Raw genomic sequence first — 42,359 nt, 5'->3', positions numbered from 1 at the left:
CGGAAAATCCGTCCGAACCCGCTCTTCCGGCTCAAATCAATTCTGAACCGGATGTCTTGTTGCCGTGATGTGGCGGTAACCTCACGGTGCGTTTTGTGCGCATATCTCGAGCGCTGAAAATGTCAACAACCTTGACATGGGGGTACTGGGGATTTAGTGGTATGGCTCGAAATACGAAATTCTGCTATACTATTTTCTAATGTTTTCAGAAAAAAATAAATCTGGGCTTGTTATTGATACTATCGATATTGCGGATCTTGATACTCCGGAGAAAAAATCACAATACCTTACAAAGCATCCGATTGCGTATTTTTGCGCAGAATATGCGATTGATGACTCTATTCCTATCTACGCCGGAGGATTGGGAATTCTCGCCGGAGACACAATTCTCGAGGCGCAGGAAGAGAATATCCCTTTTGTCGCGGTAGGCCTCTTTTATCGGAGGGGTTTCGCGAGCTATCCTAAAATCTCAACGAAAAATCAAAGTCCTCTTGACCCTGCGCAGTCCGGTTTTGAGCTCGTAAAAAACGTTCGCGGGGATCGGATTCTCGTTTCTATTCCTGTAGGGGACAGAGAGATTTCTTGCCAAGCGTGGGTGCGAACTTTCGGGTCTGCAGTTCTGTATCTTTTGGATATTAATATTCCCGAAAATAACGAGGACGACAGGAAAATATGCACCTACCTCTATCCTGACAGTTTCGAAAACAGAATGACCCACGAAATTATTCTCGGTATCGGAGGAGTCGAACTTTTGAAATTGATCCATGTCAACCCTAGCGTGTATCACCTAAACGAAGGCCATACGGGTTTTGCGGCTCTCGCCCTTGCAGTTGAATATATGAAAAACAATACCGATGCTCCCCGATTGGCGGATGCAATCGAGAAAGTTCGCCCGCTTGTTGTCGGCACCAAGCATACTATTTTGCCGGGAGCGGGGATTTTTTTCACCAAGGAGCAATGCAAAAAGAATCTTTTTCGCTACCTAAGCCAGCACGGGGTTAGCGTGGACGAACTTCTTTCTTTGGGAACCGAAAACGACGACGCGGAAATTTTCTCCACAACCCGTTTTCTTTTGAGAGTGTCCGCGAGGGCAAATGCCGTGAGCAAACTGCATTCGCTCGCTGAAGCAAAAGTCCCATCTCCTCTTCACAAAGAACTTATTCCCATAACAAATGGCATAAATGCGACGAGATGGATGATGCCGGCACTCGGCACATCCGAGACGAGTGCCGAGAGTCTCTGGAGCATTCATACAGAGGCAAAAAGACAGCTTTTTGAGTATATCAAAGCCGTAAACGGAATCGAGCTCAATCCCGAATCGCTGGCGATTGTCTGGGCGCGCCGAATTGTTGAATACAAACAACCACTTTTAATTTTTTCCGATGTGGAGAGACTGAGACGTATTCTTACGGATGCTAAAAAACCGGTCGCTATTATTTTTGCCGGAAACGCTTATGCGGGAGACTCCGACGCGGTGAAGCTTCTTGAAGAAACTCTCATGTTCATAAAAAGCATGAATCTTCCAAATATTCTCTATCTTCACGACTATTCTTTGAGCTTGTGCAAAAAGCTCTCGGCCGGAGCGGACGTCTGGCTCAATACTCCACAAAACGGAAAGGAGGCGTCTGGCACGAGTGGTATGAAAGCGGGCGTGAATGGCGCGCTTCAATTTTCGGTCGAGGACGGCTGGGTAGGGGAAGCAAATTTAAAAGACTCAATGTGGAGTATTGAAGGGAGCAATATCGCGGAAGTGATTTATAGCACGCTCGAGAATAAAATTATTCCGGAATTCTTTAATCGTGAGGGCTATGGAATGCCTGACACATGGATAGCGAAAATGCAGAAAACTCGAGCGGTTGTCCTCAAAGATTACTCGACCCGGAGAATGCTCGCGGACTACATGAGCAAACTGTATTTTCCACCTCGAGCGACCGCAGAGTCCGACGAAGCGGTTTAGCTTTGGGCGATTGCGCTTTGAAATTTTCGGATGGCTACAAGGCTTTCAAATTGATATACTATTGGAAACATGTATGAAGTTATTTAAAACAAAGCAAAAATGTAAAATCCTCTTTGTGGCAACGGAACTCAAGCCTTTCGCTTCGGTCGGGGGGCTGGGAGCGGTGATGTATGCATTGCCAAAAGTGCTAAACGCATCAGGTTTTGATGTTCGGGCGATGATTCCGCGCTATTTGAATATCCAGGAAAGCGAGCGGATTACGATGGAATATGAGGGACTCGAAGTTCCCACAGACAACACGGAGGGCGACAAGCATCTCATTTGCAACGTAAAAAAATATACGAGCGAGGGGGTTAATGGAAGTCCCGTTACCACGTATTTTCTCGAAAATATGGAATACTACGAGCAGAGAGCGAATGTCTACGGATACGCCGATGACCCGATTCGCTGGGCACTCCTTTCCCGGGGAGTGCTTGAATTTTTGAAAGTGTCGGAGTGGGTGCCCGATGTCATTGTGGCAGCCGACTGGCAGACCGGACTTTTGCCGAATTATTTAAAAACAATTTACAAGGGAGAGAGAAGGCTCCAAGGCATATCCACTATTTTTTCCATTCACAACTTGGGTTATCAGGGCAATTTTAATCATCGTTTCCTTCAGGAGTCCGATTACGATGACGGGCATTCTCTTATTCCGGCTTTTTCCGACCCACGCTTGATGAAAATGAACGGCATACGCAGGGGCATAATGTACGCGGACGCCGTCAACACGGTTTCGCCCACCTATTCGAAAGAAATCCTGACTCCAGAATTCGGCGAAGGCATGGACGCCTTATTGAATGAGAGAAGAGGAGTAGTTCACGGAATTTTAAACGGAATTGATTATAAAGTATGGAATTCGGAAAAAGACCCTCTTATTGAAAATTCTTTTTCACTCGATGACCTCGGTCGGAGGAGTCTGAATAAAGCGGTAATTCAGAATCGATTCAGCCTGAAGGAGGACCCCGACACTTTTTTGGTTTCCATAGTAAGCCGTCTCACTCCCCAAAAAGGATTTGACATCGTCATGCCTGTTCTGGAGTCGCTTTTGAAAGAAATGAAGATGCAGGTCATCATCGTCGGAGACGGAGACGAGAAATATATGCAATTTTTCCAAGACCTCCACACGAAATTTCCAAACGAGGTTGGCGTCGAGCTCAAATTTAGCCAGGAGCTTCCGCACTCCGTTTTTGCCGGCGCGGACGCAGTTTTAATTCCTTCTCTTTTCGAGCCTTCGGGACTGACTCAGATGGAAGCCATGCACTACGGCGCAATTCCGATTGTGAGAAAAACCGGAGGCCTCGCCGACACGGTTTCCGACTATTCTCCAAAAAATGCGGAGAGTACAGGATTTGTTTTTGAGAAATTCGATTCCTCCTCGCTCCTTATTTCGGTGGTTCGGGCGTACGAGAATTTTCAGAACAAAAAAATCTGGAGAAAAATTCAAAAAGGAGCGATGGAAAAAGATTTCTCGTGGGAAAATTCGGCAAAAAAATATGAGAAACTCATAGAAAAAGCGATGAAGATACGGTCGGACATGGACAATCCGAAAGAAATCTAATTTTAACTATTCTTTCATGCTCTATTGGGTTAATTTTTTGCATATATACCAGCCTCCGAACCAGGATCTCCAGACCTTGCGCGACGTAGCGTCTCAAAGCTACCGGCTCATACTTCGACTTTTGGAAAAGTATCCGAAATTTTGCGTTACTTTAAATATCTCGGGCTCCCTCCTTGAGCAAATGGAGGCGGACGAATTTCGGGACGTTATAGACGGCTTCAAGAAAAATGTGGGCGAGGGACGTATAGAGCTTGTGGGCAGTGCCATGTATCACCCTATTCTCACCCTTCTTCCGGCAGATGAAATTGAAAGGCAGATTCGCCTCCATGAGAAAATTTGCAAGAAAGTGTTTGGAGACCTGTACAACCCGAAAGGTTTTTTCATTCCGGAAATGGCCTATGGAGAAGAAGTCGGAAAGGTGATAAAGAATTTCGGCTTCTCATGGATTATTCTTGATGAAGCGCACGGCGGAGGAAATCCCGACCCTGAAGTGAAGTATGAAATCGAGGGTCTCGGTCTTGGGGTGATTTTCAGAAACCGGAAATTTTCAAAATCGTTTCCTCCGGAATATATTCTTGAGCATATGTCGGAAATAAAGTCTCCCTACCTCGTCACCGCCCACGACGGGGAAGTGTACGGTCATTGGCACAAGGAAGACCACGGTTATTATGAAAAAGCGTTCACTCATCCGGAGCTCGACCTCATAACCGCGAGCGATTATCTTGGAAGACTCACGCGTACCGAAACCATTTCCCCGAAAAGGACCAATTGGGAAGCGACCGCAGACGATATACAATCGGGAATTTCTTTTGCCCTATGGAATCATCCGAAGAACGAGATACACCGAAAGCTCTGGAGACTGGCAAAATTTGCTCTGCGGACACTTAAAGAAAATTCGGACGACGAAAATTATTTTTACGCGAGGAATCACCTCGACCGGGGGCTATCGAGCTGTTCGTGGTGGTGGGCGTCGGAAGCGAAGCCGGACGTGTTTTCTCCCATCACCTGGAATCCTGCTCTTATCGAGCGCGGAGCCAATGAGCTCATAAAAAGCGTCCGCTCATTGAAGAAACTCTCAAAATCCCAAAAAATCCAAGCGGAAAAAATCCGAAGCGACCTCCTTTTTTCCTTGTGGAGAAAGCATTGGGACAAATACTCGTAACTACAATTATTTTCAGAATCCCGTAGTAGAAAATGGCATTTGAAAGTCGTGATAAAAAAATAAAAACATGCGAATTAGATTTAATAAGTAATAACGAGAAGATGGCAAAAACTCCGAAAGAGCAATGCCATTTTTCACTACGGGATGAAAAAAATTCTTACCCTCAATGATAACCTGACGATTCCTATTTTGGGTTTCGGAACATGGGAGCTTCTCGGGGCGAAAGCGAAAATGGCAGTTTTGACGGCGCTCGAAGTCGGGTACAGGCACGTAGATACCGCAGACGCATACGAGAATCACAAGGAAGTCGGTCTTGCAATAAAAGAGTCGCGTGTTCCGAGAGAGGAACTTTTCATCACATCTAAACTATGGAGAGATGAATTTGAAAAAGGAAAAGTGAAAGGGGCATGCCAAAGAGCGCTCAAAGAACTTGGTCTCGATTATCTCGACCTCTATCTACTTCACTGGCCGAATAAGGATGTGCCGATTGGGGAAACGCTGGAGGCGATGCGGGAGCTTGTCGAAGTAGGATTGGTTCGGTCAATCGGGGTTTCGAATTTTACCATTCATCATTTGGAGGATGTAATCGCGACCGGCATTTCGGTTGCTCTAAATCAAGTCGAGTTTCATCCAAGTTTGTATCAAAAAGAGCTTGAGGAGTTCTGTGGTAAGCACGCTATTGCAGTCACCGCATATTCTCCGATGGCACGGGGAGCGGATTTAAAAATTCCCACCATTGTGGATATCGCGAAAAAATACAAAAAAAGCGCGAGCCAGATTATTCTCAATTGGACGATGCAAAAGGGCATTGTCGTTATCCCAAAAGCGAGCAATCCGATTCATATTCGAGATAATTTTGCGTCTCTGGAATTTGATTTGGCGCCTGAAGATTGCGCTCTCATTGATAATTTGCACATGAACCGAAGAATCGTTCTCCCTGATTTCAACGAGTTTGATTATTAAAGATGAGGAATAGTTGCCTTTTTTTATATTTTGATTAGACTTCGAACATGGCCAAAACAAAGGTCGAGGTCGAACTCGGACGCGGAGAGGATATTTCCATCATTAATTTGATTGACTGTCTTATCGAGCATGCGCAAGGCTCTCAGGCGTCCGACATTCACATTGACCCCTTCGAGAATTCGGTCAAGGTGAGGCTTCGAATCGACGGCATACTCTACGACGTCTACAATTTTCCTAAGGAAATTTATTCTGAAATCATTTCTCGCATTAAAGTCTTAGCGGGCTTGCGCACGGATGAGCATCAAAGCGCTCAAGATGGACGTTTCAGAAATACACTGCCCGAAGTAGGGTCAGTGGACATTCGTGTGTCTATTGTTCCCACTTACCATGGAGAAAATGCGGTTTTGAGGCTTTTGACGGATAAAAGAGAGCAGTTTACCTTGGAGTCTCTCGGGTTCAGCGAGCCAAACAGGGAAAAGATTTTGAAGGCCCTGCGCAAACCTCACGGCATGATTCTTGCGACCGGTCCCACGGGCTCTGGCAAGACCACCACTCTCTACACGCTCATCAAACTCTTAAACACGAGAGATGTGTCGGTGATTACGATTGAAGACCCGATCGAATACGCAGTCGAAGGAATCGAACAAATCCAAGTCAATCACAAAAGCGGACTTACCTTCGCGAACGGACTTCGGTCGGTCTTGAGGCAGGACCCGAATGTGATAATGGTGGGAGAGATTCGGGACAGTGAGACTGCGTCTCTTGCAGTGAACACGTCTCTTACCGGGCATCTCTTGCTCTCGACTCTCCACACAAACGACGCCGCGACAATACTGCCGCGGCTTTTGGACATGAAAATCGATTCATACCTGGTCGCTTCGACCGTCAATATCGCAATCGCGCAACGGTTGGTGAGGAAAATATGCTCCGGGTGCAAAGTGGAAAGAGAAGTCACCGATGCGGAGCGCAAAAGTCTGTCTGAAGTTATTCAGGATGAGATGATGGAGGATCATCAGAGATTTTTTTTCGGTTCTGGCTGTGAAAATTGTAATTTCACCGGCTATCAGGGAAGAATTTCGGTCAATGAAGTTTTGGTCGTCAACCCTCAAGTTCGCGACGCTATTTTGCGAAAAACATCGGCGGCGGAGATTAAGAATATAGGGGTGGAGAGCGGTATGACGACGATGCTTATTGATGGTTTTGAGAAAGCGACGAGGGGTGTGACTACTATTTCGGAAATTATCCGAGTTATTCACGAGTAATTGTTAAGAACCCTTAACGAATAGGGCACACGAATAGTTAAGAACCCATAACGAATAGGGCACACGAATAGTTAAGAACCCTTAACGAAAAGGGCACACGAATAGAAAAGAACTTTTCACGAATAAAGCATACGAATAAGAATAACTCTTAATTTCATTTGTGGCATTCTCCGCCCGAACGTAGCGTTTCGCCCGCCCGGATGACTCGGTCGGACGGGGTACGGTCAGGCATATTTGTAGATTCGCATTATATTATGCATTCATTCTTTAAAAAACTCCGTGCCCGCTTCAGTCTCAAAGACCAGGCACATTTTTCAAAAAGGCTCGCATTTTTGACGGGGGCAGGGGTGCCTCTTCTCGACAGTCTCATAATTCTCAAGAATCAAAACAGATCGAAATCAAAGACAGTGGTGTATGAAAGGCTCGTGAGTGATGTTTCGAGCGGGCAGTATCTCTCAACAAGTCTTCGCAAATCCCGTTCCATTTTTGGAGAGCTTTCAATTCATATCATTAAAGTTGGAGAAGTGAGCGGAATTTTAAGTCAGAATCTCAATTATTTAGCAGAAGAATTGAAGAAGAAGGACGAATTGAAGCGAAAAATTCAAAGCGCGCTCATCTATCCCATATTTATTACGACTGCAACCATCGGTATCACCGCGCTTCTTACCGCCTATATTTTCCCCAAATTGCTCCCTATCTTCCAGAGCCTTCACGTCACCCTGCCTTTCTCGACACGCGCTCTCATTTTTGTGAGCAATTTTATTCGTCATTTCGGTCTGTACTCGCTCGCAGTGGGCGCAGGAGTATTCATTGCAAGCTCAATTCTTGTCAGACGTTCGGAATCTTTTCGATTCTATCTCCATTTTTTCCTTCTAAAGATTCCTGTGGCGAATACCATGATCAAAAGTTATTCGATGGCAAATTTCACAAGGACTTTGGGATTGCTTTTGAAAAGCGGTGTGAAAATTACCGACGCACTTTCCATCACCGCAGATTCAGCTTCGAACTTGGTGTACAAGAAAGCATTAAAAGAATTTTCGAAAGAAGTGGAGTCAGGGGAAAAAATCTCTTCCTGTATGAGCAAAAGTCCGAATCTCTTCCCCGATGTTTCTATTCAGATGATTGCAATCGGCGAGACTTCAGGAAATTTGGGCGATACTCTCATGTATCTTTCGACATTGCATGAAGGTGAGGTAGATGATGGTACGAGAAATCTCGCAAGCACTCTTGAGCCAATTCTTATGGTTGGGATGGGGCTTGTAGTCGGTTTTGTGGCGGTCTCGATTATCACTCCTATTTATCAAATTACTCAAAATTTGAAACCCTAGGACCTAGAAGACATTTGACATGAGAAAAAAAATTCACATCCAATTAAATTCGGTCAGATGTTACATGTTACATGTTAAATGCACTGCGGGATTCACTCTCATAGAAATCCTTGTCGTCATGGCTCTATTCTCTCTCATTCTTTCGACTGGAATTTTTGTTTCGCTTAACTCGTACAAAAGATATAGTTTTTTCTCCGAAGAGAACACGCTTGTGACCCTTATTTACAAAGCGAGAAGCATGGCTCTCAATAATGTTCGAGGACTTCCGCATGGAGTTCACATAGATGCCGGGAACTACGTTCTCTTTGAGGGGACTCCCTATAATCCGAATGATTCTAAGAATCAATTATTTGAAAGAAATACCGCGGTTGCAACGACTGGTCTTGATGAAATCCTCTTCAATGCGCTTTCCGCAAACCCCGTCCAGCTGGGAGTTATCACACTTAGCGAGGACGGTCAAACAAAGTCAATTTCAATTGGAGATGAAGGAACGATCAACTGGTGAAATCAAATGAACGAACAATCTTCACAAGGCATGAGCACGCTTGAAATACTTGTTGCTTTTTCAGTGGGTATTTTGGTTATAACTGCCGTGATTTTGGTTTCTTTCGGGAGCAGGAGCATGATTTTGCAGGCGGAACTGTCGCTAATCGCTCTCGCAAAAGCAAAATCAGGACTCGAAATCTTTCTACTCGAAGATTTCTATTCTCTGCAAAACACTTTGGTTGCCGACGGGATTTTTGAAAAAACAATTACTGTTGAACCGATAACGAATTTTGCGAAATCTGTAGAAAGCGCTGTCAGTTGGGATGGTGGAAAACACCAAGTGGTACTATCAAGAATTGCGACGAATTCAGAAAACGCTCTCGGAACGGATACCTGCGACATGTTTCTAACCGATGATTGGAGTAATCCAAGCGAAATTGCGTCTATTTCAAGTCTCACTGACATCACCCAAATTGATGTTCTCAATAATAAAATATATGTGACGACGAATTCAAGCACTCCGCTTCAACCCGATTTTCACATTGTGGATATTTCTAATCATTCAGATATTCAAATAGTATCGAGTATAACCACGGGCCCAGGTCTCAACGCTCTGCATGTAGCAGGAGATTACGCGTATGTTGCAAATGGAAGCATAAACGCGCAACTTCAGATTATTGATGTGTCTGATTCTTCTAATCCATTGCTTAAAAAAGAATTGAAGTTGCCTTCCATTGTAGGAATAAATGACAATAGAACTTCGAGTAGCATTTTCTATTCGAATAAAAAAGTGTTTCTCGGAACAAATAATTCACCGAGCTACCCTGAATTCTCCGTTATAGATGTCTCTGACCCTCTTAGTCCCTCATTGCTCGGAAGCTTTGAGATAGGGAATGTAGTAAACGACATCTATGTTGTCGGAGCGAAGGCGTATCTAGCTACCGCCAGCAGTAAACAAATGAGAATTTTGGATGTGAATGATCCCAGTGATATCAAGGAAATCGGAAGTATTACATTGACTCAATTTCTAACCCAGAGCGGGAAGAGTCTTTATCCATTGGGGGATACGGTTTATCTCGGAAGAACTTATGGAGGAACGATCGCGTCTAATCATGAATTGCACATTATTGATACAAAATCTGAGAGCTCGGTTGGGTCGGAAAAAATAGGGAAGAGTGTGAATGACATTTTTGTTCGAAGCGACAAGGCATTTCTTGCAACACTAGTTGGGGCGGAAGAATTTCAAATATGGAATGTGAAAGACCCGAGCAACATTGTAAAAATTGGAGACATCAACTTGAATGGAGACGGCATAAGCCTCGACTGCGAGGGGAATACAATGTATGTTGCAACTCCAAACAAAATAATATTTGTAAAAGGAAACTAGGAATGACAGGAAGCATGTAGCATGTAACATTTAACATTTGACCATGAAATCAAAAATGCAAAAAAGATTTTTCCATGTTTCATGTTACAAGTTACATGTTACATATTCCCGCGGCTTCACCCTCATCGAGTCTCTCATTTACATTGCCCTTCTTGCTCTTATCATGGGAAGTTTTCTTCAGACTGCATATCAGGTTATTGCAAACGAAAATGCCATGAGCGAAAAAGTCCTGCTCATTGAAGAGACAAATTTCTTGCTCAAAAAGATTGATTCCTTGTTTGCCGGAGTTACGTCTGTATCAGTGCCCGCATTGGGTAGTTCTGGGTCAACGCTCTCTCTGCGCGGGTCCGGAATTTCTTTAACGTTGAGTTTTGACCCAGCGGGAAAAAGTATCATGCTAAGAAGAGGAGCATCACCCGAAAATAAATTGAATAGCGATTTTGTTTCCATTGACGCTCTATCATTTGAACACGAGAGCGCGAACGGAAAAGAATTCGTGAAAGTTTTCCTTACGATTAAAGGAGAAGTATATGAGTTAATCAAATTGATTCAATGACGTGTTCATCTAAAAAAGAAAAAGGGTTCATCGCGCTGATTTCGGTCATTCTCATCTCTCTTATTATGACGACCATTGTTTTCACGCTGAATCTCGGGGGATTCTCGGCGAGGTTCAATGTTTTAGATTCTGAATTTAAGGAGATGAGCTCGTCATTTGCGAAAAGTTGCAGAGACATCGCGCTTTTAAAATTATCAACAAATAGCGCATATTCGCCGTCATCTGGAGGAGATGAGATTTCACTTTCGGAAACGGAGACCGAGCACAAATGCACGATTTTTTCAATAATGCCCCAGGGAGTGGATTTGCTCATTCGGACCCGTTCTCGATTCCAAAATACCTATTCCAATGTGGAGACGCTGGCAAAAGAAACCGGAGGCATTTGGAGTATCGTTTCTTCGAATGAAATAGCGCAGTTTTAAAGAAATGAGGTTTTTCCCCATATGGCGGGGGCGGGGGGTTGCTATTTAATTTTCTTTATGGTAGATTCCTTCTTGGAGCTGTTCTCCTACAGGAAATGGGAGTCGTGTTCTTGTATGTTGGCCTATTCCTCTCCGACCAACAAAAACAAACAGCAGTACAACGGTAAAGGTAGAACTCCATGAAAAAAACAGGCAAGACGGAATCCACATCAACCATCCACTCAAAAGCCGATGCAACGTCGGCATTCGCACGAGGAGACATGCTCTCCAAGACAATGAGGAAGGGGGTGGTGATGAAGGTTTTTGTAAACCGGATTTCACTTGCAAAGGCGTGTCTGATAGCGTTCAAATACGGCCTCGGCTTGATTAGCGAGGAAAAGGCGAATCTCCAGCGGTTAACGCTGGCGTGGCTTCGCCTCGGCGAAAAAAAATGGCGAAGGATTGCGCAGGAAGCGCAGTCTATCTACTGCCACTTCACGTTTGGCGAGTTTGCCTCCTGGGTCCGCCGCAATTTTGCGGGTCATCGTCCGTCCTGGACCTGGTAGACGGTCGTCAAAGTTTCAGTCAGTTACATCGAGGATGTTCCAAGTGGACATCCTTTTTTCTTTGGGAGAGTTCAGAAAGTTGCCCTTGTGGGATGAAATTTACTTCATTTGCTATACAAACGCGCTTCGATGATGCATCGCTGTGATAGAAAATGTCTCCGACCGTTCAACTTTTAGCAATATGCTTGTGTATAACTATCTTGGTATGCGGAAGTCAATACTGTATACTTTCTGTATCATTTAGAAGCTGTAATTAATTTTGATTTTTATGAAAACATATGCACGTTTCTTAGCTTTGTCGGCGATTGTACTGGCCTTCACCTTTATAGTAGCTAACCCGATTCATGCTCAAGGGGTTACACCGACAGCTTCTCAGATTTCAACCAAGTTTAAGACAGGTGATCGCGTTAAGATCAATTCCAACGTTTCTGTTGAACTAACAAATGGAAACACTGCCAAAAAAGACTTTGTCGGTACAATACGACCGAATGTTCCAGCACTGTCCAATAGTCTCGGTACTTGGTCATGGGCGGTTGACTTTGATTATGCAGGCACGGGTTGGGTTGAAGAGCGATATTTGGACAAAGTCACCTCTACAGCCACTGGTGGTGTACAAGGCGGACAAACAGCTACACAGGTCACACCGAAAGCTCCAGAGTTCATCGTGCTTGAAGCTTTTGCAGCATCGACCAAAACCGCCTATCGCGGTGAACAGATGTATATTTTACTGGGAGCTCTTTCTACAGTGAAAACTTCTTCAGTCCGCGTTGTCTATCCGACCAATACGGTGACATTGAGCAATCTAAGCACTACCAGAATATTTTCTGGAACTATAGGTGGATCTATAGGCAATGGACAAGTGGATTTCACTTCGGTTCCCGCCACTCCATTTACTGTTTCCGCCAATGCCGTCGTCGGCTCGTCTATTCAAGTGAGTTATTCCATAGATGGGGAAAAGACTTGGAGCCCGCCATCTACCTTGAAGATAGTTAGTCCGAACCTCTCATCGATGAGACTGTATCAGACATCCCACAAGGTAGTGAGGGATTATCAGTATGCTGTGCGTACGTGTCCGTCAGAGACCAATACATCTTCGTGTACTCTATCTAAGGTCTACATACAAAATTTCTCCCCAACTGCACCGTATAATGTGTGGCCGCGAGACGCTATTATCATAGACCCTTCCATCGCTAGATATTATGTCAATATTACCGGTAAAAACTACACAAAGACTCTTACCATCGACAACCAATCTACGTCGGCCCAATGGTTTCTTTCTATAGATCTACCAAACGACATGGTTGGTTCTACGAACGGCACAAAATACCAAGTCAAGATTTCTTCCGACGGGGTTAGGTTCAGCGGTTCGACTGACGTGATAGTCTACAATGGTCAGCAGAGCGGAGTTTCTCCTTCAACTGCGCCATTTGTAGGTGCAAGTAGGGCAAGTTTTATAAGTACCGGTTCTGGGGCTGGGACCGTGTCCACATTTTCTCCCAACCTCATCATCAAGCGAGTAGATGCCGATCTCAATCCTATTTCCGGAACACAGGCGACCGTGGACAGTATTTCTTCCGTAGGAGCAGCAAACCCGTATACAGTTTCTCTAGGCTCCGGCACAGGAGCAGGGCAATTTAATCCGTCAGTAGGTCAACACACCGCATACGCCACCGATCTTTTTGGATATGATGAATACTCGGCTTCGTGCACATTTGCAGGCGGAGGCCTCAACAATCAGGGGACAGAGTGTCTCATCGGCAGTCAATCATCATATTCAAAAACCAATGTTACCTGCTCTCTTGGTTTTTGTTCGGTGCCAGTGAATATAACTGCTGGCCAAGTATCAAAGGTAGTCTTTAGGTATGTGCCAACAACGGTTACACCAGTAACCCCTTCAAACCCTCCGGTAACACCTGTTCCCGCCAATCCCCCCGCAACAACCAATCCTCCTCCAACTACGACACTTCCTCCCGTTACTACCAACCCAGCAGCCGGAACCCCCACCGTCCTCCCTTGGAATGCGCCTTCTACTATCCAAGCTGGTCAGACTCTGAACTATACTTTGAATTGGTCTGGAGGACCGTACAGACTTTCTCTAGCAAAGCAAAACTGGTCGGTATTCGTATTCTTGCGCAACAAAGCTGATCGGAGCAAAGAAGTTAACTTTGGCTTCTTCCCAAATCCACCAACGGCGCAGTGGCCTGCAGGAACCATGTCTACTCCATCATCCAAGTCTACTTCTGACATTCCTCCCGGTTCATATGACGTCCTTGTTGGTATGTACGTCGGCTCGGAACGTCTGGTCTTTGCTCCAGGGTCCGGAGTATCTGATGCAGGTAGCAGTCGATACAAGGTCGGGGAGATTACGGTTACGGCGGCTCCAAACACTACTAATGCACCTGCTCCTTCGATAACTGATTTTAGAACTTCACAACCTATCACCAACGATGTCCGATCTACGACATTGGTATGGTCGGCGACAAATGCAACGGGCTGTACTCTGAATGGTCCAAACTTCAGCAACGCTTCATACAGAGCTAGCGAGGCTATCAATACAGGAGTGTTGACTTCAAATGCCAACTATACGCTCACGTGCAGAAACAGTGCAGGCGCTTCAGTCTCTAGAGATTTGGCAGTTTCAGTTCCAGCTATTCAACAGGTTCAAACTCAACCCACCGTTCTTCCTTGGAATGCTCCTTCGAGCATCCAAGTCGGCCAAACCCTCAATTACACTCTGAACTGGTCTGGAGGACCGTACAGACTTTCTCTAGGAAAGCAAAGCTGGTCGGTATTCGTATTCCTGAACAACAAAGTTGATCGGAGCAAAGTAGTTAGCTTCGGCTTCTTCCCAAATCCTCCGACCGATCAGTGGTCAGCAGGAACCATGTCTACTCCATCATCCAAATCCATCGATGATATCCCAGTTGGATCATACGACGTTCTCGTTGGTATGTACGTCGGTTCTGAACGCCTCGTCTTCACTCCCGGATCTGGGGTGTCTGATGCAGGGAACAGCCGATACAAAGTTGGTGAGATTACCATAACCGCGGCACCGACAACCCAGTCGACTTCCTATTGGGCAGGCGTTGCGGGTGCTTTCCTCGGTTGGCTTAAATATGTAGGGATTATTCGGTAGTGAAAAAGCATCTTTCTCTGCTTTAATTTAGGAAAGTTCCGGAATTTTTTTTAGATAGAATGAAATTTCATCCGGCGAATTACTTTTGACAAACATGCGTAATCTATTGCGTATAATGTATCTGTGGATATCTTTGTAGTCTAAGAAAAATTTTTTCTGTATTATTATCGCATGTATAAAAAACACATTCTTGGCATTATTGCCACAGCGTTTCTTTTATTAGTAGCAGTTTTAAGTTTTTCCACACTCAACAAGCAAATTAATAACGTCTACACTTCTTCCCAGCGCGCTCAAGCTATTCCCTCAAGTAACCTCATAAGCTACTGGGCCTTCGACGGTAACGCTAACGACTCCGTGGGATCAAATACCGGCACACTCATAAACGGACCGACATTTACCACGGGAAAGATCGGGCAGGGATTGAAGTTTGACGGGGTGGATGATTATGTCGATGCGAAAGACATTAACGCACTCGATGGGTTAAACGCCATGACTGTTTCAGTATGGATTAAGCAAGTGAGTAATAATGAAGTGGGTCAATTGAAATATCTGGTCACAAAAGGAAGTCCTTATGCAACTATAGAATGGAGCTTGTATTCTGACAACTATGCGTTCAATCCACAATTTCAAATCACAAGCGGAGGGGTGAAGTACTCATCCGGAGCGGCTCCAACCATAACTGATTCAAATTGGCACCATCTTGTCGGTATGTATGACGGTTCAAAAGTCAGCATCTGGGTGGACGGTGTCAAAAAATCTGAAGCCGCCGCTAGTGGGACCACTGATGCAAATAGTAAATCTGTCATTATAAACAACATCTTCGGTCCGAACTGGGTCTTTAACGGCTCTATTGACGAAGTCCGCATCTACAGCCGAGCACTCTCTGCTCAAGAAATCACCGACATATACAACTCCACAGGTGGAGGAGTCACTCCTACTCCGCCCCCACCGACCTCCGTTGGCAAACTCATAAGCTACTGGGCCTTCGACGGTAACGCTAACGACTCCGTGGGATCAAATACCGGCACACTCATAAACGGACCGACATTTACCACGGGAAAGATCGGGCAGGGATTGAAGTTTGACGGGGTGGATGATTATGTCGATGCGAAAGACATTAACGCACTCGATGGGTTAAACGCCATGACTGTTTCAGTATGGATTAAGCAAGTGAGTAATAATGAAGTGGGTCAATTGAAATATCTGGTCACAAAAGGAAGTCCTTATGCAACTATAGAATGGAGCTTGTATTCTGACAACTATGCGTTCAATCCACAATTTCAAATCACAAGCGGAGGGGTGAAGTACTCATCCGGAGCGGCTCCAACCATAACTGATTCAAATTGGCACCATCTTGTCGGTATGTATGACGGTTCAAAAGTCAGCATCTGGGTGGACGGTGTCAAAAAATCTGAAGCCGCCGCTAGTGGGACCACTGATGCAAATAGTAAATCTGTCATTATAAACAACATCTTCGGTCCGAACTGGGTCTTTAACGGCTCTATTGACGAAGTCCGCATCTACAGCCGAGCACTCTCTGCTCAAGAAATCACCGAGCTATTGAATGCAGTGGGGGGAGGAGGGGGGACAGCGGTCAACGGTCTGTGTTCAACCACTCTCAACCAGTGCACATCGGGCACATTCGCAGATGTTACTGACACCTCGACTGCGCGTCTCTGGAGTTGTACCGGATCAAACGGAGGAACCACTGCCTCCTGCTCTGAGACTATCTCTGTTGTCCCAGACACCACCGCACCTTCGACCCCTACGAACCTTTCGGCTTCCGCGGTATCTTCGAGCCAGATAAACCTATCCTGGACTGCTTCAACAGACAATGTAGGGGTTACAGGATACAAAGTATTTAGAAACGGCACACAAGTAGCTACACCAAGCACCAATTCGTATTCGAGTACTGGTCTTACCGCAAACACCTCATATTCATATACAGTCTTAGCGCAAGACGCGGCAGGGAATCCATCGGCCCAATCATCTTCCGCGAGCGCAACCACGCAGGCGGTTTCAGCAGGCAATCCCCGTACCTATGTCACAACTTTCTCCGGTGGCGCAGAAAATCCTCTATCAGAATCCGGCAACTGGATCAACGGCAAGGCGACAGGTCTAGACTGGACTGATATGCGTATGGCAAATGGATTGGTATATGGCACACAGCCGCCCTCAGGTGGCTATGATGATTCTACCGCTATACTCTCCGGCACTTGGGGTCCAGATCAAACAGTCACTGCTGTTGTGCATACGGTGAATCCTACAGGAAGTGCTGTTGAGGAACTCGAGATTCGTCTACGTAGCAGTATCTCAGCCCATTCCAATACTGGCTATGAGTTGACCTACGGTCTCAGTCCAACTGGTACTCAATATTATTCTATCGTTCGCTGGAATGGTGCGTTAGGTAACTTCACGGTATTGGCCAATTTGAGTGCCGCACAGGGAGCCCCATTTCTTACTGACAACAGTACCATCAAAGGCACGATGATCGGCAATACCATCACCCTTTACGTCAACAATGTTTCCATACTTACGACTACTGACAGCACCTTTGCCAGTGGTGCACCCGGCATAGGCTGGCTCAGGGCATATGGAGGCGCGGATACTGACTACGGATTTAGAAGTGTTACCGCTACAGATGGTAGTGGTTCCGGCTCTCCTTCAGACACACAAGCTCCGTCCGTACCTACAAATCTTTCGTCATCAAACGTAACCCAAACAGGAGCAACTATTTCATGGACAGCTTCGACTGATACTGGGGGAGGAAACGTGGCGGGATACAAAGTATGGAGAGGAGGGGCTCAAGTGGGCACGGTAACATCCGGTACCTCTTTCGCCAACTCTGGTCTTGTGGCAAGCACCACATATTCATACACTATATCATCCTATGACAACGCGGGAGCTCCCAATAACTCCGTTCCGTCAGCCGCTTTATCGGTTACTACTAGTGGAGTAGCGACGCCAACAACATTTACTCTTACGATCACCAAGGCAGGCACGGGAGGAGGTACGGTGACTTCCACAGGAGGATCTGTGAGTTGTGGCAGTACCTGTTCGGCTTCAGGCCTCACCTCTGGCACAGTTTCAACTCTTACCGCTGTAGCTACTTCGGGCTCTACCTTCACCGGTTGGTCTGGAGGAGGATGTAGTGGAACGGGGACATGTGTAGTCACTGTAGCTTCAAATACGACAGTTACAGCAACATTCAACTTATCTTCAGTAAGTGGCGTGCCCGCGCCGACCTATGTATCGGCTGCCGGCGTGGCGCCAGACCAAATCAGCCTTATCTGGTTGCGCTCAACGCCAACAACCGGAACCATTACTTCGTATACTATATATAGGAATGGAACCCAGATAGGGACTATTGCGCACATACCGTACCAAGCTCCGTATCATGATACGGAACAGCAGTACTACCAGGACTTCACCGTCTCCCCAGGTACGACGTATACATACACAGTGACGGCTACAGATAACGGCGGAAATGTCTCGCCTCCGTCGGCAGGTGTTGCAGCAACCACTCCAGGCGGATCATCTGCTTTGATACCTTCAAACCGTTTGGCCAACTGGATTCCTGGAGTTACCGCAGGCGTTACTGGAGGGATTCCGACAAATCGCACTCATCTCATTGATGTCACCCAAGCGCCCTACAATGCGGATAAAACTGGAGCTACCGATGCCGCTCCAGCCATAAATAGTGCCATCACCGCCGCGGTGGCAAATGATATTGTTTATTTGCCCGCGGGAACCTATAAGATCTTGACCCAGATCGTCGCATCTTTTAAGAGTAATATAACGCTTCGCGGAGCAGGAGCGAGTACTATTCTTGATTGTTATGTTCCAAGCGTCTGTGTGAATATACGCGGATCTGAATTTTACAATGTTTCTGCCGTGCCGGTCCTTTCAGGCGCTTCGAAGGGAAGCACTCAAGTCAGCGTTTCTGACTCATCACCATATACAGTTGGAAATATAGTCAAAATAAGCGGAAAAAATAAAACATCTCTACCGACTATATCAGTCTCGGGCTACGAAAATATCCAATCCCAGATTGTGGTTCTGACTGGGAAGTCAGGTAGCGCCCTTAGCTTCTCCCCGCCTCTTATCGTTGATTTTTCAGGGAGACAGCCAAGCATCACTGCGCCGAATTATGCAACCTCAAGGTATGTCGGTATTGAAGACCTGACCATTGACGGGTCAAATGCCACCACTCAATTTGGAATAAGCGCTGGAGGCACATACGCTTCATGGGTCAAGAATGTCAAAGTCAGACACATGAGTAATTACTCGATAAGTTTTAATGATAGCTTGGGGTGCGAGGTCAGACATTCCTTCCTCGACGAGCTCAACCATGGCGGTACAAATGGCTCTGGATTTTTGAGCGGAGGAAATACCGGATGTCTGTTTGAAGATAACATCGTTTACAAATCATTCCCGCTTCTTGAAATAAACTTTAGTTCCGTAGGTAATGTTTTCGCCTACAATTATATGCCTGACGGCAGTGTGAACGTCAACCATGGTTCTCATAATAGCTACAATCTATATGAAGGAAATTATTTGCAGGGAGGCGAATTCAAATCAGACGGCTATTTTGGAAGCGATTCGGAAGAAATGTTCTTTAGGAACTGGACATCGGGCTTTCTTGCCTTCAAGCGTTTTTCCAGGAATTTTAGTGCCATCGGTAATGTCGTAGGTGCATATAGTCTCGGCCAGCCGAACATCGGCAATGGAGCCTCCACGGGATTTGCCCTACCGAGCCAAGGCATATATTGGCTAGACTGGAGCCCTGTCGCCGGGCTCGGCATCAAAGGTACCCTCACTAGTCGCGCATCTGATGGTTCAAGCGGTGTCGTAACCTTGAGCGCCGGAACTTCGCGACTGCTAGGATACTGCCAGGCTTTTGGAGGAAATTGTCCGGCGATTACAACGCAATGGAGCAATGGCGCTCGAATAGGCATGCATACGACTGCTTTTTCCGGCAATGCTGTTTCTCTTACCGGAGGATACCTAGACCCACTTCCGGCACAGGGAACTGCCATAGGTCTTTGGCCGAGATCAGAAGGATTCCAGGAACTTGATATGGATGTCGGACTCACGTTCATCAGGAAACAGAACTATATTTTCGGCAAAGGCATTCCTGCAAATGAAGCCTTGACGGGAGGACAGACTCTGCCAAATTCTCTCTACCTTTCCTCCAAACCCGCATGGTTCGGCTCACTCTCCTGGCCGCCATATTCTCCAACAAACGCTGCTCAAACCGCTGACAATATTCCCGCCGGCTACCGCTTCAATCATCCTGGCCAGGAAGCTCCGGGCGTAAGCGTAAGTATCAAAACAAATACCGACTCGGTTTCTCCCGTCAATGTTACTGCAGGGGTCTTGAAGGCACTCAGCGCATCTTTCATGGGCATTTTGCAAGAGTTTTGGAACACGTTGTATAAAATTTTGCGATGGATAATCGAGATGTTACAGAACTTATTGTGAGCGAAAATCTGTGACCCTACAGGGAGTCGGTCATAATTGTGTGCTACGCACTCAAAGTTTATGTGGTCACAAGTTACTAAATTTTTTGTTTCTTAAAATCACAAAAAATGTAAGTACTTGCCGACCCCGGCTCGGCTGTTCGCGTACTCGCGAACTAGGCCTGTGCCTTCACAAATTTTTCACGAGCAAAGCAGTTTGCTCGCTTTAAAAAAATTTGTGACCCTACAGGGAGTCGGTCACAGCTTTTTGTTCGACCGCCGTCTCACAAAAGCCGCGACCCCGACTCGCGACCCGTTCTGGTGAACGGGTGCCCGCTCCGTCTTTCGACTCCCTGTAGAATCTACAAAATTATACTCAGCCAATGCTCCGCATTGTCCTCATTATTTTTGTGACCCTACAGGGAGTCGAACATTACATGTTCAGTACCCCGATTGGATTTTTTCCTCGTTTGAAGCAAACTCAAAAAAAATGCTCAATCGGGCTTCGACTCCCTGACGCAGAGCCCCCAGCTCTGCTTAGTGTCACAGCTTTTTATGCTACGCAAAAATCTGTGACCCTACAGGGAGTCGAACCCTGCTTTGAGCCTTGAGAAGGCTCCGTCCTAGCCGATAGACGATAGGGCCAAACATGCAGAAATTTCTAATTACTAATATCTAATTTCCAATCTAAGAAATATAGCATTTTTTGGATAAATGACAAAAAAAGAAAAACCCCGAGGCCGAAACCTTGGGGCTCTGTTGTGATGAGAAGAACGAATGATTACGGTTATTTACGCGTAACCTGCGGTTCCCGGGCGGGCTCTACTCGCGGAAACACGTCCACGCCGGGATAGAACCACTTTTGCAATTGCACCCACCGAATGACCTCGTCTATCGGCCCGTTCGACCACATGAAAGCCATGTGGTCGCCTGGTACTTCGCAGTACGCAGAATTGGGACGGTATTTTACCGCAACCGCTCTTTGAATTTTCAGGGAAACCGCCCTGTCTTCTGTCGGAGCGATGACAAGGCTAGGACAGCAAACTTTTTTCTCGTCCACGCTGATTTTCCCCATGGCAAGTTCCCAAACTGCCAGACCTGAAGCGAGTTTCAAATTTTGAGCGTATTTGTTGGCGTTGGGGGTTTGATTCATGAACAACTTGAGGACGTGTTTCTCCTTCATCCGGAAAGTGCTGTATGGAGGTATGAGCCATGCCCAAAGATATGGCAGGTAGAGCATCCGACGAATGAAGAACGGGATGCCTGCGGGCGGACTCGATGATAAAAGGACGAGACCTTTTACGAGGGCTTCACTTGAGTCATCCATGCTCGTGCTGAATTTTTCTGCCACCATTTGCGCGGCGAGTCCCGCAATCGAGTGTCCGACGATAATCGTCGGGCGTCCAATATGCAGGAGCATGCAGACTATATCGTTAGCATAATCGTGAATCGAAGAAGCTTGCGGAGTTTCTCCCGGACCGTGGTCTCTCAAATTGAGTGCGTATGTTTCCAGTCCGAACCGAAGCGCGATATTTGTCGATAGTTCGAACTGTTCCGCGCTTCCGCCCATTCCAGGAATAAAGAGCAAGGGGCAGGAGCAGGTGATTGAATTTTGGGGCGGGCAGTTGTGAATGAACGTGAGGGTTGAGCGGGGGAGGACTCCCTGGATCTTCTCCAGAGACGAGCAGTAGTCAGTCATATTAGTTAGGGGTCAGGTGATTTCGGTGTATGAGGTTTTCAAACTGGAATTAAAGTAACAGAAAACAAGCTTTGCAGCAAATTTTTAAACTCTTATTGTATTGCCGAAAAAACGGGTACAATTGAAGAATGAAAAAGGTGTTACCCCAATCATTCTTCACGAGGCTGGTGGCGAAGGTTGCTCCGGAACTCTTGGGCAAATATCTTGTCCGTAGAATCGAAGGAAAGGAGGTTGCCTACAAAATCACGGAAACCGAAATGTATGATGGAGAAGGTGATTTGGCTTGCCATGCTTCGAGGGGAAAAACTTCTCGGACAGAAGTCATGTACGAGAAAGGCGGGGTCTTTTATGTGTATTTTACCTACGGAATGCACTACATGTTGAACGTCGTGACGGGTGACAAGGGTTATCCGTCAGCAGTTTTGATTCGGGGGGTTGAAGGGAAAAATGGGCCTGGAAGAATTACAAAATTCTTGCAAATCGACAAAAGTTTGAACGGAAAAAGCGCGGCTAGAAAATCGGGACTGTGGTTCGAGGACAGGGGAGTGAAAGTGGTGAAAAAAAATATTAAAAAAACTCCTCGAATAGGAGTGGACTATGCAGGTCCCGTGTGGTCAAAAAAACTTTGGAGATTTGCGCTCGTTGACAGGACTCCCCTTGACATGGGTAGAAAAAAGCCCGAGCGAGCTCGGGCGCGAAGTGAGTTGAGACGCGAATTATCGTTGCGACAAAATCATTGATTCACGGCGTGGGAATGTCCCACCATGGCGCTTTTTGATGAGCGGGGGTTTCAAATCTTTTTTCGACCCAGTGTTGGGTCTTCTTCCTGCGGAGGTTTTTTCATCATCTGGCTCCGCAACCAGACTATTTTCAACATTCCAGCCGAAACCTGTCTTCGAACTGATTTCGCCACCACTGCTAAGTGTTTTTGCCATAGGAGTATGTTTTGTTTTAACTACACGTTTTGTGCAGCCAAGGAAAATTATACCTTACATAAGGGAAAAAATACATCACCGCATCTATTCGATAGGTGCGGGGATGAAGCGAAATTTACGAGAAAAAATTAAATAGTTAGATCTATTCGCTTTCTTTTTTCTCTTCAGGAGAGGAAAGGTTCAAATTAATTTGAGGATTTACCCCGACTTTTCTCAGTTTTTTCTTTCCCTTTTTTTGTCCTGCTTCTAAAATACGAGCGTCCATTTCGGCTTTTTCCACCTCTTCTTGGGAGATTTTACCAGCTACAACGTCGCGCATGGATTGAAATCGTTTGCCGGAATCTGGCTTCTCAGGGTTCATCTTTTTTTTAACTAAATAATTTTTCTACTACTTCCTTCACATCTCCACCGTCAGCTTTACCTTTGAGCTCCTTCATCAGTACTCCCATGAACTGTCCCATTTTTGATTTTTCAGTGATGCCCATTGTCGATTTTTTTTCTTTTGCAATTTTGAGGATGTCGCTCTTGCTCATCATCTGGGGCAGATATGTTTCTAAAATTACGAGTTCTTTTGTTTCGGATTTGACAAGGTCGTTTCTTCCCCCCGCTTTGAACTGTTCGATTGAATCTTTCCTTTGTTTGACCGCTCGCCGGATGACAGCGAGGGCATCTTCGTCGGAAAGTTCCTCTTGCGGTTTTCTGCCCTTTGCCACTAGCTCGTTTACAAACGCGGCAGTCAGACCCCGAACAACCCCGAGCCTGTCGGCATCTTTTGCAAGCATCGCTTCTTTAATTTCGTTTTTTATTTGGGATTGGAGGGACATAAGAGTAGCTGTTAGCTATTAGCTGTTAGCTTATAGATTTAGAGTTTCGGTTTTTAATTTTGCCATAAAACCAACCTAAAATTGCACCAATGAAAAACCAAAAAATTGGGGAAAACACAGCAGCTAAGCGAAACACGGAAGCTATACTATTTGAAACTACGGTCCCATCCACAGTATTTTCTTCCAGGATTGAACTCCCAAAAATCATTTTGGTTATAAAGACAACAGGAGTCAATAGAAGGCCAGTTACAAAACCAACGGGACTATATCCTAAGGGTATAAAAATTATGGGAGTCAAAAATCCTATAACTCCTCCCTTCAACCAATATCTTTTTTTCATATAGCTATTATAACTCGAAATGAATAAATTGTAATGCGTCATCTCAAATACTCTTCCAACCTCTCTTAGATTCAAGACATACGTTATAATCTAGCTATAGCAAGATTATAACGTATGTCAGAAAAAATTTAAGTTTCCTATCAGATGTTACCCGTTACCCGTTACCCGTTAAATGTTACATGTTATATGTTACACGTTCTCTGGTATAATACCCCCATGCAAATTAATATCTACGTTCTTGTCCTGATTTTGGTTATTTTCCTCGTGGGAAATGGCGCTTTACTTTTCTTTTTTTTGAGAAAAAGGGATAAGCCGAAGGAAGACGGTCAAGGGCTCACATTGCTATTGAATCAGCTAAATGAGCTTGGGAGGACGGTGGACTCAAAAATGAGTGATTTGGGAAAAACCGTGGACGCCAAAATGACCGAAGGGTCAAAGCAGATGAGCGATTCTGTCCGTACCCAGTTTAGCGAGTCGGCAAAGCTTATCCGCGACGTGACACAGGGCTTGACCAAGCTCGACGAGACCAACAAGCAGGTGGTATCCTTTGCCGACCAGTTACAAAACCTGCAGGACATTTTGAAAAATCCAAAACAGAGAGGAATACTTGGCGAATACTATCTTGAGACATTGCTCAAAAATGTTCTGCCTCCGGGGAGCTTCGAAATGCAGTATCCATTCAAGGATGGCACGATTGTGGATGCGGTCGTGCACGTGAAAGACAAAATTATTCCGATTGACTCGAAGTTTTCGCTTGAAAATTACAATCGTCTTGTTGCGGAGAAAGACCCGGCGGAGCGCGAGCGTCTCGAGAAGGCGTTTAAAGGCGATCTCAAAAATCGCATTGATGAAACGGCAAAATACGTTCAGCCTTCGCAAGGCACGATGGATTTTGCGTTCATGTTTATTCCGCACGAAGCAATTTATTATGACCTTTTGGTCGCAGAAGTGGGTGGGATGAAAATCAATACCCGCGACCTCATTGAATATGCCTTTAAGGACAAGCATGTGCTGATTGTGTCTCCGACTTCATTCCTGGCATTTCTCCAGACTGTGTTACAAGGCTTGAAGGCACTCCAGATAGAAGAATCGGCAAAAGATATTCGCAAAAATGTGGAGGCTCTCCAGAAGCATCTCCGCTCCTATCAAGAGTATCATGGCAAGCTCGGCAACTCGCTTGCAACTGTGGTTAGCCATTTCAATACATCGGACAAAGAGTTTGGCAAGATAAACAAAGATGTCGTTCGCATCACCGGCAAAGCGAGCGACTTTGAGCCTTTAGCGCTCGAGAAGCCAGATGTGGGCGAGGACGAATAACTAGGTTGAGTCGCATTAAATAGATATTTCTTGCGAAAAAAATATGTTCGTGTATACTTGTCCACTATGGAATTTGCAATTATATTAACAGGAGGTAAGCAGTATCAGGTCTCGAAGGGAGACGTTATTTCCATTGAGAAACTTCAGGGCGAATTTAAAAAAGGAGACAAAATTATATTCGATAGGGTGCTTTTGGTTGATAAAGGCGAGGAAACCACTATTGGCATGCCCTATATTCCTGGAGCAAAGGTAACCGGCATTTTTGAAGAAGCATTGCGCCACAAAACGGTGGATGTTATCAAATACAAGCAGAAGAGCCGATATTTCAAAAAATACGGCCACCGTCAGCCCTACTTTAAAGTTTCTATTCAGTCGCTGAGCTAAAAGAAAGTCGCCGAGCACCGGAGGTGCTCGGCGACTTTCTTTGCCCTATGCTCTCAAGCTTTTTCATGTAATAATCAATTTATCCTTGTTTATCAAGAGCTTGCGCGTTTGAGTGCAGTTCCCATTTTTACCTGCGAGTCCTAGAGTAGCTGTAAAAATGAGGACACCGCTAGCAAGCGGTGTAAGAGAAAAAAACGTAAGTACTAAACTGTTATGTATATACCCATATTGTTAGGTACAGCGAGGAAGGGAAGATTCTCGGAGAAAGTAGCCCATTATATCCTACCCCGCATCCAAAAAAGAAAAGATATTGAAACGGAACTTATTGATGTTCGGGACCACCTTTTTGGTCGGACCATTCCTTCGTGGGAAGATGATCCAAAAGTAACGCGATGGAGAGAAATTGCAAAGAGAGCGGAGGGATTTATTATTGTTTCTCCCGAGTACAATCACGGATTTCCCGGGGAACTCAAAATTATCTTGGATTCGGCATACGGAGAGTACAAACGAAAGCCGGTTGCCGTGGCTGCGGTCTCAAACGGGATTTTTGGAGGAGCAAGAATGGTGGAGTTGTTGATACACGTGTTTCGAAAACTTGGGTTGGTGGTATCGCTCAACACTCTTTATTTCGGCAATGTTGAGGAACTTTTTGATAAGAAAGGAAATATTCTGGATAAAAAATATGACGAGCGCGTTGAGAAATTTATTGATGATCTGGTCTGGCACGTAAAAACCCTCAATTATGGAAGAGAAAAATTCTAAAACTAACAAGCCCGTCATTGTGACTCACACAGGAACATTCCATACGGATGACTGTTTTGCCGTGGCCACTCTTCTTCTTCACTTGAAAAAAGAAGCTCAAGAAGTCGAGATAGTAAGAAGTCGAAACCCGAAGGACTGGGAAAGGGGAGAATATGTCGTTGACGTAGGGGATGTCTACGATGAAAAAAAGAATCGTTTTGACCACCATCAGAAAGGCGGGGCGGGAAGAAGAGAAAACGAAATTCCCTTTGCCGCATTCGGGTTGGTGTGGAAGAAGTTTGGAAGGGAAATCTGCGGAGGCTCAATTGAGGTCGCTCAAAGAATCGACCTTGAGCTCGTGGCTCCTTTCGATGCCCATGACAACGGAGTGGCTCTTTCAAAGCCAATTTTCCCCGATATCAACTCCTATTCCTTGCATCAGTTTGTCTTGATGTCGAACCCCACCTGGAAAGAAGAAAGCGACACGGCTTTTGCGAAATTTGAGGAAACTGTGCGCCTCTGCAAAAAGATTCTCTCGCGAGCTGTCAAGTTTTTGCAAGACGAAATGGAAGGGGAAAAGAGAGTCCTTGAAGATTATAGGAAATCAGAGGACAAAAGAATTGTGGTTCTTGAGAAGGAATATTTTTGGCAGGAGGTTTTATCGAAATTGCCCGAACCTCTTTTTGTGGTGTATCACCGCGCCGATGGTACATACGGCGTAAAAGCGGTCAGGGATTCTTTGGCGCAGTTTGTAAGCCGAAAAGACATGCCAGAGGCTTGGGCGGGAAAAAGAAACGAGGAGCTCGCAAAAGCGACCGGAGTGGCCGACGCCATCTTTTGCCACAACAACCGCTTTTTGGTTGTGGCGAAGTCGAAAGAAGGAGCAATCGAGCTCGCAAAGCGAGCAATCTTAAGTTTGTAAAGTTATAAGGTTATAAAGTTTTAAAGTTAAGAAATGAGGATTACATCTTTTGAGGAAATTATTGCTTGGCAGAAGTCAAAAACGTTAACTTTACTTTTGTATAAACTTTTTGCCAACAATAGAGATTATGCTTTTAAGGATCAGATACAACGTGCTTCAGTTTCAATTATGAACAATATTGCTGAGGGTTTTGAGCGACACACAAATGCTGAATTAAGAAATTTTCTTTATATAGCAAAAGGGTCATCTGGCGAAGTTCGTTCTTTGCTTTATCTCGCTTTTGAATTAAAGTATCTGCATGAATCAGATTTCCGTACCTTGCGTGATATGGCACTTGAAGTTTCCAGATTATTGTCCGCATTCATAAAGAAAATTTAATCGAGTCTTTACTTTATAACCTTATAACTTTCTACTTTATAACTATTTATGGCTTTCATCGACGAACTAAAAATACATATGAAGGCGGGTGACGGGGGAGACGGCGTGGTGCGCTGGCTTCAGGAGAAAGGCAAGGACAGGATGGGACCTGCGGGAGGGAACGGCGGGAATGGCGGAGGCATTTATGCTCGGGCTATTCGCGATTTGGGCGTTTTGGCAAAATATCGCAATAAAAGAGAGTTTAAGGCAGAAGATGGACAGGACGGAATGGAAAAAAATATGTATGGAAAAAACGCGCCCGATCTTGTCATTGATTTTCCTCTTGGGTCACTTATTACCAACTTGAGCGATGGCACGGTTCACGAGCTGTTGCAAGACGGAGAGACTACCCTTATTTTGAAGGGCGGGCGAGGCGGGTTAGGAAACGAACATTTCAAAGCGTCCACCAACAGAAGTCCGCGGCAGTTCACGGAGGGGAAAATAGGCGAAGCGGCGGACTTTTTTGTGGAACTTCGATTGCTTGTTGATGCGGGGATTATTGGACTCCCGAATGCCGGAAAATCGAGTCTTTTGAATGTTCTTACCAATGCGGACGCCAAGGTCGGGTCCTATGCATTCACTACGTTAGAGCCAAATCTCGGAGATTTTTTCGGATTCATTCTAGCCGACATTCCCGGGCTCATTGAGGGAGCTTCAAAGGGAAAGGGTTTGGGAGATAAATTTCTACGGCACATAAAAAGAACAAAAATTCTCCTTCATTGCATTTCGCTTGAAAATGAGGATTTGCAGGGAGCGTACAAAATAATCCGCAAAGAGCTTGAAGACTATGACAAAGATTTGGCCGAGAAGAAAGAAATTATTATTCTCACAAAAACGGATGTCGTGGACGCAAAACATTTGGGGAAGACTATAAAAGAGATGAAGAAACTCAACCCTCTTGTTCTGTCTGTCTCTGTTTACGACGATGTTTCAATTAAAAAATTTGGAGACGAGTTGGTAAAAATATTTAGGAGCGTGTAATATTGACCGTATGAAAGATAAAGTTGTAGTAATTACTGGCGCAAGCCGAGGTCTCGGGAAAGCGCTCGCTGTCGCTTTTTCAAGGCGGGGGGCGAAAGTTGTAGTTTCAGCCCGAACTCAAAAAGAGATTGAGGAAATAGCCAAGGAGATCAATGGCCTTGCTATCTCTGCTGATGTGACAAAGGAAAAAGAAATAAAAAAATTACTCCAAGAAACAATTGCGCATTTTGGTCGCGTAGATATCTGGGTAAATAATGCTGGAATTTGGCAACCTCCTGCCAAAGTAGAAGATCTTGATATTGATCGTGTGCGCGATCTTTTTGAGGTAAATGTGCTGGGAACAATGTACGGATCGAAAGCGGCGCTCATCCAAATGAAAAAACAAAATTTCGGAATCATTATGAATATTATTTCCACGAGCGCGCTTTCTGGCCGACCATCTGCGTCAGGTTATGCGGCCAGTAAATATGCGGCAAAAGGATTTACGGACTCCTTAAGAGAGGAGGTGAAGGGCGGGTCAATAAAGGTAATAGGAGTTTACCCGGGTGGGATGCAGACTCATCTTTTTGATGAGCAGAAACCAGAAAATTTCGGGGACTTTTTAGATGCAGGTGTCGTATCAGAACGTCTTGTAACTAATTTAGAAAAAGAGAATCCAGAGGAGCTCATTTTAAAACGACCTTCGAAGTGAGTTTTTTACTGTTAGTTTAAGACGTAAGACAATGAGTGAAAAATACAAAACAACTATTGGACTTGAAATTCACGCCGAGCTAAAAACCGTGACGAAGATGTTTTGCAATTCCAAAAATGACCCGGATGAGAAAAAGCCGAACGTGAATATTTGTCCTGTCTGCATGGGTTACCCTGGCACGCTTCCCGTCATCAACAAGCAGGCGGTAAAGCATGTGCTGTCCATGGGAGTTGCTGTCGGGGGCGAGATTGCCGATTTTACCGAATTTGACCGCAAAAATTATTTCTATCCTGATATTCCGAAGGGCTATCAGCTTTCACAGTACCAGTTTCCTCTCATTAAAGGAGGAAAATTGAGTGGTGTGGCTCTTACTCGAATTCATCTCGAAGAAGACACGGCACGATCATCGCATGAATCAAATGATTGTAGTTTAGTAGATTTTAACCGTTCAGGACTTCCTTTGATGGAGCTTGTCACGGAGCCTGTGATACATAGCGCAAAAGAGGCGGGTGACTTTGCAAGAGAATTACAGCTTCTTCTTCAGTATCTTGGCGCAGGCGAGGCGAATATGGAGAAGGGGGAGATGCGTGTCGAAGCGAATATTTCAGTTTCAGATACAAAAGATTTTGGAATCAAGGTTGAAGTTAAAAACTTAAACTCGTTTAAAACTGTGGAGAAAGCTATCGAGTACGAGGTGGCCCGACATATTGAGCTTTTGGAAAAAGGAGAGAAAGTAATTCAAGAAACTCGTGGTTGGGACGAAAACAAAGAAGCCACCTTCTCGCAGAGGGCGAAAGAGGACTCACATGACTATCGATATTTTCCCGACCCAGATTTGCCCAAATTAATGTTGAGCGAAATTCCTGAATTTTCTCATGCAAAGCTCAAAGCAGAATTGCCGGAGCTTCCCTGGGAGAGACGAGAGAGATATAAGACAAAGTTTGAGCTCAAAGCAGGGGACATTGATATTTTTGTAAATGACGTCGCGTGGGCGGATTATTTTGAAAAGACGATTGAGGGATTTAAAGGCGATAAAAAGCTTGTTCAGCTTTCGGCAAACTACTTGAGTTCGGACTTGCTTGGGCTAATAAAAAAAGAGCCGAACGCATGGAAGACAAATCCGATTCCGGCGGATGATTTTGCGTCTCTCATTTCAATGATTCATGAAGGAAAGCTCTCGTCTCGGGCAGCAAAAGATATTCTTGCCATAATGTTTAATGGAGGCGGAAGCGCGGAAAAAATTGCCGAGGAACGAGGACTGCTTCAAAAAAATGACCCTGAAGCCTTGAAGAAAATTATTGAGGGGATAATTGCAGGCAATCCCAAGGTAGTCGCGGATTACAAGGCAGGCAAAGAGGCGAGCTTGCAGTTTCTTATCGGCCAGGCGATGAAAGAGACGAAAGGCTCCGCCAATCCTAAGACTTTGCAGGAGTTGTTCAAATCGCAATTAAAATAGTAGCACGATGCGAATATACGAATAAGTCGGCGAATGATACGAATGGTTAGGAACCCTTACGAGTAGAGCATGCGAATAATAATTACCACCCCGTCTCGCAGACTCGACTCCCCTCCTTAGCAAGGAGGGGAGGGATCCTTCTCCCATTTCCAAGGGGAGAAACGAGTCTTCGAGGAGAGGGGTTTATTTTTATTCGTGGATTGGCATTGCGTTTATGATATAATTTGAACACTAATTAATATACATCTCTATGAAAAAAATTCGAGTTGCGATAAATGGTTTTGGTAGAATTGGCAGAGCTTTTTATAAAATTGCAAAAGACAGGAAAGAAATTGAAGTTGTGGCGGTGAACGATTTGGGCGACATACACAATATGGCGTATCTTTTGAAATACGATACCGTGTACGGAAGAAGCGGTTTAGAAGTCAAAATTCAGGGGTCAAAATTAATAATTGAGGGGAAAGAAGTAACCTATCTTTCTGAAAAAGATGGCACGAAATTGCCTTGGAAAGAGCTTGAGATTGATGTTGTTGTCGAGTCTACGGGCCTCTTTACCAGCTTCGAGAAAGCCAAATTTCATCTTGATGCGGGAGCAAGGCTTGTCGTGATTTCCGCTCCGGCAAAAGATGAAAAGGGAGCGGCGCAGTCTGCGGACACAATACTTCTCGGTGTAAACGAAGAAAAATTTGGCAAATGCCCAATAACATCAAACGCTTCGTGTACCACAAACGCGGCTTCTCCTCTTTTGGCGATTTTGCATGAGAAACTGGGGGTAGAAAAGGCGATTTTGAGCACAGTGCATGGATACACGGCGAGCCAAGGACTTGTCGACGGGCCGAATAAGAAAGATTTTCGAGAGGGAAGAGCGGCAGCGCAAAATATCGTCCCTTCTTCGACAGGTGCCGCAATCGCGACTACGATGGCAATCACCGATCTTGCGGGAAAATTTGACGGAATTTCCTTACGCGTGCCAGTCGTTGCCGGCTCTATTGCCGACATTACGTTTATTTCAAAGAAGACGACGTCAGTAGAAGAGGTGAATGAGATTTTGCGTGCTGCCGCTACCTTGGAGCGTTGGAAAGACACCTTCGCCGTCACCGAAGAAGACCTCGTCTCCTCCGATATTTTGGGCGACTCCCACGCCTCTATCGCAGACCTCAAATTTACCCGTGTCGTCGACGGCAATCTTGTTAAAGTCCTCGCGTGGTATGACAACGAAATGGGGTATACGTATACGTTGGTGGAGCATGTGATAAAGGCTGGTAGGCTTGTATAACTTTAAAAATAATTTAGATTTCAAACATGAGAAATTTTCAAAAAGGTCCAGTAAATATTTGGTTAATTGTAATAATCATTATTCTTGTGACTACTTTTGGATACTTTGCATTCAAAAAAAAGCCGACAACTATTTATCGACAAACGACCTCAGTGCCAGAAGTTACAACTAACCCAAATATGTCAGGCGGTAAATATCCCGGACTAGTGGTTGTTTCTCCAAATGGTGGAGAGAAGATTCCATATGGAAATATTGTGATAGCAGGAGATCTTGGATTTACTTGGAAATCACAGGGTGCAAATTATACACCTACTCGAAAATTCGCAGCTTACTTGATAGATGCAAATAATGCAGTAGTTAGAAGTGATTTTATTAAGGTAAATCCCTTGGGTAATGGAGTGTTTGCATCATCGTTTGTTGGTGATGCGAAAATTCAGACCAACAAGAATTACAAAATCAAGGTCTGTGATGAAGTAGATACGGGAGTCACAAAATGTGATGAAAGTGATAATTATTTCACTATCTCACCTCAGTAAAATGAATATGGCGTAGCAAAGAATTTCCTAGATAAATATTATGTCGCACTCTTGGTGAGCATGTTATAAGGGTGGGGGGATAAATTTGATTTTTATGGGGGGTACTGTTGTGGAAAAATATCTGTAAAAATGGTATAATAAAACAATGAAAAATGTTGATCAAACGAGCAAAGAACGGGCCAAGGAACTTTTTGGTAGTCGGGAAATTGAGAGTTTTGAGGTTGGCACGACTAGAGGCTTGCAACAAATTCATGAATATTTATTTGGAGGGCTTTACGATTTTGCTGGCCAGATTCGTGTGAAAGATATAAGCAAAGGTGGCTTCCGATTTGCTTCTTGTTTATATCTGGAAGAAAGTTTAAAAAAGATCGATGAAATGCAGGAAAGTACTTTTGAGAACATCGTTGCCAAATATGTGGAAATGAATATCGCTCATCCGTTTATGGAAGGCAACGGACGGAGTATGAGGGTCTGGCTCGATTTGATTCTGAAAAAAAATCTCAAACAATGTATTGATTGGGTCAAGATAGATAAATCCGATTATTTGAACGCTATGGAGCGCAGCCCGGTGAAGGATCTTGAGATTCGTGAACTTTTGCGCTCCGCATTGACCGATAGGATCGATGACCGCGAAGTTTTCATGAAGGGTGTGGAGCAGTCGTATTATTATGAAGAAGTGGATTGATTATAAATAGTGTATTCATTTATGGAAAAAGAATTCAAAGGAATATTCGCTTCTAATTGGTGGATGTTAACCCTTATATCTACGTTGCGATTGATTCTCAGATATACAGGAGTTCATTCCATAACGGTTTCGGATAATAAATTGGTTATTAATAGAAATAGTCAAGTCGAATTACTAAAGTCGCAGATAAATATCAAAAATTACCCGACCTGGTTTGCGATTAGAATCCACCATTCAAATCCAAACCTGCCAAAACTACTAATCTTCTTTGCCGCGAGACCGTTACGTATTTTAGACAGCCTACGTTCATCCGGCTATACCATCTCCGACGTAAAGTCATTTCAACTTGATGAATAAGTTGGACGAAGCTAACACGGTACAGTAATGAACTAGGGTATACTCATACGTTAGTAAGGCATGTGATTGAAGCTGGTAAATTAACATAAGAACAAAATGTTTATCTCTAAAAATAGAAAACACCTGAGCTGGATAGGCATGATAGGTCTAGGGTTGTTAATAGTCTTAGGATTAATAAATAACTACGTTTTTGATTTTACTGAGATATACTTGCTTATAGTTTCGGTCTTATTAGCAATTTTCTTACTTTTGGTAGGATTAAATGTTATAGGGAATGGATAGAGAATATAAGTGAGTCGATGACTTGGTACGACAACGAGCTAAGATATACGTGGTTGAGCATGTGAATAAAAAAAGAGCGTCCCGGATGGGCACTCCTTCTGTTTATCAAGCCGGTGGATCAATTTATAGCTCTTGTTCCCAGCCATGTTGCTTGAATGTTTTGGTCAGTTCGACCATTCCTCGCTCTACTTCACTTTCCCACTCTGCGTACTGATTGGTCGCTCCTACATTTTTTTGGGTAGGATTTTCATCCAGCCATTCACTGAACGACTTGTCGTCTGAAATAACGAAATACGGAAATATATTCTCCTTCTCGTCTTGCTCAATGAATCCAGAATCTCGAACACGATAGTGCATATTGTCTCCGACAGCGTTCGGGCTGTCGGTCACTGGGTCGTATCTTAGCTGGTAGGTTTGACCTTTTAAAGGCAAACAAGGTAGCGATATTGTCCTTGAGAAGGAGTAGTAGAGGTCACCTACGAAAGCGCGCTCGTAATATCCCTCCCGATCCGCTTTCTCGTGATCCTTCTCTTTAAAGAGGAATCTGACATCGAAACATAACTTGATTTTCATAGGTTCAGACAACCAATTCATTTAACTCCGTACTATCGGTACGCATTTATGAGTCCACTGATTGTGGCAAGGGGTAGCAATTGAATAGCTAATCTAGATGAATCGATCTTCTTTCGCTACTATAACATACATGCTATGTAATAGTCAAGTTATTTAAAGGGTCTTCGGCAAGGTTAAACCTTGACATTGGGATTGGGTCCGTTTCCCCGATATCAAGGTCTAGCAAGGCGGGGCTTCGGCGAGTTTTTTGGCTGATTTTTCAAAAAAAGTAATTAAGACGAGTGGGATAATTTTACAGACAATTTTACATAGTAAAAAATGAAATATCGAAAGATTGACAACTATTGTTCTTGGAATACTATTTTAGCCAGACAGAACAACGTGAATCAGAAAACAGAGACAGGAAACTTCTATGAACGATGTTGAATTACCGATTGCATCCGTGTCCACAGAAATGGGCGGGGGTGCGAAGGATAGTTCCGCACTCCGTTTGTATATGAAAGAAGTCGGGCTGGTTCAAGTGCTCACCCCGGCTGAAGAATTGGAGCTTTTTAATCAAATCATACATGGTCCGGAGAAAGATCGTCCACGGGCTCGAGAACATATGATTAAGGCCAATCTTCGGTTGGTCATAAAAATTGCTCGCGATTTCGAAGATCTTGGAATGCCATTACTTGATCTTATTAATGAGGGTAATATTGGTCTCATGAAAGCGGTCGATAAGTTTGAACTCGGAAAAGGGGGTAAGCTATCGAATTATGCCCGTTGGTGGATTAGGCAAGCAATCATGCGCGCTTTATCAAGCCAGGGAAGAACCATTAGATTGCCTCCGCACGTGTTCGAAACGTTCTCCAAGTTGGGTCGAGTCGATGAAGAGCTTCACCGCCAACTTGGCCGAGAACCAACCGATGAAGAAATTGCTGGAGAACTCGGCATCACAGCTCTCCGTGTTAGGAAACTTCGTCTTGCTGTAACCGGAACGACCTCGCTCCAAGTGCCGATGGAAACTGACGAAGATTCTTTTATCCTCGAGCAAATGATTCCCGACAGTAGTGTTTTACCTCCAGATGTAGAAGTGGAAGTGAAGGTCGAGTACGCCGTGCTTCGACGCTTGGTGAGCACACTGTCTAAAAGAGAGGCGACAATCTTAACTGCGCGTTTTGGACTTGATGGCCAAGATGAGAAAACGCTGGAAGAAATCGCTCCACTGCTAAGAGTCACTAGGGAAAGGATTCGTCAAATCCAAAACAAAGCTCTTCGAAGTCTTCGCCTCAAACTCAAACGTTTGGGTGTAGAGCCCTCGGTATTGGACTGAGAATGTAGGGAGGACGTCATGGCTGTCAGAAATGACAGCTTTTTTTAAGACATTTTAAAAGACGAGGCAGGATTCTTATCAAAACCCGAGACTTAGTGATATACTAGTTCCATGCAGAAATCATCTAAAATTTTTATCGGGTCCGATCACGCGGGATTTGCATTGAAAGAGGAGCTTAAGAAATATCTTCTCGGCAAGGATTTCGACGTGGAAGATTTTGGAGCGAAAAAATATGTGGAGGGAGATGATTACCCGGAAATTTTGACTCCACTTGCGTTTACGATAGCTCAAAATCCGGAGAAGAATAGGGGAATTGTAATAGGCAAATCGGGGCAAGGCGAAGCCATAGTGTGCAATCGGTTTCCCGGGGTGCGAGCGATTGTGTATGATGGCGGGAATTTGGAAGTTGTCCGTCTCGGAAGAGAACACAATGATGCTAATGTCCTTGCGTTAGGCGCGGACTTTGTGCCTTTTTCCGAAGCGAAACAGGCAGTTGATATGTGGCTCGCGACACCGTTTTCAGCCGACGAGAGGCATATGAAGAGGAATGCGATGTTAGACAACATTAGCTAACTTAGAGCTATTAGCTGTCAGCTTTTAATTTTAAAGCTAGTAGCTAACAGCTAGAAGCTAAAAGCTTTTTTCATGACCATAATCCCCGCCATCATCCCCAAAAATTTCGAAGATTTAGAGGAGCATCTCTCGCAAGTGAAAGGTCTCGTTCCTTTAGTGCAGATTGACGTCTGTGACGGGAAATTTGTGCCGAGGGAGAGCTGGCCATATGTAAAGGGAAAATACAGCGTCGATTTCGAGAAGATTTTGAAAGAGGACGAAGGAATGCCCTATTGGAAAGAGCTTGATTTTGAAGTTGATTTGATGGTCCTGAATCCCGAGGCGGTTGTTTCCGATTGGATAAGCGCAGGGGCATCGCGCATTATTATTCATGTTGAAGCGCTAAAAAATGAGATAAGTTCGATATTTTCTGCAACTCAAGATGTGGTTGAACTGGGGATTGCTCTTAATCCCGATACGCCGAATGATGCCATTTTGCCTTATCTCGAGAACATTCAATTCGTGCAATTTATGGGAATTGCGAAGATTGGCTTCCAGGGAGAAGAGCTTGACGAGAGAGTCTATGGTAAAATCAGGGAATTCAAGAACAATCATCCGGAGATTTTGGTGTCAGTTGATGGAGGGGTAAATTTGGAGAATGCGAAGCTTTTAAAAGAAGAAGGCGCAGACCGGCTCGTGGTGGGCTCGGCGATATTCGAGAGCGAAAATCTTGTGGAAACGGTTGAGGAGTTTAAGAAAGTAAGCTAGTAGATAGTAAGTTGGTATTTTAGAAGAATTCTAGTTTCTGGCATACTAATATACTAACTTACTATCATACTAAACTACCATGTTGGATGACAAAAAAATTCACGAACTTGAACTCACAGCCAACCAAATCCGCACCTCGATTATTGAGATGCTCATCGAGGCTGGCTCGGGACACACGGCGGGGCCACTTGGCATGACCGATATTTTTACATACCTCTATTTTTACGCGTTGAAGCATGACCCAAAAAAGCCGGACTGGTCGGAGCGAGACCGACTTGTGCTTTCAAACGGCCACATTTGTCCGGTTCTCTACGCTACGATGGCCCACGCCGGATATTTTCCCGTCTCGGAATTGAAGACGCTTCGCAAATTCGGCACACGTCTTCAGGGGCATCCACACCGAGAATGGCTTCCCTCGCTTGAAACCTCGTCGGGACCACTCGGCGCAGGTCTCTCACAAGCTGTAGGTATGGCGCTTGCAGACCGCATGGACAACGGGCGCTCAAGCGGAAAGCAATTTTATTGCCTTATGTCCGATGGCGAGCATGATGAAGGCCAAACGTGGGAGGCGATACTTCTTGCCGGGAAAGAAAAATTGCAAAACCTGACGGCGATAGTGGACCGCAACAACATTCAGATAGACGGCTTCACCGAGGACATCATGCCTTTAGAGCCCATTGTGGACAAATGGAGGTCATTCAACTGGCATGTGCAGGAGGTGGATGGGCATAACTTTCGGGCAATTGACGAGGCGGTTGGGCAAGCACGGGCGGTGAGCGAGAAGCCATCGGTAATTATAGCTCACACGATTCCATCAAAGGGCATTCCAGAATTTGAAGGAAAATTCGAATGGCATGGCAAGCCTCCGACCACTCCGGAGGAGAAAAAGATTGCTCTTCACGCGCTCCGAACGCTGGGAGGAAAGATTAGGAGTGAACATGAGTAGGGAAGCTATTAGCTGTCAGGTTTTAGCTTTAAAAATAACAACGATGAGGTATATAGAAATAATATTAAAAATAGTTTTTCTTCTCTTGGCTATTACGCTCTGGTTCAGCAAGTTGCTTCAGCCGACCTGGATTTATCTATTCATAGCTGTGAGCTTTCTTCTGGGTATTACGCTCCTTTTCAATAAAAAAGCCAGTTACGACTACCCGCAGACCTTGCGAGACTATTCACTAAGAAGGATTGAAGGAATAATTTTAGTTATATCTTCGATTAGCTTCGGGATTCTTAAAATAAAAGGACTGCTATAATGTTAAGCCAATCTCAAAAACTCAATTCCAAACTCTTTGACAATGATGTCGAATTGGCCGAAATCCGTAAAGGGTTCGGGGAAGGTTTGGTGCTCGCGGGAGAAGCGGACAAAAGGGTCGTGGGCCTTTGCGCTGACCTAACAGAGAGCACCAAGATGCATCTTTTCAAAAATAAATTTCCAGAGAGGTTTATCGAAATGGGGGTGGCCGAGCAGAATTTGGCTAGCGTGGCTTCGGGGATGTCAGCAATGGGGAAAATCCCGTTCATTTCCTCTTACGCCATGTTTTCTCCGGGCAGAAACTGGGAGCAGATTCGCACAACGATTTGTTACAACGACAGAGCGGTAATTATAGCGGGCTCACACGCTGGAATTTCTGTGGGTCCCGATGGGGGGACGCATCAGGCGATTGAAGACATTGCCATCACTCGGGTTATTCCCAACATGGTTGTAATTTCGCCATGCGATGCAATAGAAGCCAAGAAGGCAACCCAAGCTGTGGCGAAGATGGGGAAGCCGGTTTATCTTCGGCTCGCACGCGATAAAACTCCTGTTATAACTACGGAGGATACTCCATTTGAGGTAGGAAAAGCGCACGTTTTCTTCGAACCAATTGTAGGAAAGGCAGAAGTGGGTATTATCGCGACAGGCGCGCTTCTTCACAAAGCGCTCAAAGTCGCCAAGGAATTGGAGAAAGAGAAGATAGGAGTGAAAGTTCTTAATCTCTCAACCATTAAGCCCTTGGACGAACATGCCATACTGCGTCTTGCTAAAGAGACGGGAAGAATTGTCACTGTAGAGGAGCATCAAATAGCTGGCGGAATGGGCTCCGCTGTTGCAGAATTCTTGGCCAAAAATTATCCCGTTCCACAAGAGTTTGTAGGAGTGAAAGATGAATTCGGTCAATCAGGAAAGCCAGAGGAACTTCTCGAGCATTATGGAATGGGCGAAAAAGATATTAGAGATGCGGTCAATAAAGTTTTAAAAAGAAAATAGCATCAAAAAAATGACAAATCTACTTGAAAAAGGTGTACTAAATACTGAAGGAGGTGATAACTCAAACGAAAATGATGAGAATACCGAGGAAGGGATAATAAAAATTATCAAGAAAGCAATCAGTCAAGCGCCCGCTAACATTGATAATGAATTGAAAGGTGGAAGTCGTAACCCGTGGATCGCTTGTTACGGCAGTACTCTCTCCGTAATTTTCGCATACTTTCAAATATTAGAAGGATTATTTCCGAAGGAATTTGAAGAACAATACAAACAAGCGAATGCAAACTTACAAGCCCTGCTCAAACGTCAAGCATACGTCAGAGATAAATATCTAGTGAACACTCCTGAAGAAATCAAAACAGAATTATTGTCGAAACTTGACATTTTTAAGGAAGAATAAGAATGGCGATTTGAAAGTGTAGAAAAAATCTCCAACACGCGTTTGGAGATGTGAAAAAAGTCATTTCCGAGACCGACTCATTGATTCTCTGGAGAAAGAATGGACTCAAGCGATTGAATACGTTTCTCAATTCTTTTAAGCTCTTCTCGTCCGCTGGATCTATCGGCGAGCATTTTAGAAATGTCACTCTGAATCGTTCGCAATTCTTTCCAAGCTTCTTCCTTCTGCCCGCTATTCATCGTCATTTCTTCCGCTCCCGCAATCAAAGCTCGATCGTTCATACTGAAACGTTTGCGCAATTTTGTCTGAAGGATTTTGAGCTCGTGCGCCACTTTTTCTTGGTCTTCTGACGCGAAAGCTATTTTTTCAGCCGCCACGTCCTCAAGAAATTCCGTTTTTTCGGCTTCATTCATATTTTTCTAGGTTTATAATCGGCAGGTGCCCTCGCTAAGAGATCCTCTAGCGCTTTTCGGCTCAAAAGCCCTTCCTGCGCCCCCACATATTGTACCACAGACATGGGGTTAATCGGCGCCCACAGGAGAGCTTCTTCTAAGCTTTTGCCTAGAGAAATTGCCACCGTAAGGGTAGCGGCAAAGGAGTCTCCGCAACCTGTTCTCTCAAGAGGGGGTTTTGGGTCGGGGTAGATCGGCATGAACCACTGCGCTTTTCCGTCGGAAGCGTAGGCGCCTTTCGGACCGTCGGTTATTGAAACAATTTTCGGTCCAAGCGTGTGCATCTTTGCCAGCAGTGCTTTTATTTCTCCGTTTGGCATGTCAAGTATTCTCTGCGCTTCTTCAACATTACAGATAAAAATTTCTGACCGCGCGTAAATATCTTTTAGTTTCTCCCGACCGAGCTTCATTTGGAATGTTCCGGGCTGAAAAACAAGTTTCACCTCCGGATTTTTCTTTAGAAACTCAATAATTTCCAAATGGTAGTTGAATGAGTTTGACCCGAGAGAGCTCACATATGCCCAGGAAGGAGTCTGTATTTTTGGAAGGGAATAGTTGAATTCCTCATGTTTTACTAAAATCGTTCGTTCGTCTTCATACCAAAGGGCGTAGTGGTAATTTGTTTTTCTGCCTTTTTCTCGGGTGAGGTAGTTGGCCTTAACCCCGTTTTGCTTCAAAGCTTTTTCACAAGCTTTCCCGTTTTCATCATCGCCCACATTCGTAACAATTGCCGAAGAGAGTCCGAGTCGGGCGGCGCAGACGGCGGCGTTAGGGCTGTTTCCGACTCCTGGAAGTTCTGTCACCGATTCGTAGGGCACTTTGTCGGCGAAATTCAAAGAGAGCTTGCAATTACGGCGGTCCAGGTCGCAGGTTACGCTCGCGTCCTTGATTCGGATGAACGCGTCGGTGGTAACGTCACCGATGGCGAGGAAGTCCATGTTTCTCATATTCGAATAGTATAGCAAAAAGCAAAAATATAAGCACGAAATCCGAAATTCGAAATTCGAAAAAATGTGAAAAAATTCTAAATTCAAGCAACTGATCTTTCAGTTAATTATTCTGAATTTTTTCGAATTTCGCTCTTCGAATTTCGAATTTTCCATACCGATGGATTGTGATACAATATCCCCATGAAAACGCTTCTTGAATACATTGCCGAGGCGGAAAAAAATAAGGTCGCAATCGGACATTTTAATATTTCAAACATCGAGATGGTTCAAGCGGTGTTCACAGCGGCTAAGAAGCTCGGTGTTCCCGTCATTATTGGAGCATCGGAAGGTGAACGCGCTTTTTTTGGAGTAAAGCAAATTGTGGCGGTTGTTCGAAGTCTTCGGGAAGAAGCGAATTTCCCGGTCTTTTTGAATGCTGACCACACGTATAGTTTTGAGCGGGTGAAGGAAGCGATAGATGCAGGGTTTGATCTTGCAATCATTGACGGGGCGAAGCTTTCTTTCGATGAAAATGTGGCGATGACAAAGAAGTGCGTTGAATATGCAAAAAGTGTCCGCCCCGATATTTTAATTGAGGGGGAGCTTGGATACATCGGTCAGTCGTCCAAAGTATTGGACGCGCTTCCCGAGGGCGTAAAAGTTACGGGTGATGACCTTACCCATCCGGACGTTGCGAAAAAATTTGTTGAAATGACGGGAATCGATCTTCTGGCTCCGGCGGTGGGGAACGTCCACGGCATGATGCGAGTGGGACATGACCCCCGCCTCGACATAAAGAGAATCAAAGATATTAGAGTTGCGTCGGGCATCCCCCTCGTTCTTCATGGAGGCTCGGGAACGGTGGACGAAGATTTAGTTTCTGCAATTGACGCCGGGATTTCAATCACGCACATTTCCACCGAGCTTCGGGTCGCATTCGTAAACGGAATCAAAAAGTCCCTGGCGGAAAATCCCGAAGAGGTCGCGCCGTATAAATATATGAAATTACCCATGGA

41 protein-coding genes and 1 tRNA gene (1 of these 42 cut by a window edge) are annotated in these 42,359 nt (G+C 44.9%); 34 read left to right on the top strand and 8 right to left on the bottom strand.

Going from position 1 to position 42,359, the window contains the following annotated elements; genetic code table 11:
- The first annotated feature begins 199 nt into the window (after positions 1–199).
- The 13 genes from glgP (at position 200) to ABI430_01005 (ending at position 20,285) form a co-directional block, all read left to right on the top strand.
- Positions 200–1,957: an alpha-glucan family phosphorylase gene (gene glgP, locus ABI430_01065; protein MEO8637476.1), complete on the top strand. Its 1,758-nt coding sequence runs from the start codon at positions 200–202 to the stop codon at positions 1,955–1,957.
- A gap of 73 nt (positions 1,958–2,030) precedes the next feature.
- Complete coding sequence (locus ABI430_01060; GenBank protein ID MEO8637475.1) at positions 2,031–3,554, top strand: glycogen/starch synthase; 1,524 nt, start codon at positions 2,031–2,033, stop codon at positions 3,552–3,554.
- 16 nt (positions 3,555–3,570) lie between these two features.
- On the top strand, positions 3,571–4,716 hold the full coding sequence (locus tag ABI430_01055; GenBank protein MEO8637474.1) for a hypothetical protein: 1,146 nt from the start codon (positions 3,571–3,573) through the stop codon (positions 4,714–4,716).
- A 144-nt stretch (positions 4,717–4,860) separates the two neighbouring features.
- Positions 4,861–5,679, top strand: coding sequence for an aldo/keto reductase (locus tag ABI430_01050; GenBank protein MEO8637473.1), 819 nt, complete (start codon positions 4,861–4,863; stop codon positions 5,677–5,679).
- Positions 5,680–5,726: 47 nt separating this feature from the next.
- The gene (locus ABI430_01045) at positions 5,727–6,941 is read left to right on the top strand and encodes a GspE/PulE family protein (GenBank protein ID MEO8637472.1); all 1,215 of its coding nucleotides are present in this window, start codon (positions 5,727–5,729) and stop codon (positions 6,939–6,941) included.
- 254 nt (positions 6,942–7,195) lie between these two features.
- The gene (locus ABI430_01040) at positions 7,196–8,269 is read left to right on the top strand and encodes a type II secretion system F family protein (protein ID MEO8637471.1); all 1,074 of its coding nucleotides are present in this window, start codon (positions 7,196–7,198) and stop codon (positions 8,267–8,269) included.
- A gap of 19 nt (positions 8,270–8,288) precedes the next feature.
- Positions 8,289–8,774, top strand: coding sequence for a type II secretion system protein (locus ABI430_01035; GenBank protein ID MEO8637470.1), 486 nt, complete (start codon positions 8,289–8,291; stop codon positions 8,772–8,774).
- Positions 8,775–8,780: 6 nt separating this feature from the next.
- A complete protein-coding gene (locus ABI430_01030; GenBank protein MEO8637469.1) occupies positions 8,781–10,142 on the top strand; it encodes a hypothetical protein in 1,362 nt (453 codons plus the stop codon).
- A 43-nt stretch (positions 10,143–10,185) separates the two neighbouring features.
- Complete coding sequence (locus tag ABI430_01025; protein ID MEO8637468.1) at positions 10,186–10,698, top strand: prepilin-type N-terminal cleavage/methylation domain-containing protein; 513 nt, start codon at positions 10,186–10,188, stop codon at positions 10,696–10,698.
- Entirely contained in the window at positions 10,695–11,120 is a 426-nt protein-coding gene (locus ABI430_01020; GenBank protein MEO8637467.1) for a hypothetical protein, read from the top strand. Before ABI430_01025 ends, ABI430_01020 begins: the two co-directional genes overlap by 4 nt.
- A gap of 179 nt (positions 11,121–11,299) precedes the next feature.
- Positions 11,300–11,665: a hypothetical protein gene (locus ABI430_01015; GenBank protein ID MEO8637466.1), complete on the top strand. Its 366-nt coding sequence runs from the start codon at positions 11,300–11,302 to the stop codon at positions 11,663–11,665.
- Positions 11,666–11,933: 268 nt separating this feature from the next.
- Positions 11,934–14,801 (top strand): hypothetical protein, encoded by a 2,868-nt coding sequence (locus ABI430_01010; protein MEO8637465.1) that lies wholly within the window; start codon positions 11,934–11,936, stop codon positions 14,799–14,801.
- 171 nt (positions 14,802–14,972) lie between these two features.
- A complete protein-coding gene (locus ABI430_01005; GenBank protein MEO8637464.1) occupies positions 14,973–20,285 on the top strand; it encodes a LamG-like jellyroll fold domain-containing protein in 5,313 nt (1,770 codons plus the stop codon).
- A gap of 551 nt (positions 20,286–20,836) precedes the next feature.
- On the opposite strand, the gene ABI430_01000 is transcribed toward ABI430_01005, so the two are convergent.
- Positions 20,837–20,908: transfer RNA gene (locus ABI430_01000), tRNA-Glu, on the bottom strand.
- A 142-nt stretch (positions 20,909–21,050) separates the two neighbouring features.
- Positions 21,051–21,962: an alpha/beta hydrolase gene (locus tag ABI430_00995; GenBank protein MEO8637463.1), complete on the bottom strand. Its 912-nt coding sequence runs from the start codon at positions 21,960–21,962 to the stop codon at positions 21,051–21,053.
- A 128-nt stretch (positions 21,963–22,090) separates the two neighbouring features.
- On the opposite strand from ABI430_00995, the gene ABI430_00990 reads away from it, so the two are divergent.
- The gene (locus ABI430_00990) at positions 22,091–22,702 is read left to right on the top strand and encodes a DNA-3-methyladenine glycosylase (GenBank protein ID MEO8637462.1); all 612 of its coding nucleotides are present in this window, start codon (positions 22,091–22,093) and stop codon (positions 22,700–22,702) included.
- On the opposite strand, the gene ABI430_00985 is transcribed toward ABI430_00990, so the two are convergent.
- The 3 genes from ABI430_00985 to ABI430_00975 all read right to left on the bottom strand — a co-directional run bounded on the left by ABI430_00985 (position 22,679) and on the right by ABI430_00975 (position 23,721).
- On the bottom strand, positions 22,679–22,897 hold the full coding sequence (locus ABI430_00985) for a hypothetical protein (protein ID MEO8637461.1): 219 nt from the start codon (positions 22,895–22,897) through the stop codon (positions 22,679–22,681). The genes ABI430_00990 and ABI430_00985 overlap by 24 nt on opposite strands.
- Positions 22,898–23,039: 142 nt before the next feature.
- A complete protein-coding gene (locus ABI430_00980) occupies positions 23,040–23,258 on the bottom strand; it encodes a hypothetical protein (GenBank protein ID MEO8637460.1) in 219 nt (72 codons plus the stop codon).
- 7 nt (positions 23,259–23,265) lie between these two features.
- The gene (locus ABI430_00975; protein MEO8637459.1) at positions 23,266–23,721 is read right to left on the bottom strand and encodes a GatB/YqeY domain-containing protein; all 456 of its coding nucleotides are present in this window, start codon (positions 23,719–23,721) and stop codon (positions 23,266–23,268) included.
- 89 nt (positions 23,722–23,810) lie between these two features.
- Here ABI430_00975 and ABI430_00970 point away from each other — a divergent pair, with 89 nt between their 5' ends.
- From ABI430_00970 to ABI430_00915, 12 genes are all read left to right on the top strand, one after another.
- Positions 23,811–24,065, top strand: coding sequence for a hypothetical protein (locus ABI430_00970; protein MEO8637458.1), 255 nt, complete (start codon positions 23,811–23,813; stop codon positions 24,063–24,065).
- A 212-nt stretch (positions 24,066–24,277) separates the two neighbouring features.
- On the top strand, positions 24,278–25,378 hold the full coding sequence (locus tag ABI430_00965; protein MEO8637457.1) for a DNA recombination protein RmuC: 1,101 nt from the start codon (positions 24,278–24,280) through the stop codon (positions 25,376–25,378).
- 66 nt (positions 25,379–25,444) lie between these two features.
- Positions 25,445–25,762, top strand: coding sequence for a 50S ribosomal protein L21 (gene rplU, locus ABI430_00960; protein ID MEO8637456.1), 318 nt, complete (start codon positions 25,445–25,447; stop codon positions 25,760–25,762).
- Between the two features lie 213 nt (positions 25,763–25,975).
- Positions 25,976–26,524: an NADPH-dependent FMN reductase gene (locus ABI430_00955; GenBank protein ID MEO8637455.1), complete on the top strand. Its 549-nt coding sequence runs from the start codon at positions 25,976–25,978 to the stop codon at positions 26,522–26,524.
- Complete coding sequence (locus ABI430_00950; GenBank protein ID MEO8637454.1) at positions 26,505–27,425, top strand: MYG1 family protein; 921 nt, start codon at positions 26,505–26,507, stop codon at positions 27,423–27,425. Before ABI430_00955 ends, ABI430_00950 begins: the two co-directional genes overlap by 20 nt.
- A 33-nt stretch (positions 27,426–27,458) precedes the next feature.
- Positions 27,459–27,803 carry a four helix bundle protein gene (locus ABI430_00945; GenBank protein MEO8637453.1) on the top strand — a complete coding sequence of 115 codons (345 nt, stop codon included), beginning with the start codon at positions 27,459–27,461 and terminating at the stop codon, positions 27,801–27,803.
- Positions 27,804–27,851: 48 nt separating this feature from the next.
- On the top strand, positions 27,852–28,823 hold the full coding sequence (gene cgtA, locus ABI430_00940; GenBank protein MEO8637452.1) for an Obg family GTPase CgtA: 972 nt from the start codon (positions 27,852–27,854) through the stop codon (positions 28,821–28,823).
- A 10-nt stretch (positions 28,824–28,833) separates the two neighbouring features.
- Positions 28,834–29,514 carry an SDR family oxidoreductase gene (locus ABI430_00935; GenBank protein MEO8637451.1) on the top strand — a complete coding sequence of 227 codons (681 nt, stop codon included), beginning with the start codon at positions 28,834–28,836 and terminating at the stop codon, positions 29,512–29,514.
- Positions 29,515–29,545: 31 nt separating this feature from the next.
- Positions 29,546–30,970: an Asp-tRNA(Asn)/Glu-tRNA(Gln) amidotransferase subunit GatB gene (gene gatB / locus ABI430_00930; GenBank protein ID MEO8637450.1), complete on the top strand. Its 1,425-nt coding sequence runs from the start codon at positions 29,546–29,548 to the stop codon at positions 30,968–30,970.
- Positions 30,971–31,220: 250 nt separating this feature from the next.
- Positions 31,221–32,246: a glyceraldehyde 3-phosphate dehydrogenase NAD-binding domain-containing protein gene (locus ABI430_00925; protein ID MEO8637449.1), complete on the top strand. Its 1,026-nt coding sequence runs from the start codon at positions 31,221–31,223 to the stop codon at positions 32,244–32,246.
- 26 nt (positions 32,247–32,272) lie between these two features.
- Positions 32,273–32,782 (top strand): hypothetical protein, encoded by a 510-nt coding sequence (locus ABI430_00920; protein ID MEO8637448.1) that lies wholly within the window; start codon positions 32,273–32,275, stop codon positions 32,780–32,782.
- A 145-nt stretch (positions 32,783–32,927) separates the two neighbouring features.
- Positions 32,928–33,467, top strand: a complete 540-nt coding sequence (locus tag ABI430_00915) for a Fic family protein (GenBank protein ID MEO8637447.1) — start codon at positions 32,928–32,930, stop codon at positions 33,465–33,467.
- Between the two features lie 762 nt (positions 33,468–34,229).
- Here ABI430_00915 and ABI430_00910 read toward each other — a convergent pair.
- Positions 34,230–34,679: a hypothetical protein gene (locus tag ABI430_00910; protein MEO8637446.1), complete on the bottom strand. Its 450-nt coding sequence runs from the start codon at positions 34,677–34,679 to the stop codon at positions 34,230–34,232.
- Between the two features lie 412 nt (positions 34,680–35,091).
- On the opposite strand from ABI430_00910, the gene ABI430_00905 reads away from it, so the two are divergent.
- The 7 genes from ABI430_00905 to ABI430_00875 all read left to right on the top strand — a co-directional run bounded on the left by ABI430_00905 (position 35,092) and on the right by ABI430_00875 (position 39,962).
- On the top strand, positions 35,092–35,994 hold the full coding sequence (locus ABI430_00905) for a sigma-70 family RNA polymerase sigma factor (GenBank protein ID MEO8637445.1): 903 nt from the start codon (positions 35,092–35,094) through the stop codon (positions 35,992–35,994).
- A gap of 111 nt (positions 35,995–36,105) precedes the next feature.
- Complete coding sequence (locus ABI430_00900; GenBank protein MEO8637444.1) at positions 36,106–36,567, top strand: RpiB/LacA/LacB family sugar-phosphate isomerase; 462 nt, start codon at positions 36,106–36,108, stop codon at positions 36,565–36,567.
- Between the two features lie 72 nt (positions 36,568–36,639).
- Positions 36,640–37,314 (top strand): hypothetical protein, encoded by a 675-nt coding sequence (locus ABI430_00895; GenBank protein ID MEO8637443.1) that lies wholly within the window; start codon positions 36,640–36,642, stop codon positions 37,312–37,314.
- Positions 37,315–37,393: 79 nt separating this feature from the next.
- A complete protein-coding gene (locus tag ABI430_00890) occupies positions 37,394–38,260 on the top strand; it encodes a transketolase (GenBank protein MEO8637442.1) in 867 nt (288 codons plus the stop codon).
- A gap of 43 nt (positions 38,261–38,303) precedes the next feature.
- Positions 38,304–38,567, top strand: coding sequence for a hypothetical protein (locus ABI430_00885; protein ID MEO8637441.1), 264 nt, complete (start codon positions 38,304–38,306; stop codon positions 38,565–38,567).
- Entirely contained in the window at positions 38,567–39,562 is a 996-nt protein-coding gene (locus tag ABI430_00880) for a transketolase C-terminal domain-containing protein (GenBank protein MEO8637440.1), read from the top strand. The genes ABI430_00885 and ABI430_00880 overlap by 1 nt, the downstream gene beginning before the upstream one ends.
- Positions 39,563–39,572: 10 nt before the next feature.
- On the top strand, positions 39,573–39,962 hold the full coding sequence (locus ABI430_00875; protein MEO8637439.1) for a hypothetical protein: 390 nt from the start codon (positions 39,573–39,575) through the stop codon (positions 39,960–39,962).
- A gap of 77 nt (positions 39,963–40,039) precedes the next feature.
- Here ABI430_00875 and ABI430_00870 read toward each other — a convergent pair whose 3' ends face one another.
- Positions 40,040–40,375 carry a hypothetical protein gene (locus tag ABI430_00870; GenBank protein MEO8637438.1) on the bottom strand — a complete coding sequence of 112 codons (336 nt, stop codon included), beginning with the start codon at positions 40,373–40,375 and terminating at the stop codon, positions 40,040–40,042.
- Complete coding sequence (locus ABI430_00865) at positions 40,372–41,361, bottom strand: carbohydrate kinase family protein (protein MEO8637437.1); 990 nt, start codon at positions 41,359–41,361, stop codon at positions 40,372–40,374. Before ABI430_00865 ends, ABI430_00870 begins: the two co-directional genes overlap by 4 nt.
- 183 nt (positions 41,362–41,544) lie before the next feature.
- Here ABI430_00865 and ABI430_00860 point away from each other — a divergent pair, with 183 nt between their 5' ends.
- On the top strand, positions 41,545–42,359 hold the 5' portion of the coding sequence (locus ABI430_00860) for a class II fructose-bisphosphate aldolase (GenBank protein ID MEO8637436.1). It continues 52 nt past the right edge of the window; only the first 815 of its 867 coding nucleotides appear in the window; its start codon is at positions 41,545–41,547; the stop codon falls past the right edge of the window.

This window comes from Candidatus Taylorbacteria bacterium, assembly GCA_039934295.1.
Lineage (GTDB): Bacteria > Patescibacteriota > Minisyncoccia > Phycocordibacterales > HO2-43-120 > HO2-43-120.
This window is presented reverse-complemented; position numbering and strand designations above follow the sequence as displayed.

Bases quoted from the DNA above. Each gene is read 5' to 3' on its own strand.
- cgtA (MEO8637452.1), top strand. From the start codon at position 27,852: ATGGCTTTCATCGACGAACTAAAAATACATATGAAGGCGGGTGACGGG.
- ABI430_00875 (MEO8637439.1), top strand. From the start codon at position 39,573: ATGACAAATCTACTTGAAAAAGGTGTACTAAATACTGAAGGAGGTGAT.
- ABI430_01035 (MEO8637470.1), top strand. From the start codon at position 8,289: ATGAGAAAAAAAATTCACATCCAATTAAATTCGGTCAGATGTTACATG.
- ABI430_01015 (MEO8637466.1), top strand. From the start codon at position 11,300: ATGAAAAAAACAGGCAAGACGGAATCCACATCAACCATCCACTCAAAA.
- ABI430_00920 (MEO8637448.1), top strand. From the start codon at position 32,273: ATGAGAAATTTTCAAAAAGGTCCAGTAAATATTTGGTTAATTGTAATA.
- rplU (MEO8637456.1), top strand. From the start codon at position 25,445: ATGGAATTTGCAATTATATTAACAGGAGGTAAGCAGTATCAGGTCTCG.
- ABI430_00905 (MEO8637445.1), top strand. From the start codon at position 35,092: ATGAACGATGTTGAATTACCGATTGCATCCGTGTCCACAGAAATGGGC.
- ABI430_00965 (MEO8637457.1), top strand. From the start codon at position 24,278: ATGCAAATTAATATCTACGTTCTTGTCCTGATTTTGGTTATTTTCCTC.
- ABI430_01030 (MEO8637469.1), top strand. From the start codon at position 8,781: ATGAACGAACAATCTTCACAAGGCATGAGCACGCTTGAAATACTTGTT.
- ABI430_00950 (MEO8637454.1), top strand. From the start codon at position 26,505: ATGGAAGAGAAAAATTCTAAAACTAACAAGCCCGTCATTGTGACTCAC.
- ABI430_00985 (MEO8637461.1), bottom strand. From the start codon at position 22,897: ATGGCAAAAACACTTAGCAGTGGTGGCGAAATCAGTTCGAAGACAGGT.
- ABI430_00980 (MEO8637460.1), bottom strand. From the start codon at position 23,258: ATGAACCCTGAGAAGCCAGATTCCGGCAAACGATTTCAATCCATGCGC.
- ABI430_01055 (MEO8637474.1), top strand. From the start codon at position 3,571: ATGCTCTATTGGGTTAATTTTTTGCATATATACCAGCCTCCGAACCAG.
- ABI430_00925 (MEO8637449.1), top strand. From the start codon at position 31,221: ATGAAAAAAATTCGAGTTGCGATAAATGGTTTTGGTAGAATTGGCAGA.
- ABI430_00995 (MEO8637463.1), bottom strand. From the start codon at position 21,962: ATGACTGACTACTGCTCGTCTCTGGAGAAGATCCAGGGAGTCCTCCCC.
- ABI430_00955 (MEO8637455.1), top strand. From the start codon at position 25,976: ATGTATATACCCATATTGTTAGGTACAGCGAGGAAGGGAAGATTCTCG.
- ABI430_00885 (MEO8637441.1), top strand. From the start codon at position 38,304: ATGAGGTATATAGAAATAATATTAAAAATAGTTTTTCTTCTCTTGGCT.
- ABI430_00910 (MEO8637446.1), bottom strand. From the start codon at position 34,679: ATGAAAATCAAGTTATGTTTCGATGTCAGATTCCTCTTTAAAGAGAAG.
- gatB (MEO8637450.1), top strand. From the start codon at position 29,546: ATGAGTGAAAAATACAAAACAACTATTGGACTTGAAATTCACGCCGAG.
- ABI430_01005 (MEO8637464.1), top strand. From the start codon at position 14,973: ATGTATAAAAAACACATTCTTGGCATTATTGCCACAGCGTTTCTTTTA.
- ABI430_01020 (MEO8637467.1), top strand. From the start codon at position 10,695: ATGACGTGTTCATCTAAAAAAGAAAAAGGGTTCATCGCGCTGATTTCG.
- glgP (MEO8637476.1), top strand. From the start codon at position 200: ATGTTTTCAGAAAAAAATAAATCTGGGCTTGTTATTGATACTATCGAT.
- ABI430_01045 (MEO8637472.1), top strand. From the start codon at position 5,727: ATGGCCAAAACAAAGGTCGAGGTCGAACTCGGACGCGGAGAGGATATT.
- ABI430_01050 (MEO8637473.1), top strand. From the start codon at position 4,861: ATGAAAAAAATTCTTACCCTCAATGATAACCTGACGATTCCTATTTTG.
- ABI430_00990 (MEO8637462.1), top strand. From the start codon at position 22,091: ATGAAAAAGGTGTTACCCCAATCATTCTTCACGAGGCTGGTGGCGAAG.
- ABI430_00895 (MEO8637443.1), top strand. From the start codon at position 36,640: ATGACCATAATCCCCGCCATCATCCCCAAAAATTTCGAAGATTTAGAG.
- ABI430_01010 (MEO8637465.1), top strand. From the start codon at position 11,934: ATGAAAACATATGCACGTTTCTTAGCTTTGTCGGCGATTGTACTGGCC.
- ABI430_00970 (MEO8637458.1), top strand. From the start codon at position 23,811: ATGAAAAACCAAAAAATTGGGGAAAACACAGCAGCTAAGCGAAACACG.
- ABI430_00945 (MEO8637453.1), top strand. From the start codon at position 27,459: ATGAGGATTACATCTTTTGAGGAAATTATTGCTTGGCAGAAGTCAAAA.
- ABI430_00880 (MEO8637440.1), top strand. From the start codon at position 38,567: ATGTTAAGCCAATCTCAAAAACTCAATTCCAAACTCTTTGACAATGAT.
- ABI430_00935 (MEO8637451.1), top strand. From the start codon at position 28,834: ATGAAAGATAAAGTTGTAGTAATTACTGGCGCAAGCCGAGGTCTCGGG.
- ABI430_00890 (MEO8637442.1), top strand. From the start codon at position 37,394: ATGTTGGATGACAAAAAAATTCACGAACTTGAACTCACAGCCAACCAA.
- ABI430_00865 (MEO8637437.1), bottom strand. From the start codon at position 41,361: ATGAGAAACATGGACTTCCTCGCCATCGGTGACGTTACCACCGACGCG.
- ABI430_01060 (MEO8637475.1), top strand. From the start codon at position 2,031: ATGAAGTTATTTAAAACAAAGCAAAAATGTAAAATCCTCTTTGTGGCA.
- ABI430_00915 (MEO8637447.1), top strand. From the start codon at position 32,928: ATGAAAAATGTTGATCAAACGAGCAAAGAACGGGCCAAGGAACTTTTT.
- ABI430_01040 (MEO8637471.1), top strand. From the start codon at position 7,196: ATGCATTCATTCTTTAAAAAACTCCGTGCCCGCTTCAGTCTCAAAGAC.
- ABI430_00870 (MEO8637438.1), bottom strand. From the start codon at position 40,375: ATGAATGAAGCCGAAAAAACGGAATTTCTTGAGGACGTGGCGGCTGAA.
- ABI430_00900 (MEO8637444.1), top strand. From the start codon at position 36,106: ATGCAGAAATCATCTAAAATTTTTATCGGGTCCGATCACGCGGGATTT.
- ABI430_01025 (MEO8637468.1), top strand. From the start codon at position 10,186: ATGAAATCAAAAATGCAAAAAAGATTTTTCCATGTTTCATGTTACAAG.
- ABI430_00975 (MEO8637459.1), bottom strand. From the start codon at position 23,721: ATGTCCCTCCAATCCCAAATAAAAAACGAAATTAAAGAAGCGATGCTT.